The 57671-nt window shown below is 59.6% G+C and carries 47 protein-coding genes and 1 pseudogene (1 of these 48 running past the window's edge); 23 read left to right on the plus strand and 25 right to left on the minus strand.

From position 1 onward, the window contains the following. Positions 1–3409: N,N-dimethylformamidase beta subunit family domain-containing protein (locus OS035_RS22885; RefSeq protein WP_331814096.1), on the minus strand; the 3409-nt coding region annotated here is incomplete at its 3' end. A gap of 571 nt (positions 3410–3980) precedes the next feature. Between OS035_RS22885 and OS035_RS22890 the strand changes: the two genes are divergently transcribed. Next, positions 3981–5294, plus strand: coding sequence for a polysaccharide biosynthesis/export family protein (locus OS035_RS22890; RefSeq protein ID WP_331814119.1), 1314 nt, complete (start codon positions 3981–3983; stop codon positions 5292–5294). A 79-nt stretch (positions 5295–5373) separates the two neighbouring features. Beyond that, on the plus strand, positions 5374–6882 hold the full coding sequence (locus tag OS035_RS22895) for an O-antigen translocase (RefSeq protein WP_097627776.1): 1509 nt from the start codon (positions 5374–5376) through the stop codon (positions 6880–6882). A 51-nt stretch (positions 6883–6933) separates the two neighbouring features. Here the strand turns inward: OS035_RS22895 and OS035_RS22900 are convergent, their stop codons facing one another. The 6 genes from OS035_RS22900 to OS035_RS22925 are packed head-to-tail and all read right to left on the minus strand — an operon-like array spanning position 6934 to position 12477. Then, positions 6934–8163 carry a DegT/DnrJ/EryC1/StrS family aminotransferase gene (locus tag OS035_RS22900; protein ID WP_183856388.1) on the minus strand — a complete coding sequence of 410 codons (1230 nt, stop codon included), beginning with the start codon at positions 8161–8163 and terminating at the stop codon, positions 6934–6936. Continuing rightward, entirely contained in the window at positions 8160–9131 is a 972-nt protein-coding gene (locus OS035_RS22905; RefSeq protein WP_331814097.1) for an NAD-dependent epimerase/dehydratase family protein, read from the minus strand. Before OS035_RS22905 ends, OS035_RS22900 begins: the two co-directional genes overlap by 4 nt. Beyond that, positions 9128–9847 carry an acyltransferase gene (locus OS035_RS22910; RefSeq protein WP_097627779.1) on the minus strand — a complete coding sequence of 240 codons (720 nt, stop codon included), beginning with the start codon at positions 9845–9847 and terminating at the stop codon, positions 9128–9130. Before OS035_RS22910 ends, OS035_RS22905 begins: the two co-directional genes overlap by 4 nt. Then, complete coding sequence (locus tag OS035_RS22915; protein WP_097627780.1) at positions 9837–10940, minus strand: DegT/DnrJ/EryC1/StrS family aminotransferase; 1104 nt, start codon at positions 10938–10940, stop codon at positions 9837–9839. The genes OS035_RS22910 and OS035_RS22915 overlap by 11 nt, the downstream gene beginning before the upstream one ends. Beyond that, on the minus strand, positions 10937–11974 hold the full coding sequence (locus tag OS035_RS22920) for a Gfo/Idh/MocA family protein (protein ID WP_097627781.1): 1038 nt from the start codon (positions 11972–11974) through the stop codon (positions 10937–10939). Before OS035_RS22920 ends, OS035_RS22915 begins: the two co-directional genes overlap by 4 nt. Next, on the minus strand, positions 11971–12477 hold the full coding sequence (locus OS035_RS22925) for an acyltransferase (RefSeq protein ID WP_097627782.1): 507 nt from the start codon (positions 12475–12477) through the stop codon (positions 11971–11973). The genes OS035_RS22920 and OS035_RS22925 overlap by 4 nt, the downstream gene beginning before the upstream one ends. A 564-nt stretch (positions 12478–13041) precedes the next feature. Here OS035_RS22925 and OS035_RS22930 point away from each other — a divergent pair. Then, on the plus strand, positions 13042–13797 hold the full coding sequence (locus tag OS035_RS22930) for a response regulator transcription factor (RefSeq protein ID WP_097627783.1): 756 nt from the start codon (positions 13042–13044) through the stop codon (positions 13795–13797). A 200-nt stretch (positions 13798–13997) separates the two neighbouring features. Here OS035_RS22930 and OS035_RS22935 read toward each other — a convergent pair whose 3' ends face one another. The 7 genes from OS035_RS22935 to OS035_RS22965 form a co-directional block, all read right to left on the minus strand. Then, positions 13998–14990, minus strand: a complete 993-nt coding sequence (locus tag OS035_RS22935) for a glycosyltransferase family 2 protein (RefSeq protein WP_097627784.1) — start codon at positions 14988–14990, stop codon at positions 13998–14000. Positions 14991–15197: 207 nt separating this feature from the next. Next, positions 15198–16013 carry a glycosyltransferase family 2 protein gene (locus OS035_RS22940; RefSeq protein WP_183781191.1) on the minus strand — a complete coding sequence of 272 codons (816 nt, stop codon included), beginning with the start codon at positions 16011–16013 and terminating at the stop codon, positions 15198–15200. Positions 16014–16139: 126 nt separating this feature from the next. Further along, the gene (locus OS035_RS22945; RefSeq protein ID WP_097627786.1) at positions 16140–17192 is read right to left on the minus strand and encodes a UDP-glucuronic acid decarboxylase family protein; all 1053 of its coding nucleotides are present in this window, start codon (positions 17190–17192) and stop codon (positions 16140–16142) included. 39 nt (positions 17193–17231) lie between these two features. Beyond that, entirely contained in the window at positions 17232–18725 is a 1494-nt protein-coding gene (locus tag OS035_RS22950) for a sugar transferase (protein WP_183781194.1), read from the minus strand. A gap of 13 nt (positions 18726–18738) precedes the next feature. After that, on the minus strand, positions 18739–19596 hold the full coding sequence (locus OS035_RS22955; RefSeq protein ID WP_097627955.1) for a WecB/TagA/CpsF family glycosyltransferase: 858 nt from the start codon (positions 19594–19596) through the stop codon (positions 18739–18741). A 541-nt stretch (positions 19597–20137) separates the two neighbouring features. Beyond that, positions 20138–22264, minus strand: a complete 2127-nt coding sequence (locus OS035_RS22960; protein WP_097627789.1) for a right-handed parallel beta-helix repeat-containing protein — start codon at positions 22262–22264, stop codon at positions 20138–20140. Further along, the gene (locus tag OS035_RS22965; protein WP_097627790.1) at positions 22261–23580 is read right to left on the minus strand and encodes an O-antigen ligase family protein; all 1320 of its coding nucleotides are present in this window, start codon (positions 23578–23580) and stop codon (positions 22261–22263) included. Before OS035_RS22965 ends, OS035_RS22960 begins: the two co-directional genes overlap by 4 nt. Positions 23581–24198: 618 nt before the next feature. Here OS035_RS22965 and OS035_RS22970 point away from each other — a divergent pair. From OS035_RS22970 to OS035_RS23005, 8 genes are all read left to right on the plus strand, one after another. Next, positions 24199–25149 (plus strand): glycosyltransferase family 2 protein, encoded by a 951-nt coding sequence (locus OS035_RS22970; protein WP_097627792.1) that lies wholly within the window; start codon positions 24199–24201, stop codon positions 25147–25149. Next, on the plus strand, positions 25146–26246 hold the full coding sequence (locus tag OS035_RS22975) for a glycosyltransferase family 4 protein (protein WP_097627793.1): 1101 nt from the start codon (positions 25146–25148) through the stop codon (positions 26244–26246). The genes OS035_RS22970 and OS035_RS22975 overlap by 4 nt, the downstream gene beginning before the upstream one ends. Continuing rightward, positions 26240–27382, plus strand: coding sequence for a glycosyltransferase family 4 protein (locus tag OS035_RS22980; protein ID WP_097627794.1), 1143 nt, complete (start codon positions 26240–26242; stop codon positions 27380–27382). The genes OS035_RS22975 and OS035_RS22980 overlap by 7 nt, the downstream gene beginning before the upstream one ends. Continuing rightward, complete coding sequence (locus tag OS035_RS22985) at positions 27379–29583, plus strand: GumC family protein (RefSeq protein ID WP_097627795.1); 2205 nt, start codon at positions 27379–27381, stop codon at positions 29581–29583. The genes OS035_RS22980 and OS035_RS22985 overlap by 4 nt, the downstream gene beginning before the upstream one ends. 64 nt (positions 29584–29647) lie before the next feature. Continuing rightward, positions 29648–30751, plus strand: coding sequence for a GDP-mannose 4,6-dehydratase (gene gmd / locus OS035_RS22990; RefSeq protein ID WP_097627796.1), 1104 nt, complete (start codon positions 29648–29650; stop codon positions 30749–30751). After that, positions 30744–31781, plus strand: coding sequence for a GDP-L-fucose synthase (fcl, locus tag OS035_RS22995; RefSeq protein ID WP_097627797.1), 1038 nt, complete (start codon positions 30744–30746; stop codon positions 31779–31781). Before gmd ends, fcl begins: the two co-directional genes overlap by 8 nt. 434 nt (positions 31782–32215) lie before the next feature. Next, positions 32216–32704: a cupin gene (locus tag OS035_RS23000; RefSeq protein WP_097627799.1), complete on the plus strand. Its 489-nt coding sequence runs from the start codon at positions 32216–32218 to the stop codon at positions 32702–32704. Between the two features lie 140 nt (positions 32705–32844). Next, positions 32845–34143 carry a mechanosensitive ion channel family protein gene (locus OS035_RS23005; RefSeq protein ID WP_097627800.1) on the plus strand — a complete coding sequence of 433 codons (1299 nt, stop codon included), beginning with the start codon at positions 32845–32847 and terminating at the stop codon, positions 34141–34143. Between the two features lie 39 nt (positions 34144–34182). On the opposite strand, the gene OS035_RS23010 is transcribed toward OS035_RS23005, so the two are convergent. Next, positions 34183–34575, minus strand: coding sequence for an SMI1/KNR4 family protein (locus tag OS035_RS23010; RefSeq protein WP_097627956.1), 393 nt, complete (start codon positions 34573–34575; stop codon positions 34183–34185). A 428-nt stretch (positions 34576–35003) separates the two neighbouring features. After that, positions 35004–35270, minus strand: a complete 267-nt coding sequence (locus OS035_RS23015) for a DUF2277 domain-containing protein (RefSeq protein ID WP_012560057.1) — start codon at positions 35268–35270, stop codon at positions 35004–35006. Positions 35271–35536: 266 nt separating this feature from the next. Between OS035_RS23015 and OS035_RS23020 the strand changes: the two genes are divergently transcribed. From OS035_RS23020 to OS035_RS23035, 4 genes are all read left to right on the plus strand, one after another. Beyond that, a complete protein-coding gene (locus OS035_RS23020; protein ID WP_097627802.1) occupies positions 35537–36766 on the plus strand; it encodes a protein-L-isoaspartate(D-aspartate) O-methyltransferase in 1230 nt (409 codons plus the stop codon). A gap of 10 nt (positions 36767–36776) precedes the next feature. Further along, entirely contained in the window at positions 36777–37229 is a 453-nt protein-coding gene (locus OS035_RS23025) for a DUF421 domain-containing protein (RefSeq protein WP_097627803.1), read from the plus strand. Positions 37230–37396: 167 nt separating this feature from the next. After that, a complete protein-coding gene (locus OS035_RS23030; RefSeq protein ID WP_097627957.1) occupies positions 37397–38197 on the plus strand; it encodes an alpha/beta fold hydrolase in 801 nt (266 codons plus the stop codon). Position 38198: 1 nt separating this feature from the next. Next, positions 38199–39326 (plus strand): PAS domain-containing sensor histidine kinase, encoded by a 1128-nt coding sequence (locus OS035_RS23035; protein ID WP_097627804.1) that lies wholly within the window; start codon positions 38199–38201, stop codon positions 39324–39326. 97 nt (positions 39327–39423) lie between these two features. Here the strand turns inward: OS035_RS23035 and OS035_RS23040 are convergent, their stop codons facing one another. The 7 genes from OS035_RS23040 to OS035_RS23070 all read right to left on the minus strand — a co-directional run bounded on the left by OS035_RS23040 (position 39424) and on the right by OS035_RS23070 (position 46951). After that, positions 39424–40188: a FadR/GntR family transcriptional regulator gene (locus OS035_RS23040; RefSeq protein ID WP_097627805.1), complete on the minus strand. Its 765-nt coding sequence runs from the start codon at positions 40186–40188 to the stop codon at positions 39424–39426. A gap of 21 nt (positions 40189–40209) precedes the next feature. Then, positions 40210–41271, minus strand: a complete 1062-nt coding sequence (locus OS035_RS23045) for a four-carbon acid sugar kinase family protein (protein ID WP_097627806.1) — start codon at positions 41269–41271, stop codon at positions 40210–40212. Further along, positions 41268–42260 (minus strand): ABC transporter ATP-binding protein, encoded by a 993-nt coding sequence (locus OS035_RS23050; RefSeq protein ID WP_097627807.1) that lies wholly within the window; start codon positions 42258–42260, stop codon positions 41268–41270. Before OS035_RS23050 ends, OS035_RS23045 begins: the two co-directional genes overlap by 4 nt. Next, on the minus strand, positions 42260–43267 hold the full coding sequence (locus OS035_RS23055; protein ID WP_097627808.1) for an ABC transporter ATP-binding protein: 1008 nt from the start codon (positions 43265–43267) through the stop codon (positions 42260–42262). The genes OS035_RS23050 and OS035_RS23055 overlap by 1 nt, the downstream gene beginning before the upstream one ends. Next, positions 43264–44223 (minus strand): ABC transporter permease, encoded by a 960-nt coding sequence (locus tag OS035_RS23060; protein ID WP_054184967.1) that lies wholly within the window; start codon positions 44221–44223, stop codon positions 43264–43266. Before OS035_RS23060 ends, OS035_RS23055 begins: the two co-directional genes overlap by 4 nt. Before the next feature lie 2 nt (positions 44224–44225). Further along, a complete protein-coding gene (locus OS035_RS23065; RefSeq protein WP_097627809.1) occupies positions 44226–45182 on the minus strand; it encodes an ABC transporter permease in 957 nt (318 codons plus the stop codon). Between the two features lie 131 nt (positions 45183–45313). Beyond that, entirely contained in the window at positions 45314–46951 is a 1638-nt protein-coding gene (locus tag OS035_RS23070; protein WP_097627810.1) for an ABC transporter substrate-binding protein, read from the minus strand. 324 nt (positions 46952–47275) lie between these two features. Between OS035_RS23070 and OS035_RS23075 the strand changes: the two genes are divergently transcribed. The 4 genes from OS035_RS23075 (at position 47276) to pdxA (ending at position 51864) form a co-directional block, all read left to right on the plus strand. Next, on the plus strand, positions 47276–48196 hold the full coding sequence (locus OS035_RS23075; protein ID WP_097627811.1) for a dihydrodipicolinate synthase family protein: 921 nt from the start codon (positions 47276–47278) through the stop codon (positions 48194–48196). Further along, positions 48193–49377 (plus strand): sialidase family protein, encoded by a 1185-nt coding sequence (locus OS035_RS23080; RefSeq protein ID WP_331814098.1) that lies wholly within the window; start codon positions 48193–48195, stop codon positions 49375–49377. Before OS035_RS23075 ends, OS035_RS23080 begins: the two co-directional genes overlap by 4 nt. A gap of 352 nt (positions 49378–49729) precedes the next feature. Further along, positions 49730–50863: an iron-containing alcohol dehydrogenase gene (locus tag OS035_RS23085; RefSeq protein ID WP_097627813.1), complete on the plus strand. Its 1134-nt coding sequence runs from the start codon at positions 49730–49732 to the stop codon at positions 50861–50863. Between the two features lie 14 nt (positions 50864–50877). Beyond that, positions 50878–51864 carry a 4-hydroxythreonine-4-phosphate dehydrogenase PdxA gene (pdxA, locus tag OS035_RS23090; protein ID WP_097627814.1) on the plus strand — a complete coding sequence of 329 codons (987 nt, stop codon included), beginning with the start codon at positions 50878–50880 and terminating at the stop codon, positions 51862–51864. A 56-nt stretch (positions 51865–51920) separates the two neighbouring features. Here the strand turns inward: pdxA and OS035_RS23095 are convergent, their stop codons facing one another. Both OS035_RS23095 and OS035_RS23100 read right to left on the minus strand, forming a co-directional pair. After that, positions 51921–52403, minus strand: coding sequence for an RES family NAD+ phosphorylase (locus tag OS035_RS23095; protein ID WP_097627815.1), 483 nt, complete (start codon positions 52401–52403; stop codon positions 51921–51923). Further along, on the minus strand, positions 52400–52831 hold the full coding sequence (locus OS035_RS23100) for an antitoxin Xre-like helix-turn-helix domain-containing protein (RefSeq protein ID WP_097627816.1): 432 nt from the start codon (positions 52829–52831) through the stop codon (positions 52400–52402). Before OS035_RS23100 ends, OS035_RS23095 begins: the two co-directional genes overlap by 4 nt. A 49-nt stretch (positions 52832–52880) precedes the next feature. Between OS035_RS23100 and OS035_RS23105 the strand changes: the two are divergent. The 4 genes and pseudogenes from OS035_RS23105 to OS035_RS23120 form a co-directional block, all read left to right on the plus strand. Further along, positions 52881–53805, plus strand: a pseudogene (locus OS035_RS23105) (alanine--tRNA ligase-related protein). 243 nt (positions 53806–54048) lie between these two features. Then, the gene (locus OS035_RS23110; RefSeq protein WP_331814099.1) at positions 54049–55062 is read left to right on the plus strand and encodes a sugar ABC transporter substrate-binding protein; all 1014 of its coding nucleotides are present in this window, start codon (positions 54049–54051) and stop codon (positions 55060–55062) included. Between the two features lie 62 nt (positions 55063–55124). Then, entirely contained in the window at positions 55125–56675 is a 1551-nt protein-coding gene (locus tag OS035_RS23115; RefSeq protein WP_097627818.1) for a sugar ABC transporter ATP-binding protein, read from the plus strand. After that, on the plus strand, positions 56665–57671 hold the 5' portion of the coding sequence (locus tag OS035_RS23120) for an ABC transporter permease (RefSeq protein ID WP_331814100.1). It continues 13 nt past the right edge of the window; 1007 of the gene's 1020 nt are visible here — the first part of the coding sequence; the start codon lies at positions 56665–56667; its stop codon lies off the right edge, out of view. Before OS035_RS23115 ends, OS035_RS23120 begins: the two co-directional genes overlap by 11 nt.

Below are 57671 nucleotides of genomic sequence, written 5' to 3' on the forward strand. Positions count from 1 at the left end.
CGCTCGCGACTGCGCCGCCCGAACCGTTGGCCACGCCGCCCTTCTCGGTCGCATCGCCCGCATCGGCAACCGCCGTCGGCGTCGTGTTCGAGCTCGGCGTGGTAAACATCACATCGACCCAATAATTCGTCGACTGAAATGTGGTCGTGGGGAACTGACTGTTGTTGCCATAGCGGTAGACACCATTGCCGCTGGCCGGTGCCGTCAGCGGACCGCTGGTCACATTTGAGGTGAAGTAGTTGGTGGTCGTGGAATAATGACCGGTATTCGTGTGGTAAGACGCCGTGTAGGTTTGCCCGGCTGTCAGTGACACCGGACTGGTGAAATAGGCAGTCTGCCAGCCGCTGGTCGTCTCGTTCGTGAAGGTGAGGGTCGCAAGCCGTGTACCAGTGCTCGACCATAGTGAACCTGTATGCGTTCCCGTATCGAGGTCGCTCTTGTAGAAACGAATGCCGGTGACGGTGCCCGCCAAGGAGGTCTGGAATTTCACGCCGAGTTCAACGGCCGAGGTATCGTTGGTGTTGATCACCGCCGGTGTCGCTGCACCGAAGAGAGAGGTGTAATTCGGCCCGCTGACGGTGACCGTTCGACCCGTCGAGGGTGTTTCCAGGTTGACGTTGTCGTCCACTGCGCGAGATCGGATGGTGTAGGTGCCCGCGGTCTGCGGCGACCACTTATAAGTCCAGTTCTCATCGCCGGTCGCCGGATGCCAACTCGCCCCGTTGTCGGTCGAGACCTCGACCGCGGCGATAACCCCGCCTCCTGAATCGGTAGCTGTGCCGGTAATCGTCACGGTGGATCCAACGGCCGCCGTGGCGGGCACCGTGATCACCGAAGTCGGTGCAGTATGATCCGCCGAAGCCGTTGCAGCAACGAGCCCGGATTGCAGCGTCCCGGGCTGAATGCCCATATCGGCCAGCAGATTGACCATAGCCTGCTGCACGCGGGGATCGGTCGCAGTCGCCTGATTGTCATGATTGTCGCTCAGGCCCCACGTCCAGTAGACGGTACCGGCGCCGAACACCAGCGCACCGCTGGGCGCCCGATAAAGCGTCAGATTGTGGGTCGCAGTCGCATTGCCGGTCGTGTTTCCGTAGTCGAGCAGGTAGGTGCTGACCGGAAGCGTCGTCGATGAGAGCTTGACGAGACCAGCCGGATCGAAGCCGTTGTCAGTCGCTTCATCCCACTCGTAACCAAGATAGTTCTTGGTGAGCGTTGCCGTCTGGCCAGGCTGAAGATTGGCGACGCTCGTATTGCGCCAGAAGCGCAGGTTGGCGTCGTCGTATCCGACGGTGATCGCGGCGAGATTGCTGCCGACATCGTCGACCTTGAACAACTGCCCGGTCAGCGAGTTTTCCGGGTTTCCGCCGCCGATGGCAGGTGGGCTGAGACGCGGATCACGGAAGGTGCCCGTCCATTCGTTGGAAGGGTCGATGCTGCTGCCAGGCGCCCATGTCTCCTTGTAGGAGATAAGTGTGCGATAGGGCGTGCCGTCGGCGCTGTAGGCGTTGCCCCAACGGGTGCGCCAATAGACTTCGTTGCCGCTCCAGAACATCAGGTTGACGCCCGCGTCGCGCGCGGCTTCGACATTGGTCCGCTGCTGTCCCGACCAGTATTCGTCGTGCCCGGCATCGATATAGGTCTTGTGATTAAGCAGGAGACTGCCATAGCGGTCGACGTCGACACCCGACATATAGGAGACGTCATAACCGTTCTGTTCCAGCCAGTAGATGCCAGCATATTCGGCGCCGAACAGATAGTCCTGCGGGCCGGCATAGGTGCCGACCCCGCCGCGGGTTGCAATCGGCCTGTTGTAGCTGACGGCATAGGCGCGACCAGCGCCCTGGCCCGTCGCGGGGCCGTTGCCGCCATAGAAGTTTGCGCCACCCCAGCCGTTGTAAGCTTGCCAGGTCTCGTCTGCGGTCTGGAAGACAATGTCGCTGTGGCTGGCATCGTCGCGCACGATGAACGGGATTTGATTTTCGCCAGAGGTGCCATCCTGGCGCACAAGCTTGGCGATGTAGACGCCTGAGACAGCATCATCAGGTACGGTCCACGAAGCCGAAACCGCCCAGTTGCCGGCATCGACCGTGCCGGTCGTTGCATTGCGCAACGGACTGGGCTGGGTCTGCAATCCGGTATGCTGCATTGTCGCGACCTTGCGCGCGCCCATGCCGCCATAGTAGCCGAGTCGATAGATATCGATCCGGTAGTTGGTAGAATTCGTGTTGATCTTGAAGTTGATCGTCTTGCCGTTGTCGACGCTGATGTCGGTCGCAAAACCTTCGATGTTGGTGCTGCCGGCACCGTCGATACCCCACTCGCTCTCCGGGTTGCCCTGCTTCTGGTTTTCCAGGACGATCGCGTTGCTGGCCGCCGCCGCAGCGGCCGCCAGATTTTGCGTCGTCAACGATCGCTGCGCAGAAGGTGGAGACGGCGTCGTCACCGAGCCGGAAAGGGTGCCGACACCCTTCGTGGTAGTGCCCTTTCCGGTCTCTCCGCCGCCTGGCAACGATCCGTTCAGGGCCGTTGATTCTGTCCACGTTGCGGTTCCGCGCCAGCCTGAGAGAGGAGACAGGCTACGATCGAGAAGCGGGTCGCTGACCGAGGCTCCGATGGCCTTCTTGATCGCCTCCGCATAGTCCGGTCCGTCGGTCAGCTTTGATCCCGGCAACTGACCATCTTGCTGAAGCAGGGCGCCGCTATGGGCGTAATCGAGAATCCGTGTGGGGGACGTATAGTAGCCGCACCCGCACACACCAAAGGGCATGCCAACCGCCAGCGCATTTGCACCAGCATGCTGCACGGTCGACTGCGCCGACGGCGTCGATTCGAGAATGACGACTTTGCCCGAGTGCGCACGCTCGCTGGCGACGGCGGCAGAATCGTGCCCCGACGAGGTCGGTGAAGGGCTTTGCGGCAGATATGGCGCCAAAGGATCGTCGCCTATGAGGTTCATTCCAGCGTAGGTGCGGTAAAGGGGTGATGCCGACCCGAACGCAAGTCCGTGCGCGTTCCCCTCGAAAGGGGCAAAATCCGGCATATGAACTGACAGTACGGACGCGGCTCTATTAGCGCTTCGCTTTCCGATTTCGCGATTGACTGTGAAAGCGTCGGGCAAGGGCGGCGCTACAACGCCGTCGTCGGCCCGACCGTCAGAGTCACCGTCCACGCCCGCGATCTGCCCAACGTCGTGCTTGTTGAGCGCCGCGTCATTATGGGGATCGCCGACAAGGGGAGCCTGCTTGTTTCCATCCGCCGTTTGCACCCCTGCCGCGAGTTGGGCATCATCCCCTTGCTTTCCGGCCGGCTTACGCGGCCTTTCCTTTCCGCCGACAGTCAACCATCGGGGGACCAGCGAATCCAGCAGGAGTGAGCGCGAAGTCCACCGGCGAGCGTTGCGATACATGGCAGGTACCTCGCGAGATTGTCAGGGTCGAATCTATATCGCTTAAACGCGAAGTTCTGAAGTATAGTCGAAAATTAGCAGAGTATATCCTACTCCTTTCGCTCTACTGGCGGCATCCTTTTGGCAAGCGGCCGTGTTGCGCGCCCGCGCGATGGATCAGATGCGTGATGGCGGAGATTGCGGTTTCCTGTGCAAGGCTCGCAGCCGCGAAGAGAGCGAAGCGGCGGGTCATCGTGCGGTAAGATCGGCGATCCGGAGCATACAGGCGCTGCCGAGGGGTTGCGCTTCACCGAAGCGAGCGCGCCTATTTCTGCGTGCAGAACCTGTTGATTTTGCGCGACAACGCCTGTGTGCGGCACCGACGATACATGTTTCTACTCAATTTAGGCTGAAGCACCCTCCCCACCTCATCAATATTGATGTGGCAAAGCAAACGACCTCCACCTTCCTCAAGGCTTCGCCAGACTGCACACTGGCGATGCAGCTTCGGAATTTGGTTCCGGCGTTCGAGCAGAGTTCAAGGTAATCGTATCAGCGTCCGTGTAAGAATGTTTGCAGGCGAGACATGCATATGAATCTATCGCACCGCGCCCCTCGCGTGTTCTTTCGCGCGACGTTTGTCATCAGCACACTCGCCTTTCTCGCCGGAGCGGTGCCGTCTGCTGTCGCCGACAGCTCCCCCTTGGCGCCACAAACGAGAATCCGCCTGACAATCGTCCAATGGATCCAGTCCAAAGGCCAGTTTGAGCGATGGGACGGGATTGGCGGCGACTATACGGTTTCGGATGCAGGTACGGTCTCCCTACCCTTTCTGGGGTCGCTGTCGGTTGGAAATCTGGATAATGCGGGCCTTACCAGCGAAATTGCCAAGCGCCTTCAAGCGAAGATGGGTTTGGCCCAGGCGCCTGCGGTGACCATCGATATCCTCGACTATCCCTCCATTTACGTCGTCGGAGACGTGGTAGCGCCGGGAGAATACAAGTTTCGCTCTGGCCTCAGCGTCCTGCAATCCCTGGCCATGAGCGGCGGCCCGTTGCGGGCTGCGGCACAGCAGCAATCGCAGACGATCAGGCTTGCCGGCGACTTGCGGGAGATCGACCATTCGCTGCTGCGCGGTTCGGCAAAACTCGCGCGGCTGCAAGCGGAGATGGCCGGGAAGAAAGAGATCGCCTTCGATCCGCCGCCCGCTGCCGATCGGCAATATGCCGAGAGTATCTACGATGAGGAGCGGGTCATTTTTCAGGCCCGTGCAAACGCACTGGACAAACAGTCGGTGGCGCTCGTCGAATTGCGCAATCTCTTGACGGCGGAAATCGAAACAATGCAAGAAAAGCTGAAAGGCTCGGATGACAATATCCAGTCGGTCGAGGAGCAACTGACGAGCGTGAAGACGCTGGTCCAGAAGGGCCTGACAATCAGCTCACGCCAGATGGATCTGGAACGGTTGCTCACCACCTATCGCTCCGACCGGCTCGACCTCGTCACCGCCATCATGCGGGGCCGCCAGGCAACCAACGAGACGACGCGCAGTCTCGAGGGACTTTCCGACACTCGCCGTAGCGAGATCGCGTCCGAGGTGCAGGCGGAAAGAGCCAATCTCGATCAGCTGAAATTGAAGCGCGACACCACGCAACAACTTCTTCTCGAAGACCTGGCGAACGGCGCCAACGTGAATAACCGCGTTGACGAACTCCCCCTGACGTTCGTCGTGAACCGGCGGGACAATGGACAGGTCACTCAATTCCAGGCCTTGGAAACGACCGAGTTAGCGCCGGGCGACGTGATCAGGGTAACCCGGAGCCGCAGCATCGCCGATGCGCCGTCCGAAGACGCCGCAGCTCTACCTGCTCAGAACGAGGCGCATATCAGTCAGGTAAGCCGGTGATAAGCGAAAAGCATGTGCTGCAATCGAGCCTGCGGCGGGGATTGAACGCCGGCACAGGACACACGGCTGGGGGCTTCCGATGACTTTGCGCATTACCCCACCCGGCAGCCAGACCTACACCGAGATCCTCAAGTCGACGATGCTGATGGGCGGCGCTTCGCTCGTGAATGTCGCACTCAGCATTATCAGAAACAAGGCGATGGCCGTCCTGCTCGGGCCTGAGGGCATCGGGCTTATGGGCCTTTATAGCTCGATTGTCGATATCGCGCAGTCTATCGCGGGTCTGGGCGTCGGCGGCAGTGGCGTGCGCCAAGTCGCTGAGGCAGCCGGCACCGGCGACTCAGCGAGGATTGCCCAGTCGGCAACCGTGCTGAGACGCATATCGGTGGTGCTGGCGCTGCTTGGGGCGGTTCTTCTCGCCGCATTGGCATATCCTGTCTCAAGTTTCACTTTCGGTGATTTCCAGCACGTCGGCGGCATTGTGCTGCTGTCGCTCGCCGTTTTCTTCCGGCTGGTGTCTGCGGGGCAGAGCGCATTGATTCAGGGCCTGCGCGGCATTGCCGATCTTGCCCGCATCAACGTGCTTGCCGGGCTCATCGGTACGGCCGTGAGTATCCCGCTGATCTACCTGTTCGGGGTCCAGGCGATCGCACCGTCGCTCGTGGTCATTGCAGCTGCCTCGATCCTTCCGACCTGGTGGTACAGCCGGCGGATCTTCCCGCATCCATCCCCAATGCCGGCGCGCCAGTTCAGCCGGGAGGTGTCGGCGCTGCTCCGGCTCGGTTTCGTCTTCATGGCAAGCGGACTTCTGACCTTCGGTGCGGCCTATGCCATCCGCCTCATCGTGCTGAAGGAGGGCGGCGTCATGGCGGCCGGACTGTATCAGGCGGCCTGGGGCCTCGGCGGTCTATACGCCGGTTTCATCCTGCAGGCCATGGGAACGGATTTCTATCCGCGCCTGACCGCAACGATCGACAACAGTGCCGAATGCAATCGGCTGGTCAATGAACAGGCGGAAATCAGCATGCTGCTCGCCGGCCCCGGCCTGCTCGGCACGCTGACGCTCGCGCCGCTGATGATGAGCCTGTTCTATTCGGCTGAATTTCATGGGGCAGTCGAGCTTCTGCGCTGGATCTGCCTCGGAATGATGCTGCGGATCATTGCTTGGCCGATGGGTTTCATCGTCGTGGCGAAGCGTACCCAGGCGATCTTCTTCTGGACGGAGGTTGCGGCGGCAGTCGTGCATGTCGGGCTTGCCTGGCTCTTCGTATCGCTGTTCGGTACGCGCGGCGCCGGCATGGCGTTTTTTGGCCTCTATGTCTGGCACAGCATCCTGATCTATGTGATCGTGCGGAGGCTGACCGGTTTTCGCTGGTCCGCCGCCAATCGCAGACATGCGCTGCTGTTCCTGCCTGCATCGGGACTGGTATTCCTGATGTTCTCGATTTTGCCGCTATGGCCGGCGACGGCGATCGGCTTCGTCGCCGTCGTTCTCTGCGGGCTCTATTCGCTGCGCATGCTGATCGACCTGCTTCCGCCGGAATCCGTGCCGGCAATCATCCGCGGATGGATCACGAAATCAGCATAACGAACAATGCGCGCATCCGAAGATGCGCGCATTGTTCGTTATGCCGATTGTTCAGGCGAGAGCAACATCCCTGGCAGGTTGCACGGCAGCCGCTCCGACGGTCGCTTCCGCAACGGCGGCGCGAAGTGCCTCGACAACCCGGTCCATGTCAGACACCGTCATCTGGGCATAAAGCGGCAGGATGATGGTTTGCTGCTGCGCAGATACGCTTCGCATCAGGCTCGAGGCTGCGCGATAGGAGCTCTCACCTGAATAGGCTCCCTCCAGGTGAATGTTCATCACACCACGCCGCGTCGAGATACCCTGATCGAGCAGCGTCTGCATGACGGCCCTCTGGTCGACCGTATCGGGCAATCTCACACAGAAGCTCTGCCAGTTGCTGCGAGCCCAGCGCGGCTCGGCCGGCAGGGAAAGCCCGGTAATCGTCTGCAGACGTTCGCAATATTGCTCGGCAAGCAGCCTGCGCTGGGCAACCAACCCCGGCAGCCGCCGCAATTGCTCGCGTCCGACGGCCGCCTGAAGATCGGTCATCCGGTAATTGAAACCCAACTCGTCATAGTCTTCGAAGATGACCTGCTTCGACCCGTGACGAACGGCATCGGTGACGCTCATGCCGTGCTGGCGCCAGAGCCGGAACTTCCGGTCATATTCGGGATTGGCCGTGGTCAGCATGCCGCCATCGCCCGTGGTGACGACCTTCCTGGGGTGGAAGGAGAAGCACGCAATGTCGCCATGCGCTTTGCCGATCTTTTCCCAACGCCCATCCCACAGGATTTCGCTTCCCGTCGCACAGGCGGCATCCTCGATGACCGGTATCTGATGGCGCTTGCCGATCTCGACGACAGCGCGGAGATCGCAAGGCATGCCGAGTTGATGCACGCAGAGAATTGCCTTGGTGCGGGGCGTGATTGCCCTTTCGATCAGACTGGCGTCGATGTTGTAACCATCGTCTTCGATATCAACGAAAACGGGCACCGCATCGCAGTATCGAACCGCATTTGCCGTCGCGATGAAAGAATGGCTGACCGTCACGACTTCATCACCGGCGGATACGCCGACCGCCTTCAGCGCCAGATGCAACGCAGTTGTGCAGTTGGACATGGCGCAAGCATGCGCGGCGCCCACAAAGGCAGCGAATTCACGCTCGAAAGCCGCGACCTCCGGCCCCTGCGTCACCCATCCCGACAGAATAACGCGGCGCGCAGCCTCAGCCTCTTCCTCCCCGAGGACGGGTTTGGCGACCGGGATTGTCGCCAGTATTGTAGATTGAGATGAACTCATGCTGCCTGCCCCCCTGCGTCGGTCTGCATTTGCCACCAGGCAACGAGATCACGAAGTCCTTGCTCCATGGAGATCTCCGCCTTGAAGCCAAGGAGCCGTTCCGCCTTGCTGATATCGGCAAGACGACGAGTCACGCCGTTGACCGTGCGGGCTTCTTTATGCTCCGGCTCAAGTGACGAACCCATAATGTCGCTCAGCATCTTGGCGAGTTGCAGCAGGCTTATTTCCCTGCCGCTCGCGACGTTGAACACTTCGTCCGTGACATCGCTTTTCGCGGCCAAAATGTTAGCGCAGGCGATGTCGCGGGCATCGACGAAGTCCATCGTCTGGCTGCCGTCCCCGTAGACGAGGGGCGGCATTCCCGCCGCCAAACGCTCCATCCAACGGATCAGAACCTCCGTATAGGCGCCGTAGACGTCCATGCGCGGCCCGTAGACGTTGAAATAACGGAGCGCGACATAGCGCAGACCGTACATTTCCGCGAAGCTGCGCATCAGCCCCTCGTTGAATACCTTCGCCGCGCCGTAGATCGTCCGGTTGTTGTAGGGATGATGCTCTTCGGTTGTGGGAAAGCTCTCGGCCAGCCCCAAAACGGAAGCCGAGGAAGCAGCGACCACCTTCGAAACACCGGCCTTGACGGCAGTTTCGAGAACATTGAACGTGCCCTCCGCAAGGACATCAAAAGCCAGTCGTGGCTCTTCCGCGCATTGCGTGATGCGGATGGCGGCCTGATGGAACACGATATCGACGCCTTCGAAGACTTTTGCCAGAAGCGCTCTGTCGCGGATATCTCCCTCGATGATATTAACGCACCCGCTGGCTATTGCCGTACTGAGATTATCCCGGCGTCCGCGCACGAAGTTGTCGAGAATGATGATCTCACGCGGTTTTTCCAATGCAACGAGATCGGCAATATGCGACCCGATCAGGCCGGCTCCGCCGGTAATGAGCACCCGTTGATTTCTCACGATCTTCCTCCATGCGATATATCCAGCACAGGATCAGCCTCCGTGCGCCAGCGTATGAACTTCGCCGGCACGCCGGCGACAACTGAAAACGGCTCGACATCTGAGACGACAACGGCGCCCGCACCGACGATCGCGCCTTTGCCGACGGTCACTCCGGGAAGGATTGTGGCGTTGGTTCCGATGTCGGCCCACGCGCCGATACGGACCGGCTTGATTTCGAGATCCGTGCGGATGATCGGCACATCGACCGGCAGGGCCGTGTGGCTGGAGCCAAGCACCTTGGCGCCAGGTCCCCAGCCGACACAATCCTCGATCACCAGATCGCGCGCGTCGAAATAGGCCATCGGCCCGATCCAGACATTATCGCCGATCACGCAGGTACCGTCGAAGCGTCCCTGGATATAGGCCTGGGCGCCAATAAACACGCCATTGCCGATTTCGAATGTTTCCGGATGCTTGAAACCGGCACCGCCTGCAACCTGCAATCCTGCGCCGCAACTTCGCGCGATCGCTTGCCAGATGGCTTTTCGCATCAGAGTATCGATGACACCGTCCCCGGCCGCAAATCGACCGTAGAGCTCAATCAGGCCGGCACGCCCATAAGATTGCCTGAGTTCTTCGGCCAACCCAGCCTGGTAGGCCGGGTCCGCCGGCCTTTCATGACGGCCATGGACCGCCTGCACGACCCGGGCCTCGCCGGCACGACTAGCTGACATAGGCGTACTCCAGCGCAGCGGCCACCTGATCGACGTGCCACGCCGGCATCTCGGGATAGATCGGCAGCGAGAGCACCTCCCGTGCGGCGGCTTCCGAGATTGGGAAATCGCCAGCTTGGTACCCAAGGTCGGCATGGGCCTTCTGCAGGTGAACGGGAATCGGATAGTGCAGCCCGGACTGGATGCCCTCCGCGCTCAGCCCGCGCTGAAGCTCGTCGCGATCGCGGCTTCTGATGGCATAGACGTGGTAGACGTGACGCCGGTCGGCGACTTCGACAGGCGTCCTCAAATTCGGCGAACCGCCGAGCAGCAGCGAATAGCGGCGGCCATGGGAGCGCCGCGCTTCGGTCCAGGCTTCGAGGTGCCGGAGCTTGATGCGCAGGATCGCACCTTGAATGGCATCCATGCGGTAGTTGAAGCCCTTCAGCAGATGGTGATAACGCTGTTCCTGACCCCAGTCGCGCAGCATGCGCATCGTCTTGGCCTGATCGTCGCTGTTCGTGACGACGATACCGCCCTCGCCGCAGGCGCCGAGGTTCTTGCCGGGATAGAAGCTGAAGCAGCCGGATGCGCCGATGCTGCCGGCGCGCGCGCCTTTATACTGCGCTCCATGTGCCTGGCAGGCGTCCTCGATGACCGGTATCCGGTGGTGGTCGGCAATCGCTTTGATCGCGTCCATATCGGCCATCTGACCGTAGAGATGGACGGGAATAATGGCCTTGGTTCGGGGAGTGATCTTTGCCTCGAGCTGAGCCGGATCCATCGTCAGCGTCACGGGCTCCACATCGACGAACACCGGTCGTGCACCTGCGTAACAGATCGCCGACACGGTCGCGACGAAGGTAAACGGCACGGTGATGACTTCATCGCCGGGGCCGACACCTGCCGCGAGCAGCGACAGATGCAGGGCGCTCGTCCCGGTGTTGACGGCTATCGCATGTTTGACGTTGCAATAATCCGCGAATTCCTGCTCGAGCCGGGCGACCTCCTCGCCCAGTATGTATTGTCCCGAGCCGAGCACGCCGAGCACGGCGGCGTCGATTTCGCTCTTGATCGATTGATATTGTGCTTTGAGGTCCAGGAACGGGATCATGCAATGCGCCTCGCCTCTTCGAGCTCAATGATGCGACCGCGCTGGGCGAGCGACCGGCTTGCGGATTCAAGGATGCGAACAACGCGCAGCCCGGCTTGGCCATCGGTAATGGGCCGCGAGCTCTGCTCGATGCAATCGACGAACTGATCCAGCTCGCGTTTCAACGCTTCGGTCATATCGAGCTTCGGCGCCCACATGTCGCCGCTGCGGTAGCCGACCATCATCTGATGCACCTTCTCCCCGTAGGCCTGGGAATTCGGGTTCAGCGTGATGCCCTTGTCGTAAACCTTGATCTTTTCGCTGGGCTCCAGATCATCGTAGACGACCATCTTGTTGCTGCCGCCGATCAGCGTGCGGCGCACCTTGACCGGCGCCAGCCAGTTGACGTGGATGTGGGCGATAAGCTTGCTTTCGAAGAAAAGCGTCAGATAGGCGATGTTCTCCGGCTCACCGAGCACGTGGCTCATGCCCGTCGCAGACACAGCCACCGGCCTTTCCTGCACAACATGGTCCAGGATGGACAGGTCGTGCACCGCGAGATCCCAGATAACGCTGACATCGTGCTGGAAGAGCCCCAGATTGACCCGAACCGAGTCGTAGTAATACAAGTCGCCCAAGCCGCTTTCGACCAATTCGCGCATCTTGCGGACGGCGCCGGTGTGAACGAAGGTATGATCCACGGCCAGCACGAGGCGTCTGCGCGCGGCCTCCTCGACCATCCGGGCGGCCTCCTCCGTCGTCGATGCCATCGGCTTTTCGACGAAGACATGCTTTCCGGCCATCATCGCTTGCATTGCGAGCTTGAAATGGGTCGAGACCGGGGTTGCGATGGCGATTGCATCCACTCTCGGATCGCGCAGAACTTCCTCGAAATTGTCGGTGATCGTCACCGCCGGATACCGGCTTTTCACAGCCGCCAGCCGTTCGACGTTGAGATCACAAACTGAAAGGAGCTGCGCGCCGGCCGCTTCAGAGATGTTACGAACCAGGTTCGGGCCCCAATACCCATACCCAACTACAGCAATGCCGATCATCGCATTCCTCCCAACACTTGCATGTCAACTGACCGGTCATGAACGCGACCGGTGATTCTCGCCGGAACGCCGGCAACAATGGCGCCGGCAGGCACATCCTTCGTTACGACAGCGCCGGCGCCGACCTGTGCGGCCTCGCCGATGGTCACGCCGGGCAGAATGGTGGCGTTGCTGCCGATCGATGCGTGGCGCTTGACCAGAGTGGGGATGACGACCCAATCAGCCTCCGTCTGCAGACTGCCGTCCGAATTGACGGCGCGCGGGTAGGTATCATTGGTGAACATGACCCCGTGGCCGATAAAAACGCCGTCCTCCAGCGTCACGCCTTCACAAAGGAAGGAATGGCTGGAGATCTTGCAGTCCTTTCCGACGAGGACGTTTTTCTGGATTTCAACGAAGGTGCCGATGCGCGTTCCCGCGCCTATCGTACAGCCGTAGAGATTCACAAGATCCCGATGGTGGATAACGCAGCCGTCACCCAGGTTGACGTTCGATGCAATCATCCCAACTCGCCCCCTACGCTTCAACAGGCCCTGACGTGGGTGAAACCGGCCATCGCAAGAATGCATCCAAGGTTTCGTTTCGTCAGAGCAAATATTTCCTTCCCTTCAAAAAGAATTGTTTTCTTCATCTGAGTAAAGAAACAAAACGTTGAAGCTCATTCACCTAAAGGCGTATCTGCTTACGAAAATCGGATGACGAGCGCATGCGAACGTCTATGACCATCGACCATCGGCGGCGACAGGTCACGCGCCGAGCGATCCTGATCCTCCACGTCGAGGACGGGCATGGTTTACATGGGTTTAGCGCATTCGACTATATATATATGTAGCAACCTGACGCCCCGCCATACAAATGAATTAGCCGAGATCGATCATTCTCAACTATGTAGCCATTTGTATATTTGCGTGGAACTTATGTGTTGAGATAACCACTATTAATTAGTTTAACATCTTGGAAACTGTGTTAATAGTTTAGCACTTCTGGTTATTAAACTCCCATATTTACAGAGGGGTTTGATATTCGACTTTGAAGTACCGCGTAAAAAAGGCTGGGAGGATAGGGCGTTGGATACAATAAATATAAGCCACAGGCAGGAAAACATATCTCTTCCGTTGGAGATAGACGATGGTTCGACAGCGCTTGCCGGACCGTCAAAGTCAAAGCATTCGCTTGTCATTCTCGATAAAAGGGAACTTGACCGGCACTGCCTTGCGCAATGCATGGCCGCACACACGGCGGATTTCGTAATTCTGGCGTTCGGATCGATTGAGGAGTGGAAGCAAAAGCGTGAAGAATATCCTCCGCTTTCGGCAATCCTCTTGAACGTCGGCGGCAAGACGGTCGACGACCCTGTCGTTTCGGAGCAGATCAAGGCTCTTTCGTCGGAATTCGTATCGACACCGGTCATCATATTGTCCGATAGCGACGACTTCGCCCAGATCGTCAGGGCGATCGATTACGGAGCAAAGGGATACATACCTGCCTCCGTCAGCATTAGCGTCTGCATGGAGCTGATTGCGCTATCGGTCGCAGGAGGACTTTTCGTGCCCGCAAGCGCGTTGTTCGCCATGCGCCACTTGATGCAGTCGAACAATCCGACAGCGCATCCATTGGCCGGAATATTCACGGATCGCCAGGCCGAAGTCGTCGCGGCACTGCGCCGCGGGAAGGCGAATAAGATCATTGCCTACGAACTGAACCTGCGAGAAAGCACAGTCAAGGTTCATGTTCGCAACATCATGAAAAAGGTCAAGGCAACGAACAGGACGGAGGTCGTGTTCAAGCTTAACGACTTGTTCCAAAATACTATTCCGGCATGAACGTGAATACGTGCTGGCCGGAGCATTCCTGGAACCACGTTTCTTTGCTCAAATCACACGGTGGCGCAAATGCGTCACCGGGTTTTTTGAGGGCGCCCTATTACGCTTCCTGCGATCTTGGCGTGAGCAACGATCGAGCGCTCGACATGGGCGGCTGTTTCGGCACTTGCGGATGAACTAACCCGGCCCGGTCTGCCTGTTCATGCTGCAACTCTTCGCCGCATCGAATTCAAGGCGTACCAGCACTTTGGACCGATCGTTTGCTTGCAGACCAATTTGATCCAGGGCAACGAATTTCGCACATCAGGGGAAACCTCCAATGCAAAACGCTGAATAGCCACGGCCGTCGCAACGTCGAAATTGTTGAATGCGATGCCAGCCTGTCGAAGCGCCTGTTTTCCGAGATCTCTGGCAAGAAAGCGTCGTAATATCTCATCTTTTCTGAGGCTATCGGCCGCTTGGCTAAATAGCATATCAAAGGCCTTTTTTCTTTGCACAAGGTCGGAGAGAATATTTTCTCCATAGTATTGCAGCGACATATTCGAGGAATGTTGGCGATATACTGCTTGATCAGCATTGATGAACCCTACGCCGGCATGTGATGCGAGCCGCAGCCACATTTCCATATCGCCGGCATGCGGCAGTTCCTTCAGGTACCCGCCGACCTGCTTTTGCAGCGCCGTCCTCACGACAGCGGTCGCCGTTGGAACGAGATTGCGTGCTCCACTCAACTGCATGAATTGCCGACCGGACAAGATCTGCATGGCGTGCACGTAATTTTCGCCGAGAGGATCAGCGCGTTTGCTCATGGTCCCGTCTGGCTCCGCTATGATCGCGTTCCCGAACACCAACCCCACATCCGGATAATTGCGCATCAGTTCCGCTGCACGGTGCAGCGCGCCTGGCAGAAGATAGTCATCCGCAGAAAGAAGCAGGAACAAGTCACCGCCTGCCCAATCGATCCCCTCATTGTAGGTGGCGATGTGCCGCATGTTTGCCGCGTGCCGCCGATAAGTGACCCGCGTGTCACGGGCTGCCAGGGCCATTCCGACTTCCGGCGTATTGTCCGGCGAGCAATCATCGAGAATAAGCACGCGCACATCGACGCCCGCCTGCGAAAGGACGCTTTCAACGCATTCCTGTAAGAAATGGGCGTAGTTATAGCAGGGAATTACTACATCAACACGTTGCAAACTTCTTCCTCCGTGCGCACAGCGTCACCGTTGGTTTGACAGATCTTCCGGACGCGGCATCGTTTCGGTGTATGCATTGTCTGTTTTCTGATTCATTCTCGCAGATGTCGAGAGACGCTTTCGCCTGGCTGATTTCGTGCGCGACCAGACAGTCCCCAACAGGGCGGACCGCGCAGGAAGACAAGAGATTGGGCCCCGGCAAGACTTTCAGTACTCATGTTTTGGGCCGAGATAAGAGTAGGGGGAAAGCCTTGACAGCGCATATTGGCCGACCAGCTTTGCTACCGAGCGCCGTCTGAGCGGAAAGCCGAAATCCTGCCAGATGCGCCAGCGGTCCCGAGCCGGGAGAGACTTGAACCAGTAGTACGGCTGGTCGGTGAACGCGAGGGTCTTGCTGCCCGCAGGGGCAGGTTCCCCCATTCGCTTGTAGTCGGTTTCCCAAGTCGTGCGGTAGCATACCGTCGCGGTCGGCTCATGAGAGCACGACAGCCGGGAACTCCGGATCGAACTCCAATAGACGGAATCTCCGACTGGATAGAGTTCCCTCGGCATGTGAGCCCAGCGCGCAATGATTGGCAGGGCCGGTCGCGTGAGAAATAAGCAGTTCGTATCCACATGCGTACGGCCGTCGCTCTTTGAGTCGTCGAACATGTAGCTGCCGTCCGCGCGGTGCATCGAACGTCTCGATGTGCAAACCGCAGCACCAGTCCGGCGGTGAAGTTCGAGCAGGCGCTGAATGTGGTCGGGTCTGTACCAGTTGTCCGCATCGAGAAAGGCCACCGCGTCATAGCCCTGGGCAAAGGCGCTAAGGCTGCCGATCACACGACCCATGTTGCCCGCGTCGCCGTGAGCGTTCGGCAGGATGAAATGTTTTGCGTGCCAGCCACCGACGACAGCGTTCGGAAACCCGTCGGCAACAAAAACCTGGTCGCATGCAACGGTTTGGTCGAGAACGCTCGCCCGGCATTGCTCAAGGAGCTCGTTCGGCTCCTTGTAGTATGGCGTAATAACGGCAACGCGCATGCTTCATGTCCTCATTGTTGTTTTTGCAGCGATCGGCACGTCCGGCGATCGCCGCTCTTTTTGCAAACTGCGATTTGGGGCTCGGTTCATTGAAGAAACCGAGCCTTGATTTTGGCTTTGCCGTTCTCACGTTCCGAGAGGCGCAGCTTGCGGAGCGGGAAGTCCGACGGCCGGGGTAGGTAGATAGGTGTTCGCCGTTCGCGAAGACCGGACGCCAGGCACGCTCTTGACTCCGCCTGAAAGCTTCCACTCGAAATACGCGATCGTTTTCTCGAGCCCCTCTCGCAGGTTCACCGTCGGCTGCCAGCCCAGGTCCTGCTTTGCGCGACTGATGTCGGGCTTGCGCTGCGTCGGATCGTCAATCGGCAGAGGATTGTAAACGATGCCTGATTTCGATCCCGTCATCTCGATGACCATTTCGGCCAGTTCCCGGACCTGGAATTCTCCCGGATTACCGAGATTGATCGGACCCGTAACGCCGGCCGGCGCACCCATCAGGCGAATGAAGCCCTCGATCAGATCGTCCACATAGCAGAAGGAGCGCGTCTGTGTGCCGTTGCCGAAGATGGTGATCGGTTGGTTTTGAAGAGCCTGAACGATGAAGTTCGAGACGACGCGGCCGTCATTGGTCTGCATGCGCGGCCCATAGGTATTGAAGATCCGCGCCACCCGGATTTCCACACCGTATTGACGATGATAGTCGAAGAACAATGTTTCGGCGCACCGCTTGCCTTCGTCATAACATGCCCGCGGGCCGATCGGATTGACGCTGCCTCGATACTCCTCGGGTTGAGGGTGGACGGCCGGATCACCATAAACTTCGCTGGTGGAGGCCTGGAAGATCTTCGCCTTGGTGCGTTTTGCCAAGCCGAGCATGTTGATGGCGCCGTGCACATTGGTCTTCACCGTCTGCACGGGGTCGTGCTGATAGTGGACAGGAGAGGCCGGGCAGGCGAGGTTGTAGATCTCGTCGACCTCGACATAAAGCGGGAAGGTAATGTCGTGGCGAAGAATCTCAAAGCGTGGATCGTCGAGAAGGTGCAGCACGTTGTCGCGCGAACCGGTATAGTAATTGTCCACGCAGAGGACGTCGTTACCCTCTCGCAAAAGCCTTTCGCACAGGAATGATCCCAGAAACCCGGTGCCGCCGGTAACCATAATTCTCTTGTGTCCGTGCATTGATGTGCTCCGTTGTTGATGCTTGCCTCGTGGAAGTGGTCAGCAGGCTCCCCTGCGCTTGAAGACAGCGGGGATTGTGCCGAGAAGAATTTGGCAGTCGAACCAGAGGGACCGGTTGTCGATGTAGAACTCGTCGAGTTGCTGCTGCAGCTCGATATCCGCATCGCTTCGTTCGGATATTTGCCAAAGGCCTGTGAGCCCCGGCGTGACGGAACGGCGCTTGTCCCGAAATTCGCCGTCCATCGCCGAAAGATGATACTCCGGGAACGGCCGTGGTCCGACAAAGGCCATCTCGCCCGCAATGATGTTCGCCAATTGCGGGAGCTCGTCGATGCTCGATGAGCGCAGCATATGTCCTATCACCGGAAGGATGCGCGGATCGTCCTTAAGCTTGAAATGGCTCAGCCACTCGGCGCGCATGGCAGGGTTGTCTCGGAATAGTGCTTCAAGGCGCTGTTCTGCATCTTGGTACATGGTCCGTAATTTCAGGACGTGCACCGGCCTGCCGGACCGTCCTTCCCTGGCATGCCGAAAGAAGACAGGACCTGGATCGATGGCGTAGATTGCGGCCGCTGCAATCGCGATGAACGGCGCGACCACGATCGTTGCAGGGATGGCGATTGCGAGATCGAGGATCCGGCGAATTGGATCCGAGTTGATCGAGCTCCCCCCGGTGGTGAGGCGAATGCCGATCTCTCCGCCGATATCGGCAGGTCGCAACCCACTGACCTTGAGGCACGGTGTGTCGGACAGCAAAAGGACTTCGGCGAACTTCCCACGCAGCGCCGGCAAGCCGGACACAAGCGAGCCCCTGTCGCCCGCGATCAAAGCAATGGATGGCCCACCACCCGGCATTGCGTCCAAAGTATCGGGGAAAAAGGGCTCCGGCCTGATGCCATACTGCCAGTGGTCGGTGAAATGTGCCACGAGCGCGGGAGCGAGGTTGCGCCCCCCTATGACAACCGCACGCTCCCCCCAAATTCCAAGTCTCCAGCAAAGACCTCGTGCAAGCCAATGCAGAAATGGCTGAACAATCAACCCGAGACCGAGGAATACAATAATGGCAAACAGCAGCCGTCCCCCTTCCGGCAGGATAATTGCTCCGAATGCCGCCAGGACAGCCACCTTGACGGCAGCCAAAGTGCGTCGCCGCAGATGTTCGTGGTCATGCAGCCGATATCCGGGATAGAGGCCGGCCGATGCGTAAAGCACAATCGCAGCCAGTGCGGCGACCGTGAACGCGCGTTCCACGAACGTGCCATCCGAACCACTGGGAAGAAAGGACAGGAGAAGGAAATAGGCAAGCAAATAGCTGGCGGTGTCGCCGGCGACCAGCAAGGACGACGTTGCAACCCGTGGAAGCCGGCGCCGTAGCGCGACGGGCATATTCAGCCCTGCCGGTACAAAGGCATCGGCGGTCTTGGCTGCTATGGGCGGCACGGACCCTGCCGGAATCGCCCGCGATGTCATGTCATTTGATGTGGATGCCTTCGACGGACCCGGTGTCATCGCTGACGGCACAAATATGGACATGACGCTTTACCCCCTACTGCATTTGTCCCGACACGCCCGATCCAGAAATGGCGTCTTCAATCGGAAACTGCCGAAGTCCCAGTCTCTGGAATGCTGACAGTGAGATGAAAGTCGGCACGACGAGCGCATAGCGCCGCCACAGCCGCCGCGGCTCGCACAGAAGACGAAACGCCCATTCGAAGCCGCTTCTTTGAATGAACCTCGGAGCCTGCCGCTTGAGGCCAGCATGGAAATCGAACGCAGCTCCGACACCGATAAGCATCGATGCTTCCAGACGGTCGCGCATGTGCGCCATCCAGAGTTCCTGCTTGGGACTGCTCAGCCCGACCCAGATAATATCGGCGCCCGACCGATTGAGCTTGTCAGCAATATCTGCTTCCTCCTGCGTCGACAGTTTGCGAAAAGGCGGCGCATAGGAGCCGACGATCTGCGCTTGCGGAAATTTTGCGAGAAGGCGCGCCTGCAGTTGTTCGAGCGTTTCGGCCGTCGCGCCATAGAGGAAATGGCGCAAGCCCTTGGCGCTGCCGGCATCGAAAACGGATAGCATGAGATCAGGTCCATAGACTCTGCCGCTTTCCGCATGCCCAGCCTTCCTCAGCGCCCAAACAAGCGGCATGCCGTCAGGGGTTACGAGGAACGCCCGGTTATGGATCGACCGGAGCTCGGGATCATCCTGACATCGGACGATGCCGTGTGCGTCACGAACGCAGACATATTCCTTCCTGCCGTCTTCGATCGCTTTTTGAATAAACTCAGTCGCGCTTTTGAGATTGACTGCCGAAACGCGAACGCCAAGGACATTCGTCCATCCTAAAGATCCCTCCGGATGAAGAACTGAAGTTGGGCTGCTGCCTACTGCTTGTTTTCTCATGACCTGCGCTTTCGCGACTGAAACTGTCATCAGAATATCCCGGCAGGCCGATTGCCTCCATACTTGCAGCTCCAGCTATTGGACGTAGAAGAGACTTCATCTTTACGTCTTACGCCGGGATGACGTACGATATTCGAAGTAAGTCCATGTACCCCATGGCTTGCCATGTTGCTCTTTTTGATGACCGCAGGGGGCGCACAGCATAGTCGCCCTCGCGCACACAAAGCCGCGGAGGATCGCGTTCTATCTTTATGAGCAGAATGAAGACCCGCCCGCGAATTGAAGGTTGGACCGAAAGCTCATCGCAGGACCTGGTAAAGAGCATGCCAGAGAAGAACCCGGGCCTACGAGCTGGCAATGCCATAATTTTTGTGGCGCAGATCGAACATGCCGGCAAATGCCGACGCTGGTTCGCAGAAGCCTAGCAGGCTCGCGAGCGGATTTGACTGCGGCTTACCTTGACGCGATCGATTGTTCCACGGATCGGCGGCCTTCTGCCGGCTCTGTTGCCGCAGAACACCGCTCGTCGCGGCGCCCTTTGTCATTCCGCCGGCGCGACCACGCTTCCGATGTCCGCCCCAGCCTTCTGAAGATCCCTGAGGCTGCCAAATTCTCCCGAACGCATGATGCTCGGATCTATTCGGAAGCTCTGGCTGTTCAAGTTGCCGCTGTAGCGGTTGCGCGCGAATTGCACAAATCCAAGCCCAAGATCGGGAGCGTTGACATACGCGACAATGCCGCTGTCGCTATCAACCGATACAACATTCTCCTCGATACGATTAGGGCGTGCCCATGTCGGACGCCAACCCCTGCCGGTACCGTCATCAACCCGAAAAGCCGCTCCCGATCCGTGCGTGATGACGTTTCCCGTTACCAGGTTGCTCCAACCGCCGTTGATACCGATCGCCGCGACATTGCCCGAGAGGGTATTTCCCTCGATGCGCAGCCCGCTCGCCTTCCCATCCGTATAGATCGCCCAGCTGATAGGAGACGGCCATTCCCTGGTGTTCTCATATCCGGGAGGCCAGAACGTCCCATCGGCCCTGTTCATGAGATGACCGGTCCCGGTCACGAGATTGGAGCGGATGGTGCTGTTCAGAGGATCGCCCTGCTCGCCCATCATCTTGATGGCGCCGCCATCTGCCGTCTGCTGATTGGCATTATGGATCACATTGTGCTCGATGACAGCGTTATAGACGGCGTCATTGGAACCCCACAGCGATCCGCCGGCAATTCCGAACTGCGCCGTGTTTTCGATCAGGTTGTCGGCGATCCTGACATTATCAGCCGCCTGGAACCATATTCCCGCGGTTTCAATATATACCGTTCCAATATCATGAATGTGGTTTGAAAGGATCCTGGCGCCGTTCGACTTGCCGAACGTGCCATAATTGGTGCCGACGTAGATCCCGTTGCCAGCCACATCTGCAATCACATTGGCGGCAATCAACGCATCCTTACTTTCCGTCACATGCACCCCGACGCCGACATTCTCGATGCTGTTGCCGAGAATCCTGACGCCGTCAGAGTGTTCGATCCGTATGGCGCCAAATCCTCTGGTTTCCGTATAGAACTTGCCGCTGCCTGCAGGAGCTCCATCTCTAAACTCTAGCCCTGATACGACCATCCCATTGGCCCCATCCAACTTGAAGAACGTCGGCAGAATGCCAGCAACAACCATGGAATTGGGCAATGATTGATCGACGGGGATATAATGAAGCTGGCCCGCGACAAGGTCGTACCACCACTCTCCGGGAGCATCGAGCAATGCCTTTGCTCCGGCAAGGAAATAGCGGCTCCCTTCTGCAGTAAAGAAATAGCCTGTGCCTTCCGTATAGACAGTCCGGCTGGCGCCATTGATGGATACAACTGGAAGCGTATCATTGCCCCACTGGCTTCCGGGGCGATACCCGCCAACGATGTCTGCGACCAGTCCACTTGTATCATCCACTGCCGGAAGATCGCCGGCATGGAAACAGAAGCGCGTGTTTGCTTCCGACACGTCGATGGCAGGCTCGCACTTTGCGGCAAACAACCATCCCTTGCGCGGATCGCCATCGTCGGGGGCGTTGGGGAATCGCGCCTTGGTTTGGCGTATCCCGTCGACGAAAAGGTCACCGACCGCTTCATCCGGTGGCAATTTCAGTGGCGCCGTCCACCCGCCATCCGCCTGCTGCGCAAAGTTGTCAACGCGCAGCCCCCCATGCAAAATCGGCGCTTCATCGCATCTTGCCGTCAGGATCAAGCCCGCATCGCGAGTGTCAAAGACGATCGGCTGCGTAAGATAGTAATCGCCTTTAGCGAGCGCGATGGTGTTGGTGCCGCCCTTCTCACGGGCAGCATCACGAGCTCTTTCGATGCTGGCAAAAGGGCCGTCGCCACCCTGCTGATTTGCGGTCGGAAGGAGACCGCTCCAGCTGTCTTTGCCATCGGGAGAAACGTAAAATAGCGTTCGCCCCCCGGTGCTGCTGCTCAATACATCACTTAAGGAAGTCCCATTCAACTTGGCTGACATCGTCGGGGAAGCTTCCGCACAAGTCGCCTCCCTGACGAGCATCTGCAGGCGCTCTGGCGCATCTATCTCCGTCTCGACTGGAGCCGGATTGCTGGACCGCGGAAAGAGCATGACAGGTAAAATGCTCAGGATCAGTCCAAAACGCCGGTTCATGATGTCTGCAACCCGCTCGTAAGGCCGCGCGCGGGCGCCTGCCAAGGTGGCGAATGGCTGACCGAAACGACGGGCGCGTACAGCGAAAACATGATGATGGCTGTGGTAAACAGGATGAAGATGGCGTCATTCTGAACGAAAAAAATACTTTCTGTCAGGTTCATCACCAAAATCATGATCGTCAGGACATTGAGCCAGAGCCACCCGTACTGCGGATCATGACATTGAAGAAACCCACCCTGGCGGATTGCATAGGGAACCATCAGAACAAACGGAATCATTCCCATGATCCCAAAGCTCATCAAGATATCGCGGTATCCATTATGCGCGTGGGGCGCCGGCCAGCCGATCTTCAACCAGATATGCGTCGCTTCGGGGTTCGCGACTGTCCAGAAAGCCTGGTAGCCGTAGCCAAGCAACCAACGATCGGATATTTCGCGATCAACCAGCTCCCACAGTGGCACCCGACCCGTCAAGGTCGCATCCTTGCCGAGCGCTTCAAGGGCCGGAACCAGGAACTCGTGCAGCGAAATCAGAATGCCGAGAGACAGCTGAACGAAAAACAGGACGATGACGACGCGGCCAATGCTGCTGCTTCTTTGCAGCAGGGAATAAAAGCCGATCAGGCAAAACGCCACTGACGTTGCAATAATCGCTGTCATCGATCCGGAGCTTGCAAGGCAAATCACACCCGCCGCCAACAAGACGAATGCGGTTCGCCGCAGGCGGAACGTCCCGTCGATCAGCATGGCCGTCGCCACCAGGATCATCAACGACGCGTACCAGCCGAGCACGTTCTTGTGAATGAAGACGCCCCGCATGGCACCATCCGGCATACTGGCGAGGCTTGGTGACACCACGGCGACAACCACACTGAGGGTGATACAGGCTCCAAGCGTTACAAATACCAGGAACAGCAACTGCCTTGGCGTGAAACGTATCGCGAGGACATAGGAAAGAAGCACGCAAAACAAAAGGCCGATTGCGCGCCTCAAGGTCGTTGGCGGTGATATGGACCACAGGGTAGACAAAAACGGCAAGGCAAGCATCAGGGGAACAATCAGATTTCGCCTGAGCGCCGTTAGAAACTGCGGAAAATTGCGTAGCAGGATCACGGCTGTAAATGCATATATAGGAAGGCAAGGAAGACGCAGCATGGATTTGGCAGATTCACTGAGCGTTCCGTCCGCATCTGAAAGGACAAGCGGCAGAAAGGCGCCTGCCTGAAGAAATAGAGATATGCCGGCGCCCCAGCATTCTATGACCCGCCAACTGATGGTTGGTCCGCTGGCAGTTCTAAGTCTATCTACTCTCATTATCCGTCCCGACTGAATTGAACAGACAAGCGACTGTCGATCGCGGCAGATCAAAAACAGCTGTCGGCCTTCGTGGCCGCGCTGCTCTCAAGCAATCATCCAGCCACATCCGCGGTCAACCTGTCCTAGTGAAGGGCCGGCTACGCCTAATGCACCCTGCCTCCACCCAAAGGCGATGTTGCGCCTAAGCTTTCAGCCGGTCTTTACCCAAAAGGCGGGTCTTCATGTCCGCGAATTGCCCTTAAGAGCAGATGTTGCGCTTATCCGTTCACCGGTACCGTGGCGATGAATGTCTTATGAAGCGTGGTGGGTAAGCCGCGGTTCCACTGCAATGAGGCAACAATTCTGACAGAGTCTATCTCTGCAGTCGAAGCCTGGAAGGTTAGGATTGCTATGTTTCTGCGTCATGATCCTAGTTCTCTATGCAACACGACGGGCGCTCTACTCGTCGTGGCATTGTCAGCAGCGATCTCATCGGCTCGGCGCGAAATGCCGTTTGGCCGACGAGGTATTTTGGATATCACCATTCCAAACCGCGATGGCTGCGCAAAGGGCTATCTCTTAAGCAAAGTTGCGCTGCACAGCGGTGCATCGCGGCAGCCCGCCTGAGAGCGCGCCATGGAGCGGCCGGCCCTCAGTGTCCTCATCAACAATTACAACTACGCTCGCTTTGTCGGACGGGCCATAGACAGCGTATTGAACCAAGACGCGTGCAACGTCGAGATCATCGTCGTCGATGACGGCTCGACCGACCAGTCGCGGTCTGTTCTGCAAGCGTATGACGGCCGAGTAAAGGTGATCTTTCAGGAGAACGCCGGACAGGCCGCCGCGATCAATACCGCCGTGAGATCAAGCGTGGGCCAGATCCTCTGTTTTCTGGATGCCGACGACTGGTGGGCGCCGAGCAAGCTGTCAGCGATGGCTGCAGCGTTCCGCGCCAACCCTCAGGCATCGCTCGTCTATCATCGACTGCAGCCGACGCTTGTCGATGGCACGCCGACTTCCAAGCCGATCCCTCGAACGCTGTGTTCCGGCGCCTTGTCGCCGCTACTCACACGATCGGCTGGTTGGTGGCCTTTTCCGATGACGTCGGCCGTCGCGGTACGTCGAAGCGCATGGGATGCTGCGGGCAGCATTCCAGAACAGTTCCGCATATCAGCCGACGCCTGGCTCGTGGGCATCTATCCGTTTCTGGGGGACGTGATTGCCATGCCGGATCCGCTTGGATTCTACCGCATCCACAATAACAACTGGCATCGCTCAACCGAGGACGCCACCACGCTACGGCGGCGGATGACGCACTGGCGGCATACCGTTGAGGTAACGAACCTGTTTCTCTCAACCCATGACCTGCCGGCAAGACTACATCTGGCGGATCACTATCCCTATCGCGTTGCCTCGGCGAAGCTGCAGGGCGCCGACGCTCTCAGCCGGTTCAAGCTTGCGGTCGAAGGCCTCTTCTTTGCCGGCGAACCGAACCTGCTCAGGCGGACGCGCGATAGTTTGCGCTCGGCGCGCGGCCTGTCACGGATCGGTCTTGATGTAGGATTGTCGGAGGCAGCGAAATGAAGGCGCTGTTATTGGTTTCCGAACTGGAAGATTATACCATCTCCTTCGCCAGCGGCGTTGCCCAACACCTGGACGTTGTGCTTGCCGTGCCGCGCCGGCGCTATGCGCATCTCGCCTCTTCCTTCGATCCGGCTGTTGATCTGCACCTTCTCGACTGGCCGAGACACCGTTCTCTCTCCAATCCCTGGTTTCTGTACCAGCTCACGCGCCTGATCCGGCGGGAGCAGCCGAACCTTATTCATCTCCTTAGCAATTCGACGCTTTGGCTGAACCTCGCCGTGCCGTTCTGGCGCCCGATCCCGCTTGTGACGACCATCCATGACGTGGAAATCCATCCCGGCGATATGGAGACGCGCACGCTGCCCGGCTGGGCTCCCGAACTGATGGTAAGGCAATCCGGACATCTTGTCGTCCACGGGGAGGGACTGAAGCAACTGGTTCTCGATCGATACGCGAAATCCGCCGATCACGTCCATGTCCTGTCGCATCCCTCCATCCTTCGTTATGCGGAACTCGCCCGGCGACAGAAGATGACGCCGCGCGAAGCCGATGGAACTATACGCGTGCTGCTGTTCGGGCGGATTTTTGCCTACAAGGGTCTGGAACATCTGGTCCGGGCCGAAGCGATACTCAAGGATGTGCTTCCCAACCTGCGCATCACGGTCGCGGGCCGCGGCGACGACCCGCGGATATTCCAGGCGCTTATGGGCGATGCCGGCCGTTACGATATTCGCAATCGTTTCATCGAGGATACGGAGGTCGCCCAGCTATTCCTCGACACCGACATCGTCGTGCTTCCCTACACGGAAGCATCCCAAAGCGGTGTGCTCAACCTTGCGGCCGCATTTGGCAAACCGGTCATCGTTACGGATGTCGGCGAGTTGGGTGGCACCGTTCAGCCCAACGGGTTGGGAATGGTGGTCCCTCCCGGAGATGCCAAAGAGCTCGCGGCAGCGGTGAGGACATTGGCAGACAGCGGCGAGCTTAGAAACAAGTTCGGCACCAATGCGCTTCAATGGGCCAAAGGACCGAATTCGCCGGAACGGGTCGGCGGTCAGGCCGCGGCCGTTTATCGAGAGGTGGTCGGGTCATGCTGATGGAGGCGCTCACGGACAGAAGTCGGCTGGCGGCACGGAGCGCAGCTAGCGTCCGCCACTATGTTCCAGGCGGCTGCGAAAACGGCGGCGGCATTGGCAGGCTGGTCGGCTATATAACCGAGACGGCGAAAGAGACCGGCGCCAAACATTTCGTCACCGATACGAGAGGGGCGCGATGGTCCAAATTGACGTCGCCGGCGCGCCTCATCGGCGCCATCCTGACGATGGCGAAGGACCGGATCGTTGCACCCGACCGCATTCACCATATCCATCTCGCCGGCCGCGGCAGCACCTCGCGAAAACTGATCCTGACGGAGGCTGCCCGTTTATTCGGATGCTGCCACATGTTGCACCTGCACGACTACGACTATGCCGGCGACTTTGCGCAACGCTCGCCGCGCCAACAACGGCTCATCCGTCGGATGTTCCAGAATGCCGATTGCGTTGTGGCGCTGGGCCGGCGCGACCGCATGACGCTGACGACCCTTCTGGGCGTTGACGAGCGCCGCACGGTCGTTGCCCATAATTGCGTCCCCGATCCCGGGGCGCACGATATTCGCGCCGGCCAGACACCGCTGATCATATTCCTTGGCCGGTTGAGCGAACGCAAGGGCGTCACGGAGCTTCTGCTGGCCCTCAGCCACCCCGTCATGAAAGACCTCAAGTGGAGGGCTGTATTGGCAGGCGACGGGCCCGTCGAGGATTATCGCCGTCAGGCCGACGCCATGTCGCTTTCCAATTTGGTAGAGATGCCCGGCTGGCTCGACGCAGCTGAGGCGCGAGCCCTGTGTGCGCGTGCAGATATCCTGGTCCTGCCTTCGCACGCCGAAGGTCTGGCAATGGCCGTGCTCGAAGGGCTGTCCCACGGGCTCGCAGTCGTCACGACGCGTGTCGGAGCGCACGACGAAGTTATTACCGACGGTGAAACCGGGATCTTCGTGCCCATCGGAGATCCGAATGCCTTGGCTGCAGCCTTGGCGAAACTGGTGACCGATCCGGAAACCTGCATCCGCCTCTCGGTCCAGGGGCGCATGCATTACCTCAACCATTTCAGCATGAAGGCCTATATGCGGTCGCTCGAGCAACTATACGAAACCGTTTCCGCGAAACCTCAAGCAGTGGTTGGCGCCCGATGACGATTTCCACTCTTCCGCCGGACCGCAATCTTCCGATCTCGCCGATGCGCTATGACCCGCGCTTTCAGGTAGAGACCAAGGCGGACAACTTCGATCTGGCATCGATTTACCGTCTCGTCCGCCGAAGAATGATCATGATCATCACGATAACCATGCTGCTCATGGCGCCCGCGGCGATTATGATCTTTGGGCTGAAGCCCACCTACCAGGGCTGGGCCCGGTTGATTGTCCACCAGCCCCTTGCAACATCACTTGATGCGGATGATTCCAGCCACAGTGATCTGCTTGACGCGAAATCGGAGACTGAGCGGCTTCTATCCAGAAGCATCGCAGAGCGAGTTGTCCGCGAACTGCAGCTTAACGTGCGGGAGGAATTCAATCCGGCGCTGCGGGAGATTTCCCTCATCGAAAGGATCCGGACGAAGCTGCGCGGCCTGTTCGACACGAAAAAGCCCACCTCGCCTTTACGGGACAACATCAACGCCATCATCCCAGAATATTATAGGGCGCTCGGCGTGTGGCATGAAGATAAGAGTGACGTCATCCAGATCAGCTTCAATTCGACTGATCCTGAACTGGCAGCCGTGGTGCCGAACCGGGTCATCGGCATTTACCTCGATGAGCGGAAGGAGAGCGTGCGTGGCCGCCTGGATGCAGCGGAAGAGTGGATACGACAGCGCATCACGGAACAGCAGGTTCGCGCTGACACGTCTCGCGACGCGGCCCGCAACTATCAAGAATCGATGGACGTCGTCTCGAAAGAGGACGCTCAGGAGGAACGGATCAAGTCATTTCTGGAACTCACTGGCCGAGAAGGGAAAATCGAAGAAAGCCGGGTTGAGGTAGAGGCGGTGATCTCGACGCTGGAATCAGCGGATAACGCTTCGGTCGCTGCGCAGAATATCGTCGTCCCTGACAGCATTGCCATAAAGCAACGCGATCTTCGCGGACAGGAGCAGGATCTCGCCCGTCTTCTCGAGACATATGACGGCAATGCCGAGGCCGTGGTGGAGCTACGTGGAGAGATCCAAGAATCCCGTGCCGGTCTCGAACTGGCGACCAAACAGTATCTCCAGACAATGCGCGCCAAGCTCGTCGCACTTGATCATGAAGCTGAAGCAGTACAATCCAGGTTGGTTGTTGCTAATGAAAAACGCATACGCGATGCGCTGGTGCAGACGGAATTGTTGCGACTGCAGAAAATCGCCGAAAAGGAACAAACGGCACTCGACAAGCTTGAGAACCAGCGCCGTGACCTCGCCGCGAAAGCCATGCTGCCGGGGGCGGAGTTGGAAGTTCTAACACCGGCTACAGTGCCGCTCACGTCAACGGGACGTGGACGGCTCTCCTATCTGGTGGGCGCCCTCCTGGCTGCGATCTCTGCCGCCGTAACGGCTGCTTTCGTGATCGAAATGTGGGACCGGACGGTTCGCAGTTTCGACCAAATAGCTGGAATGGCGCGCACCTTACCGGCTGGACTTATCCCACGTCTGGCGCGGAGTGAAAATTCGAAGACGATGTTCGCACATATGCCGGTCCCGATGTTTGACGAAGCAATCCGGACCGTGGTGCTTTCACTCAAGCAGTCCAATGGCGGCAAATTGCCGAACAGTATTGTCGTTACCTCGGCTCACAGCGGAGATGGCAAGTCGCTTGTCGCGCGATCGCTGGCCATGGAACTTGCCGCTGCCGCGATTCCGGTCCTGCTGGTCGATGGCGACCTCCGACGGGGAAAACTCGATGCGTTTTTCAGGTCGGGGGTCATGTGCGGACTGAACGAATTCCTGAACGGTCAGGCCGATTTCCGCGACATCGTCTACCACCATCCAAGCGGCATCGATTTCATTCCATCTGGAAAATTCAGTCTCCAGCGGCGGGTCCGTCCGAACGGCCTGGCAGAAATCATCGAGATGGCGGTCGCGGCCGGCCAGATTGTCATCTTCGACAGCGCGCCTGTACTCGCCTCGGCAGATACCGTGCTTTTGACCTCCCTGGCGGAAAGAACACTGGCAATCGTTAGATGGGGGAAGACGAGCCGACGCGCAGTCGAGTTCAGCCTGCAGCAAATGAAAAGCTCACGAAATTCGGAAATCATCGTCGCGATCAACAACGTAAACCCCGAAAAGCACGCATTGTATAATTTCAGCGACTCGGAATTGTTTTCGAAATCTCTGATGAAATACTACAAATTCAAAGCATGAATACATCACACGCAGTGTTTAAACGCTCAATTTGCTTCTGGATTGGTATCGAGTTGGAGGAACCATGGATACGGGAATGAGAGAGAACCGAAAAGTTGCGCTGATTACCGGCATAACCGGTCAGGACGGCGCGTATCTGGCCGAAATGCTGTTGGAGAAAGGCTATATCGTTCACGGCCTGAAGCGCCGCTCATCATCCTTCAACACCAGTCGCATCGAGCATCTCTACGAGGATCCCCACATCGAGAATCCTCGCTTTATCCTGCATTTCGGGGACATGACCGATTCAACGAATCTCATCCGTGTCGTTCAGGAAACGCAGCCGGACGAGATCTACAATCTCGCCGCACAGAGCCACGTTCAAGTCTCTTTCGAGACGCCGGAATACACAGCGAACGCGGATGGAACCGGCACCCTTCGGTTACTTGAAGCAATTCGCCTCCTGGGGCTGACCAAGAAGACCCGCTTCTATCAAGCGTCCACCTCCGAGCTCTACGGCAAAGTCCAGGAAGTCCCGCAGAGCGAAACGACGCCTTTCTACCCTCGATCACCCTACGCGGCCGCCAAGCTCTACGCCTATTGGATTGTGGTCAATTATCGCGAGGCATATGGCATGCACGCCTCGAACGGCATCTTGTTCAATCATGAAAGCCCGATCCGCGGCGAAACATTCGTGACCCGCAAGATCACCCGGGCGGCGGCGGCGATCCATCTTGGCCTGCAGGACAGGCTCTATCTCGGCAATCTCGATGCCAAGCGCGACTGGGGACATGCACGAGAATATGTCCGCGGCATGTGGCTGATGCTGCAACAGGACCAACCGGAGGACTATGTCCTTGCAACCGGCGAAACGCACTCGGTTCGTTCCTTTGTCGACAAGGCTTTTGCCAAGGTGGGCATGCAAATTGATTGGCGTGGGAACGGCGTTGAGGAAAAGGGATACGACAAGACATCCGGTCGGTGTGTGGTGGAGATCGATCCCGCTTATTTCCGTCCGACTGAAGTTGATCTTCTGATCGGCGACCCGACGAAGGCGCACACGAAGCTTGGCTGGAAACATGAGACCAGTCTTGATCAGCTGGTTGCGGAGATGGTTCGCGAGGACCTCAAAGTCATGGCACGAAATGTTCCGTCGGCAGGTGTAACCAAGGGTTTTGCCTATGCCTGAGGTGATCTACAGCCTTGCTGGAAAAAGGGTCTATGTCGCGGGCCACCGCGGCATGGTGGGCTCTGCGATCGTGCGGCGTCTTGCTTCGGAGGGCTGCGAGATTTTGACGGCGACCCGTGCCGAGGTCGACCTCAGACGGCAGGAGGAGGTGGAAGCTTGGATGAGCAAGAATCGTCCCCACGCTGTCTTCCTCGCTGCTGCGAGGGTCGGCGGCATTCTCGCAAACGCGACCTATCCGGCCGACTTCCTTTATGACAACCTCGTTCTCCAAGCCAATGTCATCCACGCGGCCCATCGAGTCGACGTCGAAAAACTGATGTTTCTAGGTTCGTCCTGCATCTATCCGAAACTCGCCGACCAACCGATCGTCGAGGAGGCACTTCTCACTGGATCGCTTGAGCCTACGAACGAATGGTATGCGATTGCCAAAATCGCCGGATTAAAGCTTTGCCAAGCCTATCGCAAACAGCATGGCAGAGATTTCATCTCGGCCATGCCCACCAATCTTTACGGCCCAGAGGACAATTTTGACCTCGGATCCAGCCATGTGATGCCGGCGCTAATACGCAAGGCGCATGATGCCAAGATCAACGGGCAGCAAGAGATATGCATCTGGGGTACTGGCACACCGCTGCGCGAATTCCTGCATGTTGACGATTGCGCCAACGCCTGCGTCCATCTCATGAAGACCTATTCCGCCGAAAGTCATGTGAACGTCGGTTCCGGCGAAGACATTGCCATCCTCGAATTGGCGCATCTCGTCTCCAAGGTCGTTGGCTTCAAAGGCAAGATCAGGCGCGACCTCACCAAGCCAGACGGCACGCCACGAAAACTCTTGAATGTCGATAAGCTTCGCACACTCGGCTGGTCACCCAAGATAGGTCTGAAGGAGGGCATCGAAGACGCCTATCGCTCCTTCCTGGATGGTCATTATCTCGAACGCGGCAGCAGCGAAGTTATGGCCGGGGGCGTGATGGGTGGAAGCGACATCGGTTTGGAGAGAGCCGAGACTTCGGCGCTGCACGTTTAGACGCTTGCTACGGTCGCTCACCCTCGCGCATAGCGAATTAGCGCGGGGAATAAAAAGCTTTGTCCGGGGGGACGCATATGCTGGGATGGAGCAGATAATGCAACCAGTAGAAATCAGGATTGCAGCGCTCATTTTCCTCATAGTCGTGTGGGCGGTGATTATCGGTACGGCAATGGATTTTTTCGCGGTCGACATACCGATGTCGCTTGTCGCTCTATTGCATAGATAGTCCGCGTCGGATGTCTCGGCGAGATTACCTTTCACTGAGAGGTAGCCATCCTTCCCGAAGCTACAGCCTATCAAGGAACCCTTGGCGAACATCCCGGTTTAGCTTTTTGAGGCGGCAGCACAGATGCGTTCAATGAGAATGCGTCGAAACCTGCAAGAACAGCTGAACGCTCCGTGGCAATCAATGGCAATCTTAGGTATTCAACATGCACGCCGAGACGATAATTTTCGAGCCGAGCGACTGGGTTCCGAACAATCCGCGTCTTCCGGTGTTGATTTATCGAGGCCTTTTTGGCTACGGTGGACCAGCTGATTTCGAAAATCGCTTCGTAGCCAATGGTTGGACAGGCATCTGGACAAACGGCGTCTTCAATTATCAGCATTACCATTCCGGCGCCCATGAGGTGCTTGGGATTGCAATTGGTGGCGCTACCCTGCTGATCGGCGGTCCCGGCGGTCAGGCACTCAAGGTCGCTGCGGGAGACTGTTTGGTGCTTCCAGCCGGGACGGGGCACCAAAATCTCGGTTGCACAGCGGACTTCCAGGTCGTCGGCGCCTATCCCAAGGGACAGCATGCCGACATCCAGACTTCGGCTGCTTCAAGCGAAATGCTGGCGAAAATCTCGTCCGTTCCCCTACCCCACAGCGATCCCGTTCAAGGCCCGTCGGGATTTCTAACCGAGACATGGCGGTAGTCATTCGCGGAACCCGACCGATGTCGCGGTCGTAGACCCGATCAATGGCCTCGCCGGGGAGCACCGGCCATCCTTGGGTGAATTGAACAAAACTCGTGTCGACGCCTTATCTGCCTTGAAGCTTGCTAAAGGCCAGGACCATGGACGTCAGGCAGACAATCGACGCGGTCGAACAGTGGCTCAGAACGTTCGTGTTGAGCGAATGGACGTTTTACCAATTCGGGATCATCGCCGTCGGTTACCTCGCTGCGTCTTTTCTGGCATCGCGCACCGAGCCTGCATTGGAATCGAAAGCGAGGCGCATCAAAGGTAATCCGGACCTGTTGCGCGTCATAATCGCTTTCATGCGCCGCTTGAAGTGGCTCTTTCTGGCCGTATGGCTATGGCTTGCAAACGTCGCTCTCACACAAACGACCTGGCCGTCGCGACGGTGGCTGGTCTCGACCGCCCTGACGCTGACGGCGGCGTGGTTCATCATCTCCGTCCTGACCAAGATCATCCGCAATCCCACATTGTCGCGTATCGTCGCAATCTTCAGCTGGAGCTACGTCGCGTTGTACGCACTTCGGCTTGACGATCCCGTGCTCTCCGCGCTCGATGGGCTGGCTGTCAATCTGGGCGCGGTGCGCCTTTCACTGCTTCTTGTGCTCAAAGCCGTCGTCCTGGCCGTCACGCTCATCTGGGTCGCGGTTCTCGTCGGCAATGTCCTTTCCCATTGGGTGCAGAGGTCGGGCGACCTTTCGCCATCGATCAAGGTTCTAATCAGCAAATTCATAAAAATCGGCTTGATCATAATCGCCGGCGCAATCGCCTTATCAGCCACCGGCATCGACCTCACCGCATTGACCGTTTTTTCCGGTGCCCTTGGCGTAGGCATAGGCTTCGGCCTTCAGAAGGTCGTATCGAACTTCATCTCCGGCATCATCATCCTCCTCGACAAATCCATCAAGCCGGGCGACACGATCACGCTCGGCGATACCTTCGGTTCGATCCGCGATCTGCGTTCGCGGTTCGTCTCGGTCATCACGCGTGACGGTAAAGAATATCTCATCCCCAACGAGGACTTTATCTCCCAACAGGTGGTCAACTGGTCGTTCTCCAGCGACTACGTCAGGATCGACGTCGACTTCGGCACGGCTTATGACAGCGACCCGCATGAGGTCGTCAGCATCGCAATCGCAACCGCCTCGACGCTGGACCGCGTCGCCAATCAATACAAGCCGCCGGTATGCTGGCTCATCTGCTTTGGTGCTTCGTCGCTGGACTTCCGGCTCCGCTTCTGGATCTCCGATCCCGCAAATGGCCTGACGAATGTCAGGGGTCAGGTGCTGATGGCGCTTTGGGACGCGTTCAAGCAAGCCGGCATCTCCATCCCGTTCCCGCATCGGGAGATCATCATGAAGACGCCTGTCGAGATCAAGCAATCGCGCGAGGACTAAGCAGATCAGGCTCTCGTTCAAACACAAAACGGGCGGCCGTTACCAACCCTCTCCATTTTCGATCGCCATGATGAACTCCTCGAAGCCGCCCCCGAGCACTCTCACCTCATCCTCCCATGGGCCGGCGAACACAAACGGGATCGAGATGTAGTTTCCATCTATGATGCCATAGGCAGCTGGCCCGCCGTTCGAACCGATCAGAAAGCGACGCTCCTGGAGCTCAAACATGTCGTACCCGGCAGCCAATGCAAGCTCCTGGATGCTCCAAACAACCAGGTAGCCCCGACCTATCTCGTCATTGAACCCATTTGAGACACGCAGGAATGCCTTATAGTCGTCAGGCAATATGATCCCGAGTTCGGTTTCGCATTCTTCTATTTCAGCCAAGCTGGCTCCGGGCGGTTGAAATCCATGCCGCAATTTTTCGAACAAGGAGCCTACTCCATCGAACCCGCACATCCATCGCTATCAGGTAAGCGATCCAAGGCGCTTGGCAACCCGCCTCGACTATCGCACTGGGATAGCGTGAAGTGATGGGCAAGTCGCCGAAGCGTCTTGACGGCACGCTGACGTCGGCCACATGTCGCCGGATTCTGTCGGCACTTTCCGGGTGCCAGCGAGATCTTAGGAACGGCGCCGATGCGAAATCCTATTTTACCGGCCATTGTGGCCTTGTTGTCGGCCGGCACCGTTGCGGGTGCCATTCTGCTTCGCCGGACTGGTTTCGATCGATGCCTGAAAACCGTTTCGACGGACATCTATCGCCAGGGCGGTACGGCGACCTTGGATCCGAAAGACGTCGAAGCGCAAGCAGCGCGCATCTGCTCGGATCATGGGGCAAGGTAAGCCGAAGAGTTGTCTTACGCGAAGCGGATCGCCGTTCTCGCCCGCGCCTTTGCGGCAACTTCCTCTCGATCACGAGGAGGTTGGGAGGTCTCAAGCGAACTCAGCAGCTCGTGAGCGCACTTGGCGATCGACATGACCGCCTGCTCGAACGCCGCCTCATTGCGTTTCGACGGCTTGGTGGTTCCGCTCAACTTTCGCACGAACTGAAGCGCGGCGTCATGGATCTCATCGTCCGTCGCTGGCGGATCGAAATTGAACAGTGGTTTGATATTTCGGCACATGAGCTGCTCCCGTTCTTCTCCTCTCTTCCACCGAGAGGAGGGATGACCGCACATAAAGTAGTCGCGGGAGCGTGATTTACCAACGTACCGTGTAGCCGCGACTACTGATTTGATGCCTCCAGGTTCGCATATGCCTGTCGAACTTTGCTCTTCACACTAAGTTCCCCAAATGGACCGAGCAACGCATCGCAATCACGGGCTCTCCCGTTGTTTCCATCCTGCCCGGCCCGGAAGCCAAGGTGCTAACGGCGACGGTAGACTGATCCATGGATATGACGCGCATCCGAGATCACATGGTGGAGCACCAACTGACGCGACGTGGCATTGATGATCGAAGCGTCATCGAGGCGATGCGCACGGTGCCCCGCGAAAAATTTGTCGCTCCAGGCTTCGAGGATTTTGCCTATGAGGATGCGCCGCTGTCGATCGGCGACGGCCAGACGATTTCGCAGCCGTTCATTGTGGCTCTGATGCTCGAAAAGGCCGGTCTGAAAGCCGGCGACAAGGCGCTCGAGGTCGGCACGGGCTCGGGTTACGCTTCAGCCCTGATGAGCCGGATCGTAAGGCAGGTCTATTCCATCGAGCGCCATGAAAGGCTGGCGCTTCAGGCCAGGGACCGGTTCGAGACGCTCGGATACCACAATATTGAGGTCCGCGTGGGTGACGGCAGCAAGGGCTGGCCGGACGCCGCCCCATTCGACGCCATTGTCGTTTCTGCGGCAGCACCCGAGGTGCCGTCCGCCTTGAAGGAACAGTTGAACCTCGGAGGGCGGCTCATCATCCCGGTCGGCCGCGGTCAAGAGCAGCGCCTGAAACGCGTCACGCGCACCGGGCCCGCGGCGTTCGAGGAAGACGATCTCGGCGGGGTGGTCTTCGTTCCCCTGATCGGTGAAGACGCCTGGACTGCGGCACATCCGATGTACACGGCGACGGTGCCATCGCCGGGAACTTTTGCGGCCGGCCCAGGTTCTCAGCCAAGAGTACAGGGAGCGGGCATGGAAACAACATACAGGTTGCCGGCGCTGCCTGAAGGCGTGCTCGATCATACCGAATTCCAGCAACGGTTCTGGGCCCTTCAACGTCTTTCCTGGATCATGTTCACGCTTCTTCTGGCGATCTGCTTGCTCGGTTTACTTGGAAGAGGCGGCCCGTTTTCGCGGCAAACATTGATGTTATCAGATGGGTCCGTGGACTTTCCCGTCATCTCCCGGTGGAATGCTCCCGAGGATATGACGGTGAATTTCCTAGCCTCATCCGAAGACAGGGTCTTCACGATCGATGCCGCCTTTCTTCGAACCTTCTCGGTTCAGGGCATCGACCCGCCCCAGAAGGCGACCTTCGCGCGTGATGGCCGGATAGGTTACGTGTTCGCCGCCGACCCGGCAGAGCCGACACAGATCGTGTTCCGTCTGCAAACACAACAACCCGGCGCTCGCCGCGCCACCATCGGCCTGGGCGAAGAGGTCCGGACCCAATCCACTTTCATCTTTCCTTGAGGGCGGCACGGTGGATGCAGTATTCCGCGGACTGGCAATTTATTTCACGCTGCTCGTGATCATCCGCTTGTCGGGACGGCGGACATTGGCCCAGATGACGCCGTTCGACCTGGTCATCGTTCTCGTTATCTCCGAAACCACGCAGCAGGCAATGCTGGGCGACGACTTCTCCATCACCAACGCCGTTATCTTGATCCTGACGCTGTTTACCACAGACATCGGCCTCTCCTACGTGAAGAGGTGGTGGCCGCGCGCAGCTCATATCATCGATGGGGTTCCGACCGTTCTGGTAACGGATGGCGTCTACGACGAACGCGCGCTCAAAGGAGCCCGCCTGCAGAAGGAAGATGTCATGCAAGCGGCTCGAAGCCAGGAGGGCATCGAAAGCGTGGCGGAGATAAAATTTGCCATCCTCGAGGTGAGCGGCAACATCAGCATCATCAAGAAACAGAAATCCGGCTGACAAGAAGAGGAAATCTCGGCCTATCCTAGATGTCCCCCACTATCAGTACCTTGATTGTCATTCACCTCGCTTGATCCATCCAAATCGTTCCGAACAACTTGAGCGAAGCTTGCTCTGCGGCGTTATATCAAGCTATCTTTTTGGGGCCGTTGGTTTATGTTATGTTCATGGACATCATCGACAGAAACAACGTAATCGTCAGCGGCACGGGCGACGAAGCAATGGTCTTCGCGCACGGGTTTGGCTGCGACAGCAACATGTGGCGGCTCGTGGCTCCGGCCTTCGAGGACAAATACCGCGTCGTCCTGTTCGACAATGTCGGTGCCGGCAAGTCCGACCTGAAGGCCTATTCCTTCGAGAAGTACGCCACCCTCGATGGCTATGCGGACGACGCGGTGGAGATCATTGATGCCCTATCGCTGAAGAAGGTTGTCTTTGTCGGCCATTCGGTCAGTGCGATGGTCGGACTGATTGCGGCCAGGAAGCGTCCTGATCTCTTCAAGTCGCTGGTCATGGTCGGCCCTTCCCCGTGCTATATCGACAGCGACGGCTATGTCGGCGGCTTCTCACAGGGTCAGATCGAGGAGCTGATGGAGTTCCTGGATTCCAACCACTTGGGATGGTCCGGCGCGATGGCGCCGGCCATCATGGGCAATCCGGACAGGCCAGCGCTCGCCGAGGAACTGACGGAGAGCTTCTGCAGGACGGATCCAGAGATCGCGCGCCATTTCGCCCGGACGACCTTTCTGTCAGACTGCAGGGATCTCTTGCAGGGCTTCGACATCCCGACACTGATCCTTCAATGTTCGAGCGACGTGATTGCCCCTGTCGAGGTCGGCGAGTACGTGCACAGGCATCTTGCAAACAGCAGCCTGGTAATCATGAAGGCGACCGGACACTGCCCCAATCTGAGCGCACCCAAGGAGACTATCTCCGCCATCGAAAACTTCCTCGGCAAGGCCGCATAAGATGGATCAAGCCGCGCCGAAAAACCTTCAGGACGACTTCGAGAACCTCTTCGAAAATACAATGGCGGGCAATCTCGTCGTCTCGCCTGGCGGCGTCGTCCTTCGAGCGAACAGTCGGCTTGCCAGCTGGCTCGGCCGCTCGGCGCAGGATTTGGCAGGCAAACGCCTGTCCGACCTGCTGAGCGTCGGCGGCAGCATCTATCTCGAGACCCATCTCGCGCCCATGCTCAGGATGCAGGGCGAGTTCGAAGAAATCATGCTTGAGATGCGACACTCCGACGGGGGCAAGATTCCGGTTCTGATGAATGGCTTCGAGCAACGCGATGCTGCAGGGCAACCCCTGTTCCTCAGGCTGACCATCATACGGGCATCGAACCGGCTGACCTACGAGCAGAACCTGCGAAAGGCGGGCAAACAGGCACGCGAAGCCCTTGCAACGGTCGAGGGGACGCTTCTCGACGAACGGGAGACGGCGGCGCTTCGCGAGCAGTTCATCGCCGTCCTCGGTCACGACCTCAGAAACCCGCTCGCCGCGATCGACGGCGGCATGCGCGCGATCGCCAGATCACCCCTCAATGAACAGCAGGAAAGGATCGTGTCGCTCGTGGCGGCGACGGTCAAAAGGATGAGCGGTCTCATTGACGACATCATGGATTTTGCCCGCGGGCGACTTGGCGGCGGGATTCCGGTAAGGCTGAGCGAGACCGATTTGTCTGCTGTCCTGCATCAGGTCGTCAACGAGATTTCCGGAGCCCGTCCCGGCAGAAGGATCGAAGCGGACGTCGAACTCTCACTGCCGATCATGTGCGACGGTCCGAAACTCGCACAGCTCACGTCGAACCTCCTTGCCAACGCCGTCGCACACGGATCCCCGGACGGCCCGATAACAATCACCGCCCGTTCGACGGCGGCGGGGTTCGAGCTCTCGGTCGCTAACACCGGAGAACCGATACAGGCCGATGCCGTTGAGCGGTTATTCCTGCCATTCACCAGGGTCGCGGATGGCGGCAAGCAAGGGCTCGGGCTTGGCCTCTATATCGCCAGCGAAATTGCCAAGGCGCATGGCGGTCGGCTGCGGGTGGTATCCGACGACACGCGGACGGTGTTCACCCTTGAAGTCCCTACGTGAGCTTCAAGGCAGGAGCGGAAAGCATCGTCGCGAAGTGACTGTCATCGGTATCATACTCCGATCCGACCACGATAAGCGCTTCGCTCTCCGGGCGCGTTCAGAAGGACAGGTCGAGCGCCCTGCCTTCGAACAGACGGTCGCGGGAGCCTTCGAGATGGGCCTTCATCAGCCTTTGCGCGTCGTCGGCCCGCCCATCGGCGATCGCCTTGTAGATGGCGTTATGCTCTTCATAGACCTGTTCCAGCCCCTGGCGGGGGCCAAGGAGGGAAAGGCCGTGGAGATGCATGCCGACGGCGATATGGGCCTTCAGCGCATCGATCGAAGCGGTGTAATAGTGATTGTTGGCTGCCTCCGTCACCGCGCGGTGGAAGATGAAATCGGCATCGGTGCGGTGGAGCTGGTGGCTGGTCGCCTCGCGCAGATCGGCAAGGGCGCTGGCGATCTTCTGGATCGCCTGCTCATTGCGGCGCTTGGCGGCGAAATAGGCGGCGGCCGGCTCGATGGTCAGGCGGAATTCGTAGCAGCGCTGAATGTCGGCGATGGTCTTGACCGGCGAATAGGCGAGCTGCGTTGTCGGCGAGCCATGGGCGCTGACGAAGGTGCCGGCGCCCTGCCGGGCATAGACCATGCCCTGATCGCGCAAGCGGGCCAGCGCATCGCGCACGATCGGCCTGGAAACACCCAGGATCGAGGCAAGTTCATGCTCACCCGGCAAGCGTGAATCCGGCGGATAGTTCCCGCCGCGGATACGCTCGAGCAGTTGGTCGAAGACGCGGTCGACCAGCTTGACGGCCTTGCCGCGTTCGGGCTTGCCCGGCGGGCCGGCTTCCGCGTTCAACGATTCGCCATTCACTTCAACCACGTCATTCTCCCCGGCGGTATCTTATGCCGCCTGATTCCGAAGAACCAGTTTTAACAAACTATCCGGCTTACCGAAGCCCCCCGACTTGACGGCGCACCGAAAAGACCGGCCGTCGGCGGCCGTGACATCGAACCAGGGAATGCCGGCCTCGATCTCGCCCTTCGGCGTAAGCACCCGCACCCCCAATGCACGGAAAACCGCCAGCGCCGTATCACCGCCGCCGACCATCAGCATATCGGGTCTGGTATCGTCGATCACCCTTTTGACGCCTGCGGCAAAGTCACCGGCGACAAGCGTCGCATCGGCCGCCATCTCGCCGCTGCAGCGCAGCAGCACCGGCAGCGCCAGGCCCTCCCCGCATTCGATCTGCCCCTTCGGCGCATCCACCACCATGCGTAAGGCGCCCGAGGCTTCGAGCCGGTTCATCTGGGCTGAGGTGATCGGATCGCGCGAGCCGAAGGCAAACAGCGTGCGCGGGCTCGCCGTAAATTCCGTCGCCGGCCGCCGCCCCATTTCGCCGAGCCGGCGGGCGAACGCCGCACCGAGGCCGCGCGCACCGACGCCAAGCGTCGTCAGCCAGACATGACCCTCGACGATCTGATCGAGATCGGTATCGTCTTCGGCATCGGCAACGACAATATTGTCAGCCCCCGCGAACAGATCGGCAATCGGCAGCGGCCTGTCGACACCGCGGCCAACGACGCAGCCGCGGTAGGTCAGGCGCTCCTGATCGGGAATGGCAGGCGCCACAAGAATGTTCTTCAGGCCGAGCGCAGCTGCCAGCGTCAGGCTTTCCGCCGCGACATTGCCCTTCAGCCGGGAATCGATCTTCTTCATGACGATGCCGGGCTTCGCGCCGCCAAGCATCTCCACAGCCAGTCGGATCCTTTCGGCCGCCTCGCGCTCGTCAAGGGCGCGAGAGGCGGTGTTGATGACCACGACGTCGCAGCCGGTGGCAATCGCATCCCGGGCCGCCGCGACATCGACGGCGACCGCCACCGAAAGGCCGGCGGCGATAAAGGGCGTGCCGGTATCGAGCGCGCCCGTCAGATCGTCGGCAATGATCGCGGCCTTGAGCGTCATGCAATCTGCTCCGTATTGACGGCGTGACAGGCGACGAGATGGCCGGGCTTGGCTTCCTTCCAGACAGGGATGACCTTGCTGCAGACCTCCATCGCGATCGGGCAGCGCGTGTGGAAACGGCAGCCTGACGGCGGGTTGAGCGGGCTCGGCACGTCGCCCTGCAGAATCTGGCGCTGGCGGGTACGTTCATGCTCGGGATCGGTCTCCGGCACGGCCGATAGCAGCGCCCTGGTATAGGGGTGCAGTGGATTGTCGAAGAGCTCCTCGCGGGTCGCAAGTTCGGCAAGCCGGCCGAGATACATGACGCCGACGCGGGTGCTGATATGGCGCACCACCGCAAGGTCATGGGCGATGAACAGATAGGTCAGCCCGTACTTCTCCTGCAGATCGAGCAGCAGGTTGATAATCTGCGCCTGGATCGATACGTCGAGCGCCGAGATCGCCTCGTCGCAGACGATGAATTTCGGCTGGCAGGCCAGCGCCCGGGCAATGACGACGCGCTGGCGCTGGCCGCCGGAAAGCTCGTGCGGATAACGCTGGGCAAAGCGCGTGGGCAGGCCGACATCGGTCAGCAGCGTCGCCACCTTCTCCTTCAGCTCGGCCTTGGTGCAAAGCTTATGGAAGAGGATCGGCTCGCCGATCGCCTCGCCCACCGTCATGCGCGGATTGAGCGTCGAATAGGGATCCTGGAAGACGATCTGCAGGTCGCGGCGGAACGGCCGCATCTGCTTCTCGTCGAGCGTCGCGAGATCCTGGCCCTTGTAGACGACCCTGCCGCTGGTCGCCTTGTAAAGATTGAGGATGGTGAAGCCGGTCGTCGATTTACCGCAGCCGGATTCGCCGACGAGGCTCAGCGTCTCGCCCTCCATGATGTCGAGGTTGACATTGTCGAGCGCATAGACGGTTGCCGAGCGTTCGCCGAAGGCGCCGAGCCTGACGTGGAAATGCTTGACCAGGTTTTCAACCTTAAGCAGCGGTTGCGCAGCCATTACGCGGCCTCCTGCATTCTCTGGACGACGAAACAGGCGGCGCGATGGTTACTACTGCCGCTCAAGGGTTCGAGCCGCGGCACCTTCTCATGACAGATCGCCTCGACGAGTGGGCAGCGCGGCGCAAACGGGCAGCCCTTCGGCCGGCGGCCAGGCTCCGGCGGCGTGCCGCCGATCGAGCTCAGCCGGCTTGCCGGCGGGTCCGACAGTTTTGGGATCGAGGAGAGCAGGCCGCGCGTATAGGGATGGCTTGGCCGGGCATAGAGCTCGTCGACGGGGGCGTCCTCGACGACCGTGCCAGCGTAAAGCACGGCAACGCGATCGACGAGGCCGGCAATCAATGCCAGATCGTGGGTGATCCAGACGACCGACATGCCGAGCTTGGCGCGCAGATCCTTCACCAGATCGACGATCTGGGCTTGGATGGTGACGTCGAGCGCCGTCGTCGGCTCATCGGCGATCAGCAGTTTGGGATTGCAGGCAAGGCCGATGGCGATCATCACGCGCTGGCGCATGCCGCCTGAGAGTTCGTGCGGAAAGGCCTGCAGCCGTTCTTCTGGGCCAGGAATGCCGACGAGGCGTAGAAGCTCGACAGCGCGGGCACGGGCCTCAGCCTTTTTCATTTTGCAGTGATAGATCAGCGGCTCGCAGATCTGGTCGCCGACGCGCATGACGGGATTGAGCGAGGTCATCGGATCTTGGAAGACGAAGCCGATATCGCCGCCGCGCACCTTGCGCAACTCGCCATTCGACATCGTCTGCAGATCGCGGCCGTCGAAGGTCGCGGTTCCATTGGTGACCTTGATCTTGTTCGGCAGGAGCCGCATCAGGCTCAGCATGGTGAGGCTCTTGCCGCAGCCGGATTCGCCGACGACACCCAGCGTCTCTCCCTTGTCGACATGGAGATCGATGCCGTCGACGACGACGGCCGGACCATTGCGGCCGTCGATCTCGACGGTGAGGTTCCTGACATCGAGCAGGCGTTCTCTGTTTTGCGTGTCCATCATTTGCTGCCCCGCGGATTGAGCGCGTCGTTGAGGCCGTCGCCGAGGAAGCTGAAGGCAACCGAGGCAAGGCCGAGCACGGCCGCCGGAGCGGCGAGAAGATGCGGATAGTGCTGCCAGACGCGAAGGCCGTCCGAGATCATATTGCCCCAGCTGGGCGTCGGCGGGTTGACGCCGACACCGAGGAAGCTGAAGGCGCTTTCCAGCACCATCGCCGTGCCGAGACCGGCGCTGACCGAAACGATCAGCGGCCCGAGCGCATTCGGCACGACATAACGCTTGATGATGACCCAATTCGACAGGCCGAGCGCCTGGGCCGCGGTGATATAGGGCCGGCTGCGGATCGACAGCACCTGGGCGCGCACCAGGCGCGCGTAAGGCGGCCAGGAGATCAGCGCCATCGACCCGAAGACGAGGATGAAATCCACCCAGATCGTCTGGCGGTAGAAGGGATTGAGGGTCTCGAGGTAACGCGCCTCCATCCAACGGGTGATCGGCGATTTCAGCGAGGCGTTGATGACAACGACGAGCAGCAGGTTGGGAACCGACATCGTCACGTCAGTCAGCCACATGATGACGCGGTCGAAGGGATTGCCGAAGAAACCCGCTACGGCACCCAGCGTGAGACCGATCAGCACCGCGAAGAAGGTGACGATGACCGCGACGAGGAAAGCGGTCCGCGTGCCAAAGACCACGCGGCTGAAGACGTCGCGGCCGAGATCGTCGGTTCCGAAGAGATGGCTCATCGACGGCAGGGCGTTGCGAGCGTTGAGGTCCTGGCCGAGATAGTCATAGGGCGTCAGGTAAGGCCCGAAGATCGCCGTGAAAGCGAGGATCAACACGATGACGAGACCGAAGACGGCGAGCTTGTTGCGCTTCAGCCGATACCAGGCGTCGCGCCACAGGCTGACCGGCTGTTCCTCGACGGTTTCAGGGGTGGAAAGAGGGATTGCGGACATGGTCAGCGGCTCCTTCTTGCATCATTGGCGCGTGGATCGAGCAGCGGATAGAGCACGTCGACCAAAAGGTTCGACACCATCACCAGGAACGACCCGATCAGCGTGATCGCCAGAATGACGGGATAATCGGAATTGATCAGCGCCTGCACCGTCAGGCGCCCGAGGCCCGGCAGGCCGAAGACCAGCTCGACGAAGATCGCGCCGTTGACGATGGTGATCATGATCAGGCCGAGCTGCGTCACGACAGGCGTCAGCACCGGCCGGAGGATGTGGCGGACCGCCACGACGATCTCGGGCACGCCCTTGGCGCGGGCGGTGCGGACGAAATCCTCCGACAGCACCTCGATGACGGCGGCGCGCGTCTGGCGCACGATCAGCGCGATCGGCTGGAAGGACAGCACCAGCAGGGGCAGCAGGATGCGCACATCGAAAATGCCGCCCCAGCCATAGGGCACGCTCGCACCCGGCAGCAGCACGATGAGGCCGACCATCAGCAAGGGGCCTGCGACATAGGCCGGGATCGCCCAGAGGAAAAGCGCCGAGCCCAGAATGGCGTAATCGAGGCGCGAATTCTGGTTCAGCGCCGCGATCATGCCGAGAGGAATGGCGACCACGGTCGTCAGGATGACGGAACAGAGGGCAAGCTGGAACGAAACTGGCGCTGCGGCCGAGACCATTGCCCAGACGGAGCGGCCCGAAGTCAGCGAATTGCCGAACTGACCATGCAGCAGATTCCAGATGTAGAGGCCGAACTGCTCGATGAAGGGCCGGTTGAGGCCCGCACTTTCGCGGATGGCTTCGATGCGCTGCGGATTGTAGGCGACGTCGCCCGGCGCGCGGAGGAAGATCAGCTTGATCGGGTCGCCGGCGCCGTAGAAGGCCAACGCGTAGACGGCCAGCATCACCACCAGAACGGATGGAATCCAGATGGCAAAACGGGTTAGCACGTAGCGCAGCAAGGCCACCTCCCACCTGTTGTTCAATGCGTTCCCGTCTTTGGCCGACGCCCGACAGATCGCATCTCTTCTTGAAATTTGCGCGAAGACCTTGCGGCCTTCGCGCGTTTATCGCCAGGAACGATAGTTCCGATTCAGCCGATCGAAATGTTCCACGGCTCGACGATCTGCCAGTCGAGGTTCTTGTCCAGACCCTTGACCTCCTTGGTAGCCCAGCGCGACATCGCCTGAGAATACCACGGGATGAAGGCCCAATCGTCGCGGAACGCCTTCTGGGCTTGCTGGGCGAGAGCGATGCGCTGCGGATCGTCCGCGGCCTTGGTCGTCGCCTCGGCAAGGGCGCTGTCGACCTTGTCGTTCTTGTATCCGCCGAGCTTGTTCTGCGCGTTCGACGAGGTCGAGGCAATGCAGCCCGCCAGGTAGGAGACGGCATCGGGAACGCGGGTGCCGACGTCATCGCGGAAGATCTGGACCGAGTTCTGGTCGGGGCCGGCATAGGCGTCCTGCTGCGGCTTCATGTCGACCGCAGTGATACCGAGGTTCTGGCGCCACTGCTCGGCGATGAACTGGGCGGCGGCCTGAATGGCCGGCGCCGAGACGCCGACGAACATGATCTTCGGCAGGCGCTCAGGCCCGCCATAGCTCGATTCGGCAAGCAGTTTCTTGGCGGCTGCCGGATCGTATGGAAAGGGCTCGAAGCCGGAATTTTCGGCGCCCGGGACCGAGTTGAGGATCTGGTCGGCCTTCTTGTGCGGTCCATCCGGATAGGACGCCTTGAACAGGCCGTCGCGGTCGACGGCCATGATCAGTGCCTGGCGGACCTTCGGATCGTCCATCGGTGCGCGCGAGATATTAAACCAGAAGTGCTGGCTGGTCGGGATCAGCGGACCGGCCGAGAATTCCGGGCCAAGATCCTGGATGATCGTCGAGGTGACGAGTTCGGTATGGGCGTTGAACTCGCCGGATTTGATCAGCGATGTCGCCGTCACATTGTCTTCGATCGAGGTGACCTCGATACGGGCAAGCTTCGGCTTCGGCCCGAAGAAATTCTCGTTCGGCTCGAAGGTCAATTTGCCGGCGTCGATATCGATGCTCGTCAGCTTGAAGGGGCCGGAGAAGACCGGCTTGCTGTCGGGCTTGTACCAGTCGATGATCTCCTCGCCGTCACTGCCGCGCGACTGCGAGGCCTTGGTGATCGGCGCGATATGGTTTGCCAGACGCATGAAGAAGATCGGGTCGGCCGCAGCCAGCGTCACGACGACCGTTCCCTCGTCAGGTGTTGCGACACCGGTCAGCTCCTTGCCGGAGCCGGCGGCGATTTCAGCGTAGCCCTTGACCTTGCTCAGCACCTGGTCGGCGCGCTGGCTCTTGGTGTTCGGCATCGAGGCAACTTCCCACGATCCCTTGACATCGGCCGCGGTGATCTTGCTGCCGTCGGAGAAGACGGCCTTGGGGTCGATTTTGAAGGTCCAGACCGTATTGTCGGCCGATTCCCAGCTGGTGAAGACGTAAGGCTTTATATTGCCCTGGCTGTCGAAATACATCGGCGCCGCCCACCAGATCGAATTCCAGCGGAAGGTTCTGCCGCCGCCGCGCAGCGGCGACCAGTCCTGATCGAAGGCCGGATGTGCGACCTTCAGGACCTGGCCTTCATCGGCCATCACGATGCGCGCATTCATCCCGAATACGGTGAGGCCGACGCCGGCCGCCAGACCGAGCTTCAGTGCGTTGCGACGCGATAGATTGGTATTATCAGATGGATCAAAAGACATGGCATTCCCTCCCAGGTGAATTCGGCAGCGCTCTCCCTGCACCTGCCAGGCGCAGCACAATCCGTCTCATATCGTTCTCTCGTTATTGTAAATATGTCAACAAAAAATCGCATTTTTTGCTGCAATAAAATTTAACTCGAAAAATATCACTGCAATATCAGCGAGATAATTTTTGCATTCGGCATGAATGCATTTTGTCTTCTTGACAAAAGTGCTGCAATGGAAAAGTTCTTAGCACTCCAACGCAGATGCATGACAATCGGATGCGCAGCCGGACGGGTTGAACACGGATCGGCGAGATAGAACACGCCGAAGGAGGGGAAAATGAGCCATCACAGGATCACAGGCGTATTCAGCGCGGCCGCAACGCCGCTGACGGCTGACAATACGCCGGATCTCGCGCTTTTCATCGACCATTGCAGGCAACTGCTGGCCGAGGGATGTCACGGCGTGGCCCTGCTCGGCACGACGGGCGAGGCCAATTCCTTTTCCGGAGCGGAGCGCCGCGCCATATTGGAGGCGGCTGTGAAGGCGGGCATTCCAGCAGACAGGCTTTTGCCCGGCACCGGCGTCGTCGCCATTCCGGAAACCGTGGAACTGACCCGGCACGCGTTGTCGCTCGGTGTCACCAAAGTGGTGATGCTGCCGCCCTTTTATTACAAGGGCATCTCCGACGACGGCCTCTTCGCTGCCTACTCACAGGTTCTGGAAAAAGTCGCCGACACGCGTCTGCAGGTCATTCTCTATCATATCCCGCAGGTTTCGGGTGTTCCGCTCACCATTCCGCTGATCGGCCGGCTGATTGCGGCCTTTCCGGAAACGGTCGTCGGCATCAAGGAATCTGCCGGCGATTTCAATAACATGCAGGCCATTATCGCCGCCTATCCCAGCTTTTCGGTGCTGGCGGGCGCCGATCCGCTGCTGCTGCCGCTGATGAAGGCCGGCGGCGCCGGCTGCATCACCGCCACCTCCAATCTGGTGGCGGATTCGCTGCGCACCGTCTATGACCATGTCCGTGACGAGGCGCGCGCCGCCGATGTCGAGGCGGCGCAGGCGCGCATCAACGCCTATCGCACGCTTTCTAATTCCTACGTCCAGATCCCGACCATCAAGGCAATGGTGGGGCTGAAGACCGGCAATCCCGCCTGGAAGCGCACCCGCGCGCCGCTGATGCCGCTGAGCGAGGCGGATTACGCCGCACTCGCCGAAAGCTATGCCAAGCTGCCTTGGGGAGATCCGCGATGAATTTTACCGGCCTGCCTTCCGAAGCCGTGCCCGATTTGATGACCGGGGTCATCACCGCTCATCCCTCTGTCGCGGGCCGTTCCGATGCCTATCTGCCCTCGCCCTGCATCCAGAACCACGCGGCAAATCTCGCCTTTCTGCGCGACGGCACGCTGAGCTGCGTCTGGTTCGGCGGGACGATGGAGGGCATGGGCGATATTTCGATTTACATGTCGCGGCTGGCCCCGGGCTCCGAGCGCTGGTCGGAGCCTGAGAAGATGAGCGACGATCCGGAGAAATCCGAGCAGAACCCATTGATTTTCAATGCTCCGGACGGCAAGACTTGGCTGCTCTATACCTCGCAAACCTCGGGCAATCAGGACGGTTCCGTTGTCAAATGCCGCCTATCGGATGACGGCGGCAAAAGCTTCGGCCCGGTCAAGATCCTCTGCGACAGCCCCGGCACATTCGTTCGCCAGCAGATCGTCGTCAATGGCAAGGGCGACTGGCTGCTTCCGGTCTTTCGCTGCGTCGGCCTTAGCGGCCAGCGCTGGAGCGGCGATGCCGACACCGCAGCGGTGCTGATCTCGCGGGACGGCGGCGCGAGTTGGCAGATGCGCGATATTGCAGACAGCATTGGCGCCGTGCACATGAACATTCTGCCGCTCGACGGCGACGACATGATCGCCTTCTACCGCAATCGTTTCGCCGAGAGCATTCTTTCCAGCCGATCGTCCGATGGCGGCGAAACGTGGAGCGCGCCCGAGCCGACCGAACTGCCGAACAACAACTCCTCGATTCAGGCCACGGTCCTAAATGATGGAGCGATTGCAATGGTTTATAACCATTCGAATGCAAGCACATCGGATGCTCGGCGCCAGTCTCTCTATGACGAAATCGAGGGCGGCGAGACAGGAGAGGCCACTGTTGTCGCCGATATAGGCCGCAAAGCGGTCTGGGGCGTTCCGCGGGCGCCGCTCAGCCTTGCGATCTCCAGGGATGGCGGCAAGAGTTTTCCGCATCGCGTCGATCTCGATACCGGCGACGGTTTCTGCCTCAGCAACAATTCGAAGGATTCGCTGAACCGCGAATTCTCCTATCCCTCGGTCATCCAAGGCAGCGACGGCGCGCTGCATATCGCCTACACCTACTACCGGCGCGCCATCAAATATGTGCGTCTCGCTCCGCAATCGCTGCCCTGAACCACGTGGCAGCGGGAAGATTGTAAACCTGCATCCGATCGCGTGCGAAAGGATGCGGGGCCGCCGGCGTGAGACTGGCTCAGCGCCAGGAAATTGACAAGAGAGGTGCGCCCGCGAATGGCCGTCCGGCCCTTCGTGCTCAAAAAGGTATTTCCATCGCCTGACATACTTAACAAACTGATATTACTGTATATTATGACGCAGTAACGCCGCTTGAAAACGTTTGCCGACCATATGCCTAACGATAAAAATTTCCGCGTCTTGGAATGCCAGCTTGACATTGATCTTACAACTTTACAATAAAGAGGGCGACGACATTGTTGCCGCTAGATCTTGCAGGGAGGACTGGTTCATGGCCAGCTTGGATTCGCCGATCACGATCGTTCGGCCGCATCTGATCGAATTCGGCATCGGCACGGCGGGCAAGCTCGGCAAATGGGCTGCCGAAAAAGGCTATAGGCGCACGCTTGTCATCTCCGACGCTTTCAACGCCTCACGCATCGACGTGCTGGAACTCACGGGCCAAGTCGCCGTCTTCTCTGAAGTGACACCCGAGCCGGATACGGCCAATCTCGAAAAGGTGCTCGCGGCGGCGAACGGCGCCGATGCCGAGCTGATCGTCGGCTTCGGCGGCGGCAGCGCCATGGACCTGGCAAAACTTGCCGCCGTTCTTGCCGGCTCCGCGCAGACGCTGCATGATGTCGTCGGCCCGAACAAGGTGCATGGGCCGCGAAAGGTAGCGCTCGCCCAGGTGCCGACGACTTCGGGCACCGGCAGCGAGGCCGGCATCCGCGCGCTGGTCACCGATCCCAGGACGATGGCGAAGCTTGCCGTCGAAAGCCTGCACATGCTGGCCGACATCGCCGTCATCGATCCCGCCTTGACCTTTACCGTGCCGGCGCGCACCACGGCTGCCACCGGCGTCGATGCCATGGCTCACTGCGTCGAGGCCTTCACCAACCGCAAGGCCCACCCGATGGTCGATATCTATGCGATCGAGGGAACGCGACTGGTCGGCAAATATCTCGCCCGCGCCGTCAAGGATGGCAACGACGCCGAAGCGCGCGCCGGCTTGTCGCTCGCCTCGCTTTACGGCGGCTTCTGTCTCGGCCCGGTCAACACCGCCGGCGGCCATGCGCTCGCCTATCCACTCGGCACGCGTTGGCATGTGGCGCATGGCGCGGCGAATGCGCTGATCTTCCCGCATGTGCTTGCCTTCAACACGCCGTCTGCGCCTGAGAAGACGAAAGCGGTGATGGAGGCGCTTGGGTGCCAGACCTCTGACAACATCGCATCCGTCTTCGATGCGGCCTACGCTTTCTGCGCCGAGCTCGGCATCGAGATGAAACTTTCCGCCCTCGGCGTTCCGGAAAGCGACCTCGACGCCATGGCCGACGATGCCTTTGCCATCCGCCGCCTGCTCGACAACAATCCGCGCGATCTCACGCGCGCCGACATTCGCTCGATTTACACAGCCGCGTTCTAGAAGGGGTTTTGACGATGGACAGGAATGCGAAAGTCGCAGTGACGCTCGGCGATCCCGCCGGCGTCGGTCCCGAGGTGATCGTCAAGGCCTTGGCGGCCCTTCCGAGCCAAGAGCGCCGCGATTTCGTCATCGTCGGCAATGTCGAAGCGCTGGAGCGCGCCAACCGCGTCAGCGGCACCGGGCTGACATTCCGGCCTGCAGATGCCGGCGGCAATGACAGGATTGCCGTCGATGAAGTTGCGCTCGGCGCGGCCCTGCCGGAGATCGGCAAGGTGAGCCCCGTCGCCGGCGACGCCTCGGTGCGCTATATCACCCGCGCCGTCGATCTCGCCATGTCAGGTCAGGCCGATGTCATCGTCACCGCCCCGATCAACAAGGAGGCGATGAATCTGGCCGGCCACCACCATGACGGCCACACCGGGCTTCTCGCCCATCTCACCGGTTCGAAGAGCTCCTTCATGCTGCTTGCCTCCGAACGGCTGAACACCATCCATGTGTCGACCCATATCTCGCTGAAAGGCGCAATTGAACGCGCCAAGACCGAACGGGTTCTCGCCACCATCGAAGCCGGCCACGGGCATTTCCTTCGTCTCGGCAGGAAGGCGCGCATCGCCGTTGCCGGCCTTAATCCGCATTGCGGCGAAAACGGCCTCTTCGGCACCGAAGACATGGAATTCCTGGCACCCGCCGTCGAGCAGGCGCAGGCTAAAGGCATTGACGTCGTCGGCCCGATCTCCGCCGATACGGTGTTCGCCCGCGCCTATAACGGCGCCTTCGATCTCGTCATTGCCCAATATCACGATCAGGGCCACATCCCGATCAAGCTCGTGGCCTTCGAGACGGCGGTCAACGTCTCGCTCGGCCTGCCAATCGATCGCGTCTCGGTCGATCACGGCACCGCCTTCGACATCGCCGGCACGGGAAAAGCCAACCACGTCAACATGCTCTCGGCCATCGCCTATGCCCGACTAATGGCGCGCGCTCCGCGGCAGACGGTGTGATCCCAACATTGTAAAGGGTGACGGCGCGGAAGGGCGCGATTGCGACCGACACCCCATCACATGCCGAACAGACGGCGATCCCAGAAAACGGGTTGGTGGAGGCTGACCGTGATCGATCGGAATTCCGGGTGGGCCGGATTGATCAGCACGTTCCGGTCGACGCGGGCGACGACGCTTGGCACCAGCAGGATGGCGCTGCGCTTCTCCTGGCACCACTTTTCGCCGAAAGCCTTGCTGACAGAAGCCGGCATACTGTCCCAGCCAGGCAGCGCCGGCTCTGACAAGACCTCGTAGCTGAGCCCGCGCGGCATGGTGATCGTGACATAGTGCTGGTTGGGCGGCAGCCTACCGCTGCCATGGACGAGCTTTTCGAGCAGCGCCGTCGAATAGTGCTCGCTCGTATAGATGATCGGGCTGCCCGAGGTGTTCCACCGTCCCGGCGCGATAGTCGAGCCGGTGGCATCGAAGATAGGGTAGGTTCCGTTGGGATCGCCGATGCGGACGGATGTCAGCGTTCGGTCAAGAAGCTGTGCGCTCACGCAGCGCTGCCGTATTTCAGGCTTCCAAGGATATCGAGCACGAGCTCGCCGCCGATCTCGCTCTGGATGACGACATCGATCGGCCGCCTGTCCTCCAGCATCGCATGCGGGCGAAACAGGAAATCCCGCGCCTCCGCCTCGGTCTGCCAGACATCGAGCGCCAGCCCCCAGACCCGCGCGAGACGGGCGAGCCTTATGCCCTCGTCGGAGGAGAGCCGATGCTTGGACTTGCGCCGCTCATAAGTGGCCTTGGGAACGAGCTTGTATTTGAACTGGGTGTCATCAGGCGCCAGAAGCAGCGCCATGCGGTCTAGCGCCTTGACCGGCAATCCCGCCTCGATGCTGGAGAGCAGGCCGAAGGCCGAGCGCGACGCCGGCTCCCTGGAGGGTAGCCCGAGAACATCGGCAACGGCAGCAAATCCCATCATGACAATGGCTCCTTTTCACTTGAGGTTATATTTAGTCTCAAGTGGCCCAATGATCAAGACCGTGATTTGCCGAGTTGCCGATGGAGACGGATTGCCGCGCGTGCGGGAGATCGCTATCTTCCCGGAAGGCACACGAAAGACGAAGGAGGCTGCCTATGTCACCGCGGGACGCCTGATCCAGCACTATGGAGACTTCTGCCTTTTCAAGGGCATCGATTTCACACGCATCGCATCCGTACGGCCGCATGGTAACACCACGCTCTTCTGCAGCGCCGGCATGCAGCAATATAAACCCCTCTTCTCCGATCCTTCCTACATTGGAACTGTCGCAAACAGCCAGGCCTGCCTGCGCATGGGCGACCTCGACGAGATCGGCGATGGAACGCATCTTCTGCACTTCACCATGCTCGGCCTTTTTCTCCTTCAGGGAAATGACCGTCGGCAACGCCATCGATTTCTGGCTCGAATTTCTGGGAACGCTGGGGCTCGTGCCGGATCATGTCACGATCCATCCCGATCGCCTGATGGAATGGACGCCGCTCTATCGCGGAGGTGTGGCCATAGTTGCAGATCCGGAATGCACCTGGAGCGATGGCAGCATCAGCGGATACTGCACCGAGTTCTACAAGCATGGCGTCGAGACCGGACATCGTCAATCCGCTCGGAACCTGCATCGACGTCGGCTTTGGCGCCGAACGTCTCAACTTGATCGTCAACGGGACGCAGCAAGACGATGCACGATCGTGCAACGCGGCTACCGGCCGGGCAACAAGGAGCAGGGATACGTCCTGCGAAAGCTGCTCCGCCGCATCCACAAGATCGGCGGCACGCTCACCGAAGAGGTCGAACGCCAGAAGCGGCTACGCGCAAAATATCTGCGCCTGCGTGACCGTCACGCCGAGATGAGTCCCGACTGGTGGTTCGACACCCACGGCATCGACTTTTCCGAACTCGGCGAGACGCTTGACGAATAGCTTGAACAAGGCCGTCCGGGCACGGGAGGCCTTCCCTCACGCGAAAGCGTCCATTTTCCGGCGACGTTCGTCGCCGCCATTATCCCATGTCCCGCACCATCAATCGTTGCGGCAAACCCGGCCAGGAAAAGTATGCCGTCCGCTCACTCTTTTTCTTAGAGAGCGACTTTTTGGAAATTCCTTTCTCCTCATTTCCATTAGTCTACTTAATTTATAGAAATTATTTAATCGGAGAGAGTGGTCATGAGCATTGAAAAGTCCGGAAGCCGATTCGGAAGACGAGACCTGTTGAAACTGTCCGCGGCGGCCGGGGTCGCCGTCGCCGGCGCTTCGCTGGTCGGGCAGAAGGCGGTTTTGGCAGCAGACGAAGAGCTGTCGCTGAAAGGCAAGCGCATCGCCATCAGCGCGACCGGCACCGATCATTTCTTCGACCTGCAGGCCTATAATGCCCAGATCGAAGAGGTAAAACGCCTCGGCGGCGAGCCGATCGCCGTCGATGCCGGGCGCAATGACGGCAAGCTGGTGTCGCAGTTGCAGACGCTGATCGCCCAGAAGCCGGATGCGATCGTTCAAATCCTCGGCACGCTCAGCGTTATCGACCCCTGGCTGAAGAAGGCGCGTGACGCCGGTATCCCGGTTCTGACCGTCGACGTCGGCTCGACCAACTCGATCAACAATACCACCTCCGACAACTGGGGCATCGGCAAGGACCTGGCGCTGCAGCTCGTCTCCGATATCGGCGGCGAAGGCAATATCGTCGTCTTCAACGGTTTCTACGGCGTCACTCCCTGCGCGATCCGCTATGACCAGCTGGTCAATGTCGTCAAATATTTCCCGAAGGTGAAAATCCTCCAGCCGGAACTGCGCGACGTCATCCCGAACACCGTGCAGGACGCCTTCACCCAGATCACCGCAATCCTTAACAAATATCCGGAAAAAGGTTCGATCAAGGCGATTTGGTCGGCCTGGGATATTCCGCAGCTTGGCGCAACCCAGGCTTTGGCGGCGGCCGGGCGGACCGAGATTCGTACCTACGGCGTCGATGGCAGCCCCGAGGTTCTGCAGCTTGTCGCCGATCCGAATTCGCCGGCCGGCGCCGATGTCGCCCAGCAGCCGGCGGAAATCGGCCGCACCGCCATCCGCAACATCGCCAAGCTGCTCGCCGGCCAGACCCTGCCGCGCGAGACCTATGTTCCGGCGCTCATCGCCAACAAGGCCAATGTCGGCGAAGTCACCAAGAAACTCGCCATCGGCTGAGCTTGTCTGATGGGCGATCCAGCCTCGCTGGATCGCCCCGGCAGGATGACCGGAGAAATCGTATGACGGCCATTTCCTTGAAGCAGCCGGTGACGGCGAGCGACGACATCATCCGCTTCGAAGGCATCGTCAAACGATTCGGGGGCGCGCAGGCGCTGGCCGGTGCGTCGCTGATCGTCAGGCGCGGCACCATTCACGGTCTCGTCGGCCAGAACGGCGCCGGCAAATCGACGCTGATCAAGCTGCTGGCCGGCCTTCACCAGCCCGATGACGGCCGGATCGAAATCGAAGGACAGATATTCGACAGGCTGACGCCGCATCTTGCCGAAGAACTCGGCATCCACTTCATTCACCAGGACCGGCTGCTGGTGCCGACATTCACCGTCGGCGAAACCCTCTTCCTCGGCCGGGAACCGCGGATATCAGGCACGCCCTTCCTCGACCGGCGTCTGATGCAACGACGCGCATCCGATATTCTCAACGAATATTTCGGTCTCCGTCTGCCGAACGGCACCCTGATCGGCGAATTGTCGACCGCCGAAAAGCAGATCGTGCAAATCACCCGCGCTCTCCTCAATCAGCCGAAGGTGCTGATCTTCGACGAGCCGACGGCCGCCTTGGTGGCCCGCGAGGCCGATATCCTCTTCCGGCTGATCCGCCGGCTGCGCGACGAAGGCGTCACCATCATCTATATCTCGCACTATCTGAACGAAATCGAAGAACTCTGCGACCAGGTCACCGTGCTGCGCAACGGGCTTGATGTCGCCTCCTTGCCGATCAGGGACACGTCGGCCGCAGCGATTGCCCGGCTTATGGTCGAGCGCGACATCGAGGAGATGTTTCCGAAGCCTGAGGTGACGCCGGGTGAGGAGATCCTCAAGGTCGAGCAGCTGTCGGCGCGGGGAAAATACAGCGACATAAGCTTCACGCTTCGCCGCGGCGAGGTGCTCGGCCTCACCGGCCTGCTCGGCTCCGGCGCAAAGGAGCTGGTTCGCACCCTCTTCGGGCTGGAGACACCCGTTTCCGGCCGCATCGAAATCAACGGCAAGCCTGCCCGTTTCGCCAATCCAACGCAGGCAGCCGGTCGCGAAATCGCGCTGGTACCGGAAGATCGCCGCCGCCACGGCGTCGCGCTCGACCTCAGCGTCGCGGAAAATATCAGCCTCTCCAGCCTTGCCCGCTTCACGCGTTTCGGCTTTCTCGATCGCAGACGCGAGCAAAGCGAGGTCGAGGCGCTGATTGGGCGGCTCCAGGTGAAAACCAATGGCCGCGATGCTTTGCTGCGAACGCTCTCGGGCGGCAACCAGCAGAAGATCGCCATCGCCAAATGGCTGAGCCGCCGCTCCGAGGTCTATCTCCTCGACGAGCCGACTGTTGGAGTCGATATCGGCTCCAAGGTCGAGATCTACAGGCTGATTGGCGAACTCGCGGCGCGCGGCGCCGGCGTTATCGTGCTGTCTTCGGATCTGCCGGAACTCGTCGGCATCACCGATCGCATCCTCGTGCTCTTCCGCGGCCGCGTGGCGCGCGAATTCATCTCGTCGGAAACCAGCGCGGATGCCGTGTTGGCGCAATCGACCGGATCATCTAAGGGACAGCGCCATGTCGGCTGAAATTGAATTCGCGCCTTCCGGTTTTGCCGCTGCTGAGCCGCCGGCCCGGCCGGCCGGCAATCTTGCGGCTGCGACTTTGCGCTTCGGATCGCTCATCGCTTTTGCCGCCATCCTGGCGATCTTCTCGTTGACCGCGCCCTATTTCCTCAGCATCGGCAATATCGGCAACGTGCTTGGCCAGTCGGCCATCTCGGGCGTGCTTGCCATCGGACTGACGGTCGTGCTGATCGCCGGCGGCTCCAATGACGTCACCGGCGGCATCGACCTGTCGCTGGCGGCCAATATGGGCCTCAGCGCCGCCGTTTATGCCAGCCTGACGCAACTTGGCTATGGCGATGCGACAGCGATCGCGGCATCGCTCCTTACCGGCGCGCTGATCGGCTCGGTCAATGCCATTGCCGTCGTCTATGCTGGCATTGTGCCGCTCCTCGCAACGCTTGCCGTCATGAATATCGTCGCCGGCCTGGAACTGGTGCTGACCGGCAATACCGTCCTGCCGGCCTCGACGCCCTTCCTATCGGCGCTTTCGGCTTCGGATCCTTTCGGCATACCGGTTCTTGCCTATGTGCTCCTCGGCTTCACGGCCATTGCGGCGGCGATCGTGCAATATACGCCGCTTGGCCTGCATCTTTATGCCGTCGGTGAATTTCCTGATGCGGCGCGTGCCGCCGGCCTGCCGCTTCGCCGCCTGCTCGCCGGCGCCTTCGTCGCCAGCGGCCTTTGCGGCGGCATCGCCGGCATCCTGTCCGCTGCCTATCTGAGCGGCAGCACGACCGGTGCCGGCGAGATGCTGCTGCCTGTCGTCGTGACGGCCCTGCTCGGCGCGGTTTTTTCGCGCCGACTGGTTCCGACGGTCACAGGAACGCTGCTTTCGGCGTTGCTTGTCGGCTTCCTCACCAACGGCTTCCAGCTGCTGAACATATCGAGCACGCTCGTCAGCGGCGTCCAGGGCGTACTCATTCTCATCGTCGTTTCCGCGACCACGCTGCTGCGCCG

Source organism: Rhizobium sp. 268, assembly GCF_036571585.1.
GTDB lineage: Bacteria > Pseudomonadota > Alphaproteobacteria > Rhizobiales > Rhizobiaceae > Rhizobium > Rhizobium redzepovicii.

Coding starts and splice junctions, on each gene's coding strand:
- OS035_RS22890 (WP_331814119.1), top strand. CDS start 3,981: ATGAATCTATCGCACCGCGCCCCTCGCGTGTTCTTTCGCGCGACGTTT.
- OS035_RS22895 (WP_097627776.1), top strand. CDS start 5,374: ATGACTTTGCGCATTACCCCACCCGGCAGCCAGACCTACACCGAGATC.
- OS035_RS22900 (WP_183856388.1), bottom strand. CDS start 8,163: ATGAGTTCATCTCAATCTACAATACTGGCGACAATCCCGGTCGCCAAA.
- OS035_RS22910 (WP_097627779.1), bottom strand. CDS start 9,847: ATGTCAGCTAGTCGTGCCGGCGAGGCCCGGGTCGTGCAGGCGGTCCAT.
- OS035_RS22915 (WP_097627780.1), bottom strand. CDS start 10,940: ATGATCCCGTTCCTGGACCTCAAAGCACAATATCAATCGATCAAGAGC.
- OS035_RS22920 (WP_097627781.1), bottom strand. CDS start 11,974: ATGATCGGCATTGCTGTAGTTGGGTATGGGTATTGGGGCCCGAACCTG.
- OS035_RS22925 (WP_097627782.1), bottom strand. CDS start 12,477: ATGATTGCATCGAACGTCAACCTGGGTGACGGCTGCGTTATCCACCAT.
- OS035_RS22940 (WP_183781191.1), bottom strand. CDS start 16,013: ATGCGCGTTGCCGTTATTACGCCATACTACAAGGAGCCGAACGAGCTC.
- OS035_RS22945 (WP_097627786.1), bottom strand. CDS start 17,192: ATGCACGGACACAAGAGAATTATGGTTACCGGCGGCACCGGGTTTCTG.
- OS035_RS22950 (WP_183781194.1), bottom strand. CDS start 18,725: ATGTCCATATTTGTGCCGTCAGCGATGACACCGGGTCCGTCGAAGGCA.
- OS035_RS22955 (WP_097627955.1), bottom strand. CDS start 19,596: ATGAGAAAACAAGCAGTAGGCAGCAGCCCAACTTCAGTTCTTCATCCG.
- OS035_RS22960 (WP_097627789.1), bottom strand. CDS start 22,264: ATGAACCGGCGTTTTGGACTGATCCTGAGCATTTTACCTGTCATGCTC.
- OS035_RS22965 (WP_097627790.1), bottom strand. CDS start 23,580: ATGAGAGTAGATAGACTTAGAACTGCCAGCGGACCAACCATCAGTTGG.
- OS035_RS22970 (WP_097627792.1), top strand. CDS start 24,199: ATGGAGCGGCCGGCCCTCAGTGTCCTCATCAACAATTACAACTACGCT.
- OS035_RS22975 (WP_097627793.1), top strand. CDS start 25,146: ATGAAGGCGCTGTTATTGGTTTCCGAACTGGAAGATTATACCATCTCC.
- OS035_RS22980 (WP_097627794.1), top strand. CDS start 26,240: ATGCTGATGGAGGCGCTCACGGACAGAAGTCGGCTGGCGGCACGGAGC.
- OS035_RS22985 (WP_097627795.1), top strand. CDS start 27,379: ATGACGATTTCCACTCTTCCGCCGGACCGCAATCTTCCGATCTCGCCG.
- gmd (WP_097627796.1), top strand. CDS start 29,648: ATGGATACGGGAATGAGAGAGAACCGAAAAGTTGCGCTGATTACCGGC.
- fcl (WP_097627797.1), top strand. CDS start 30,744: ATGCCTGAGGTGATCTACAGCCTTGCTGGAAAAAGGGTCTATGTCGCG.
- OS035_RS23000 (WP_097627799.1), top strand. CDS start 32,216: ATGCACGCCGAGACGATAATTTTCGAGCCGAGCGACTGGGTTCCGAAC.
- OS035_RS23005 (WP_097627800.1), top strand. CDS start 32,845: ATGGACGTCAGGCAGACAATCGACGCGGTCGAACAGTGGCTCAGAACG.
- OS035_RS23015 (WP_012560057.1), bottom strand. CDS start 35,270: ATGTGCCGAAATATCAAACCACTGTTCAATTTCGATCCGCCAGCGACG.
- OS035_RS23020 (WP_097627802.1), top strand. CDS start 35,537: ATGGATATGACGCGCATCCGAGATCACATGGTGGAGCACCAACTGACG.
- OS035_RS23030 (WP_097627957.1), top strand. CDS start 37,397: ATGGACATCATCGACAGAAACAACGTAATCGTCAGCGGCACGGGCGAC.
- OS035_RS23035 (WP_097627804.1), top strand. CDS start 38,199: ATGGATCAAGCCGCGCCGAAAAACCTTCAGGACGACTTCGAGAACCTC.
- OS035_RS23045 (WP_097627806.1), bottom strand. CDS start 41,271: ATGACGCTCAAGGCCGCGATCATTGCCGACGATCTGACGGGCGCGCTC.
- OS035_RS23050 (WP_097627807.1), bottom strand. CDS start 42,260: ATGGCTGCGCAACCGCTGCTTAAGGTTGAAAACCTGGTCAAGCATTTC.
- OS035_RS23055 (WP_097627808.1), bottom strand. CDS start 43,267: ATGATGGACACGCAAAACAGAGAACGCCTGCTCGATGTCAGGAACCTC.
- OS035_RS23060 (WP_054184967.1), bottom strand. CDS start 44,223: ATGTCCGCAATCCCTCTTTCCACCCCTGAAACCGTCGAGGAACAGCCG.
- OS035_RS23070 (WP_097627810.1), bottom strand. CDS start 46,951: ATGTCTTTTGATCCATCTGATAATACCAATCTATCGCGTCGCAACGCA.
- OS035_RS23075 (WP_097627811.1), top strand. CDS start 47,276: ATGAGCCATCACAGGATCACAGGCGTATTCAGCGCGGCCGCAACGCCG.
- OS035_RS23080 (WP_331814098.1), top strand. CDS start 48,193: ATGAATTTTACCGGCCTGCCTTCCGAAGCCGTGCCCGATTTGATGACC.
- OS035_RS23085 (WP_097627813.1), top strand. CDS start 49,730: ATGGCCAGCTTGGATTCGCCGATCACGATCGTTCGGCCGCATCTGATC.
- pdxA (WP_097627814.1), top strand. CDS start 50,878: ATGGACAGGAATGCGAAAGTCGCAGTGACGCTCGGCGATCCCGCCGGC.
- OS035_RS23100 (WP_097627816.1), bottom strand. CDS start 52,831: ATGATGGGATTTGCTGCCGTTGCCGATGTTCTCGGGCTACCCTCCAGG.
- OS035_RS23110 (WP_331814099.1), top strand. CDS start 54,049: ATGAGCATTGAAAAGTCCGGAAGCCGATTCGGAAGACGAGACCTGTTG.
- OS035_RS23115 (WP_097627818.1), top strand. CDS start 55,125: ATGACGGCCATTTCCTTGAAGCAGCCGGTGACGGCGAGCGACGACATC.